We start from the raw sequence: 57,671 nt of genomic DNA, 5'->3' as shown, positions 1-57,671 counted from the left end.
GACCTTGATGAGTTGGTTACCACCCTCTCAGGAGGAAATGGCGCCGGTAAATCGACGACCATGGCCGCTTTTATTACTGCTATGATCCCCGATCTCACATTACTTCACTTCCGTAATACTACCGAAGCAGGTGCAACGTCAGGTTCACGAGATAAAGGGTTACACGGTAAATTACGCCCCGGTGTTTGCTATGCCATTTTGGATGTGCTGAACTCGAAACACCAACGGGTGATGGTAGGGGTTAGGCTACAACAAGTCGCTGGGCGTGATAAAAAAGTTGATATCAAACCCTTTATGATCCAAGGGGTTCCCATCGCGACAGTACCGACGGAAATCCTAACCGAAGTACTCGATGGACGTCAGGCTAAAGTGATTGCGTTAAATGATTTAAAAGAACGCATGGAGCAGCAAGAAGGCATTCATTTTAAACAATTTAACTCAATTACGGATTATCATTCGGTTCTTTTTGAATTAGGCGTTTTGCCAAAACGTTTACGCTCAGCGAGTGATCGTAGTAAATATTATCGTCTGATCGAAGCCTCACTTTATGGCGGGATTTCCAGTGCGATTACCCGTTCGTTACGTGATTATTTATTACCTGAAAATAGTGGCGTCCGTAAGGCATTCCAAGATATGGAAGCCGCACTACGTGAAAACCGACTCACACTTGAAGCCATTCGTGTTACTCAATCCGACCGTGATCTATTTAAGCATTTAATTAGCCAAGCGACAGACTATGTGTCTGCCGATTATATGCGTCATTCCAATGAAAGGCGTATTCATCTTGATTCGGCAATGGCGGCTCGGAGTGAATTATTCGCTAGCCGTAAACAGCTGCGCCAAGAGCAAGTTCGTAGCGTAGAAATTGCGCGTGAGTTAAATGAGCAAAATAGCGCGTCTTCAGATTTAGAGGCCGATTATCAAGCGGCAAGCGATCACTTAAACCTTGTGCAAACCGCTTTACGCCAACAAGAAAAAATTGACCGCTATCAAGCCGATATCGAAGAATTGACCTATCGCTTGGAAGAACAATCAGAGGTTGTTGCTGAAGCGACTGAACAGCAGGAAGAACTTGAAGCACGTTCCGAGGCGGCGGAAATTGAAGTTGATGAATTGAAAAGCCAATTGGCCGATTACCAACAAGCATTAGATGTCCAGCAAACCCGCGCAATTCAATATCAACAGGCTTTACAGGCATTAACTCGAGCGCGTGAACTCTGCCAATTACCTGAATTATCAATAGATAATGCAGATGAATGGCTAGAAACATTTGAAGCCCGTGAACAGCAAGCGACGGAAGCATTACTGACATTAGAGCAGAAAATGAGTGTTGCCGATGCTGCGCATAGTCAGTTTGAGCAAGCGTATCAACTCGTCAGAAATATCGTTGGTGAAGTCAGCCGTAGTGATGCTTATCAACAAGCAAGGAGTCTCCTACGTGACTGGTCTTCCCAGCAACATTTGGCTGAACGTGTGCAGCCATTACGCATGCAGCTATCTGAGTTACAACAACGTTTAGATAGCCAGCAAAATGCAGAACGTCTATTAAGTGAGTTTTGTAAGCGTCATAACAAAAGCTATGAACCTGACGAATTAGATGCCTTAATGGCAGAAATTGAAGCTCAGCAAGAAGAACTCAGTATTGGCGTTAATGAAAGCGGCGAACGTCGCATGCAAATGCGTCAAGAGATTGAGCAGATCCGCCAGCGTATTCAAACATTAACGACTAAAGCACCAGCTTGGTTAATGGCTCAAGAAGCGCTGACTCAGCTGAATGAACAGTCAGGGGAATCCTTTGAGTCAAGCAGTGCTGTTACTGAATATATGCAGCAATTGCTTGAGCAAGAAAGGGAAATTACTGTTGAACGTGATGAAGTCGCCGCGCAACGGCGTGAGCTAGAAAAGCAAATAGAGCGTCTTAGCCAACCGAGTGGTGCTGAAGATAGTCGTTTACTTGCCCTTGCTGAACGTTTTGGTGGTGTTTTACTTTCAGAAATCTATGATGATATTACTATTGATGATGCCCCATACTTCTCAGCACTGTATGGCCCGGCCCGTAATGGTATCGTTGTCCAAGATCTCTCCGCAGTTCGTAGCCAATTAGAAACACTACAGGATTGCCCTGAAGACGTATATTTTATTGAGGGAGATCCATCCTCTTTTGATGATAGTGTTTTTGATGCAGAAGAATTTGAAAACGCGGTACTAGTTCGTTCGTCAGATAGACAGTGGCGTTTCTCTCGCTATCCGGAAGTGCCATTGTTTGGCCGTGCCGCACGTGAAACTCATCTTGATGCTTTAACATTAGAGCGTGATAGTTTGGCTGAGCGCTATGCAACGCTATCATTCGATGTACAAAAAATTCAACGTGCGCACCAAGCATTTAGTCGTTTTATCGGCCAACATATTTCAGTCGCCTTCGAAGCCGACCCTGAAGCTGAAATCCGTATTTTGAACCAAAAACGCACGGAACTTGAGCGTAGCTTGGCACAGTTTGAGGAGAAAACTCAGCAGCAGCGCCAACAATTTGTCCAAGGTAAAGAGTCTGTGTCAGCCTTGAACCGACTATTACCATTGGTTGGGTTATTGATGGATGAAACGCTGGCTGATCGTGTTGATGAAATTCGCGATGAGCTCTCAGAGGCTGAAGAAGCGGCGCATTTCTTGAATAAGCATGGTCAATCTTTGATAAAACTTGAGCCGATTGTGACCGTGCTACTCAGTGATCCTGAACAACATGATCAATTGCGCCAAGACTATGAAACGGCAAAACATAGCCAACAAATTGCGAAACAGCAGGCATTCGCGTTGGTCGAAGTGGTGCAGCGTCGAGCTCACTTTAGCTACAGTGATTCGACGGGGATGGTCAACGAAAATGCCGACCTCAACGATAAGCTGCGTCAACGCTTAGAACAAGCGGAAGGCGAAAGAAGTCGAGCTCGTGAATTATTACGTCAGCAACAATCTCAGTCAGCACAGTTTAATCAGGTACTCGCGTCTTTACGCAGCTCTTTTGATACTAAACAAGAGATGTTGAAAGAGTTAGAAGCCGAAATGCAGGATATTGGTGTGAAAGCGGATCCTGATGCACAAGAGCGCGCGCGTATACGCCGTGATGAGCTGCATCAATCTGTGATGGCAAATCGTACGCGTATTAACCAGTTAGAAAAACAGCTGACCTTGTGCGAAGCTGAAATGGAAAACTTACAAAAACGCATTCGTAAGTTAGAAAAAGATTATTATCTCTTACGTGAACAAGTAGTTTCAGCCAAAGCTGGCTGGTGTGCTGTCATGCGTTTAGTGAAGGATAATGGTGTCGAACGTCGCTTACATCGCCGTGAATTAGCGTATACGGATGGCGATAGTCTGCGTTCTATGTCGGATAAGGCATTAGGTGCCTTACGTCTCGCGGTCGCTGATAACGAACATCTGCGAGATGTGTTACGCCTGTCTGAAGATCCTAAACGTCCAGAACGTAAAATTCAGTTCTTTATCGCGGTCTATCAGCATCTACGTGAACGTATCCGACAAGATATCATTCGGACAGATGATCCTATTGACGCGATTGAGCAAATGGAAATTGAACTGGCGCGTTTAACTGAAGAGCTGACGGCGCGCGAGCAGAAATTGGCGATTAGCTCGAAGAGTGTGGCGAATATTATTCGTAAGACGATTCAGCGTGAGCAAAACCGTATTCGCATGTTGAACCAAGGCTTACAATCTGTTGCATTTGGTCAAGTTAAAGGGGTTAGACTGAATGTTAATATTCGCGAAAGTCACTCATTAATGCTGACAGTGTTATCAGAAGAGAGCGAATTGCATCAAGATTTATTTACTAGCCAGCGTCTCACTTTCTCGGAAGCAATGGCGAAACTGTATCAACGTTTAAATCCTCAGATCGATATGGGGCAACGCTTACCACAGACTATTGGTGAAGAACTGCTTGATTATCGTAACTATCTTGAACTTGAGGTTGAAGTCAACCGGGGTTCAGATGGATGGTTGAAAGCGGAAAGTGGGGCATTATCGACCGGTGAGGCTATCGGTACGGGGATGTCGATACTGGTGATGGTCGTTCAAAGTTGGGAAGAAGAGTCACGTCGCTTACGTGCAAAAGACATTATTCCTTGTCGTTTGTTGTTCCTCGATGAAGCGGCTCGTCTAGATGCTAAATCTATTGCGACCTTATTTGAGCTTTGTGAACGATTAGAAATGCAATTAATTATTGCTGCACCTGAAAATATCAGCCCTGAAAAAGGCACCACGTATAAATTGGTTCGTAAAGTATTTGATAACCGTGAACACGTTCATGTTGTTGGTCTTAAAGGTTTTGGCCAAGATAATTCAAATATTCAGGCTCAGTTATCGCAAAGTTAATTCACTCATTGATTAATGCGAAATGAAAAACGGTGTTATTTTTAACACCGTTTTTTTTAATAAGCTAAAGCTAAATTTACTGTATTTCGGCCGCATCTTCTAAAACAGAAAATATTAATGAGATTTGTGTCTCATTTTCATGAAGAGAAAGACATTATTATCTGAATTCTTGTGATGCATCCCAATAAATTAGATTTGATATCGTTATGGTTTGCTTTCATGATGCCTGCATAGTCAATAAATGAATAAGGATTAAACATGAAAAAAACGACATTAACCTTAAGCGCCGTTGCTTTGGTACTCAGTTTGACGGCAACATCACAGGCTAAGGTATTAATGCCTGAAGTCGTCAGTTCAGGGGTGACGGTGGCTGAACTTGCTGAACAGAAACCTATACATTGGGTGTCTATTGAGCAAATTAAAAATAGCCTAGAAGGTCAAGCTCCAATGGCGGTAGGCTTTGATATTGATGATACCGTGTTATTTTCTAGTCCAGGTTTTTATCGTGGTAAGTTGGAATATTCCCCAAATGATTTTAGTTACTTAAAAAATATTGAGTTTTGGGAAAAAATGAATAATGAGTGGGATAAATTCAGTATGCCTAAAAAAGTTGGCATCGATTTAGTCCAAATGCACTTAAAACGTGGCGATACGGTTTATTTTATTACTGGCCGTACTAAAACAAAAACAGAAACCGTCACTAAATATGTTCAAGAAGGCCTAAAAATCCCAGAAGATAAAATGAATCCTGTCATTTTTGCAGGTGATGAGCCTGGTCAAAATAATAAAGTCAGTTGGATGCGTGATCACAAATTAAAAATTTATTATGGTGATGCTGATGCCGATATTGCAGCAGCACGAGAATTAAATATTCGCGGTATTCGTATCTTACGTGCAGCAAACTCCTCTTATCAGCCACTGCCAAAAGCAGGGCAGTTTGGTGAGGAAGTTGTGATTAATTCAGAGTACTAATTTGCGTTAATTGGCTTATATTAATGAAATTAAAGGCGCTTAGCGTCTTTAATTTTTTGAGTCAAAAAATGATACGGCATTCGATTGTGATAGTAAAAATGGACAGTACATTGTAACAATATCCCACGTTCAAATTTTTCTTCTTAAGTCATATTGAATATCAAATACACTGAATAAGTTTATTTTGACATTGGAGTGATTAATTAAAAGCAGTTTTTTTATCAGTCTTCTACATAAACTCAAAAGCTAAATAATTCTATTTTTCATTTGCTAAAATTATTCTGTTTTCATGCAGAGTAAGAAAAATGTTGACGCTTATTTAAAGACAAAATTAGCTAATTCCTATAACATTCTTTTCAAATTTAAATACAATAAATATTCAATATAATAAAAATGATTGTTATCCATGTCGTGACTTAAGGTGGATTTATGGCAAAGAAAAGAGTGAAAGTGCTGCAACTCTCAATAATTTGTGGGCTATTGTCGATACAGCTCCCAGTACTTTCCGCACAAGATAATGGGCAAGTGCTAGCTGAAGAAACGGCACCACAACAAGCGGTTATTGCGACACCTACCGTGGTAATGACACCGGCTGAAAGTTTAGCGCAAATTACATCCTCATTACCTGCTGATGTAAAACCCGTTTTTTCATCGCAAATTGCCAAGATCTACGCAGATCGGCAAATGAAATTGTTATGGCAAGATGAAACGGCTATTGAACAATTCCAACAACAATTAGCAGAGCTGGCTCTTTCTGGGGTGCAGCCACAATTTAGTGAATGGTTAGTCGCATTAGAAAATACACAATTAAGTGAGTTAGGCCGAGATGTGATGCTGTCTGATGCGATGTTGGGGTATTTGCAGTACCTTTCAGGGGTTTCAGCGAATGGGCAATTTTGGTTATACCAAAAGAAGCCGTATAACATTAGCGCGCCAACCGTTGAGCAAATGAAACCATGGCTAGAGTCAGTGGCTGAAAATAATTTAAGCGAATGGGTAAAGGCTCAGGCGCCACAACATGCGTTGTATCAACCTATGCGTCAAGAAATGTTGAAACAACTTAACATGAACGATGATGGACTGGAATTAGTGGAGACCAAAACACTGAAACCGGGTCAATCGAGTGATGATGTTATCACTTTGCGTGAAATCTTATACCGCCAAGGATTTATCGATGCTGCCGCTATCTCTACTGAGATAGATGCAGCAGCAAGCGAGGAAGAGAAAGCAAAAGCAACTGCCCAAGCCCGTTTATACAGTGAAGACTTGATTGAACCTGTGAAGAAGTTTCAACAAAGCTATGGGCTAGAAGCCGATGGTATGGTGGGTAAAGGAACCAAAGTTTGGCTCAATATGAAGCCTCAGCAAAAAGCAGGGCTAATGGCGCTGAATATTCAACGTTTACGTATCATTCCTGAAGATAGTGGAACAGGAATTTTAGTTAATATTCCCGCTTTCTCATTAAATTTTTATCTAAATGATGACGTTATTTTGGATTCAAAGGTGATTGTGGGGCGTCCCGACCGGAAGACGCCGATTATGAGCAGTGCATTAAATAACGTTGTTATTAATCCACCTTGGAGCGTTCCAACAAGCATGGCTCGTAAAGATATCGCACCTCGTGGTAAGCAGGATCCCAGTTATTTTAGCCGTAAGGGTTACACCGTCTATTCGGGCTGGGGGCAGGACTCATTTGAAATCGATCCGTATTCAATTAACTGGGATGAAATTACCCCAGCGAATTTTCCCTATCGGATCCGCCAAGCGCCGGGGCCAACGAACTCATTAGGCCGGTATAAATTTAATATGCCAAGTTCGGATGCGATTTATCTGCATGATACGCCGAATCACAGTTTATTTAATCGTAGCGCACGTGCTATCAGTTCCGGTTGTGTTCGAGTCAATAAAGCAAATGAGTTGGCAAGTATTTTATTAGGTGATGCAGGCTGGGAGCAAAAGCGTATAGATGGAGCCGTAAAAGCAGGCAGTACACGTTATGTTAATATTCCAGATCGTATCCCTGTTTATCTTTACTATCAAACAGCTTGGGTAGATAAAGAGCAAAAGCCACAGTATCGTGCAGATATTTATCAATATGATAACAGTATTGAAAATGTGGAAAAGCAATTGCCCGTCATTAAAAGTTTCTTACACTAAGCTTAGCGGCAGGGGGATTTTTCTTCCTGCCGTAGTACCATTGATTGTTGGTAGATAGGGGATAGTGTGTCGTTAAATTAATCTGCTAAATTTTCAGTCATTATCAGAGGATGAAAGGAGTATATTTCGCTAATTATTAGTGATACAGGTCACTATTTGGATGATGATATGTAAAATTTGCGCTTATTTACCTATTTATTTACATTAATATACATTCAAGTTAAATATCATTTGTTAGACTGATTATTAGTATAAATTTTGTTCCTAATACTAATTGTTTTGAGTTTCAGCTAGGCGGCTATGAAGTCAGTCAGAAAACATAAGTATTTATGTCAATCGGCTTGCAACAGATAGTGAATAACGCAGTGCTTTGAAACATTATCAGTATATTTAATTAATTGAAATTGAGCTACTACCTATGGATATCATTGACCAAAACCGCCGCAAATGGTTAGGTGTTGGTGCAGCTGCTTTTGGGCTGAGCTTATTACCTAACCATGTCTTTGCCGCTATGACGACGCCTAGACCAAAAATTTTGCGTTTTCAAAACCTCAATACCGGGGAATTTTTAAAAACAGAGTTTTTTGATGGACGCCATTATAATAAATCAGAACTAGCCCGATTAAATCATTTATTCCGTGATCACCGTAGCGATAAAATCAAAACGATAGACCCTAAATTATTTGATCAAATCTATATGCTGCAAGTTATGTTAGGAACTAATAAGCCTATTCAGCTGATTTCAGGTTATCGTTCACTTGAAACTAATAATGCATTGCGTCGAAGCAGTAGTGGTGTGGCGAAAAAGAGCTACCATACACGCGGGCAAGCGATGGATTTCCATATTGAAGGTATCCAACTCAGTAACATTCGTAAAGCAGCTTTAAAAATGAAGGCGGGTGGTGTTGGTTATTATCCAAGAAGTAATTTTGTTCATATAGATACGGGGCCTGCACGGACTTGGTAGGTTTGGGTTATTCGTCATAATTCACGTCGCAGCATTGTTGACTACGCTCGGTTACCCGAGCCACATGCTTTTGTATGCTCCTCGGGATACCCTTACTTGTCGCCTAGCTGCAACGCGAATTATTGAGAATACCTGTCAGTCAATTAACGTCGCTTTATCTGGTTTTAAGTGGTGAGCGTTATGACTGTTTTCCGTGTTTCTATGCGCATTGCTTCCCTTCATTTACACACCTCTCTGACTTCTGTATGCTCCTAATAATTATTTTTTTATTATTCTGTTACTCAGACGGCGTAAGCCTATGTAGCATAGATGCGGAGTCAATGTTCGATGAAATATACGATTATCCCAGTAACCCCTTTTATGCAAAATTGTCAGGTGATTTGGGATGAAAACTCAATGGAAGCCGTGATTGTTGATCCAGGCGGTGAGGCTGAAAAACTGATTGCTGCGATTGAAGAACGTGGCTTAAAGCTCAGCAAAATTCTTCTTACCCACGGGCATGCCGATCATATCGGAGCTACCGCGGCTATTGCCAAACATTTTTCGGTACCTATTTATGGTCCGCAAAAGGAAGATGCTTTCTGGATTGAGGCGTTGGCACAACAAAATGCGATGTTTAATATTGAAGGCTGTCCTGACTTTACACCTGATTATTGGTTAGAAGAGGGGCAGACGGTGAGCTGTGGCCCAATAACTTTTGATGTTCTGCATTGTCCAGGGCATACACCTGGTCATATTATATTTGTTAATCATGCAGATAAACTGATTTCCATGGGGGATGTATTATTTAAAGGGGGTGTAGGGCGTAGTGATTTCCCTCGTGGTGACCATCAAGTACTGATTGCATCGATTAAAAATAAAGTATTACCACTTGGCGATGAGTATCAATTTATACCCGGTCACGGTCCTATGTCGAATTTAGGTCATGAGCGGCAGACAAACCCGTTCTTGCAGGATGACTTACCTGTTTGGTAATTAACAATTTGAACAATAAACGCCTCATTAAGTGGGGCGTTTTATAATTAGACACGGTATTCATTAATAAAAAAAAGAACGATACATATGTATCGTTCTTTTTGCTGTTCAGATTGTTTTACAACTTAGATGACTTTAACGATCGCTTCACACAGTGGAACCATATTTTCGAGTGTTAAGCCAGCGACGTTAATACGTCCAGAACTCACTGCATAGATACCAAATTCGCTACGTAGACGCTCTACCTGCTCTTTTGTCAGGCCACTGAAGGAGAACATACCATTTTGGTTAATGATGAAGCTAAAGTCTTGTTTAGCGCCTTTCTCTTCAAGTGTGCTTACCAGCAACTGACGCATACGTTTAATACGCTCACGCATTGACGTCAATTCTTGGATCCACTCAGCTTTCAGGGCATCATCAGATAAAATGGTTGTGACGACAGCGGCACCATGTGCTGGTGGGTTTGAGTAGTTAGCACGAATAACGGCTTTCGCTTGGCTAAATGCGCGCTCTGCATTATCACTATCTTTAGCAATAATGGTGCAAGCTCCGACACGCTCATTATATAAGCCAAAGTTTTTCGAATAAGAACTTGCTACGATCATTTCTGGATTTTGTTTAGTAAAGATACGCAGGCCTTCAGCATCCTCATCTAAACCTTTTGCAAACCCTTGGTAAGCAAAGTCAAACACTGGCAGTAAACCTTTTTCAGCACATAGTGCAGACAGTTTAGTCCATTGCTCTACCGTTGGGTCGATGCCAGTTGGGTTATGGCAGCAACCATGCAGAACGATAACATCACCGGCTACGGCAGCAGATAGGCTGTTTAGCATGCCATCAAAATCCATACCGTGATTAGCGGCATCATAGTAGTTGTAGGTCAGGACTTCTAAGCCAGCAGCTTCAAAAATATTTTTATGGTTTGGCCAAGTTGGATTGCTTATCCAAACACGCTTAGCGTTGGTTTGGCTAGCGATAAAATCAGCCGCAATACGCAGAGCACCAGTTCCGCCCGGCGCTTGTGCAGTACGAGCACGCTGAGAAGTGACAATTTCATGCTCTTTACCAAATAACAGCTCTTGAGTGACACGACCAAATTCTGGCATCCCACTGATGGCAAGATAGTTTTTGGTGTTTTCATTTTCAAGCAGGAATTTTTCTGCTTTTTTCACAGTGTCTAGAACTGGAGTTTTACCAGACTCATCTTTGTAAACGCCGATACCGAGGTTAATTTTGTTATCACGAGGGTCAGCACGGAAACTATCAGCAAGGCCTAAAATAGGGTCAGCAGGGGCAGCAGTAATTTTTTCAAACATGTTGTCGATTCCAAAGCTCAGTTGTTAAGCCGAAAATGTTGAGTGCTCAGGTTAACGCGCAGAAAACAATTTGCCAACCGTTTTACTAAAAATTGGTAAGATCTTGTGATGTAGGTATAAATTGCATGGGATCTGACCATTAACCGCACTAAATGCAGCGATTTTCTCTAACGTATCGACACTTTAGATTAATAATTGATCTTAATGCAGGATTTAGTGGTTAGGGAGAGAGTGTACGAGGGTAAAGGGACAAATAAGGATAAAAATAGCGCGTCACACAACAAAAAAAGCAACGCCGAAGCGTTGCTTTTCAAAACAGATTTCACTGTTGTCTGAATTATTGTTTAAACAATAATTAGAACTGGTAAACCAGACCCAGACCAACTACGTTATCAGTGTTGATACCGTTTTCACGAGTGAAGTCGTTGTCTTTCAGCAGGTTGATTTTGTAATCAACAACTGCAGACATGTTTTTGTTGAAGTAGTAGTAAGAACCTACAGAGATGTATTTAACCAGATCTTGGTTGTTGTAAGTTTTACCATTATAAGTACGGCCTAAGTCTTTACCTTTAGATTGGTTATAACCAATAGATGGTTTCAGACCGAAGTCGAACAGGTATTGAGCAACTAATTCAACGTTTTCAGTTTTGTTAGCGATACTGTCGTCTGAACCATAACGAGTTGTGTTCAGAGTTTGGCCGTACATAGCTGCTAAGTAAACGTTGTTAGCGTCGAATTTACCACCAACGTTCCATGCTTGCGCTTTTTGACCGCCAGCAGTTGTGTCATGTTGCTGATTAGGAGTACGAGAAGAGTTAGAGTAACCACCACCCAGTGATACGCCCCAACCTAAGTCATACGCTGCAGAGAAACCGTAGCCGTCACCGTTGTCTTTAGCAGCATCGCCTGAAGATGATTTGTTGTTGTCACCGTTTTTGCCTTGATATTGCAGAGCGAAGCTCAGGCCATCAACATAACCGAATGCGTTGTTGTTACGGTAAGTTAACAGGTTACGGTTACGGCTAGTCATGAAGTTGTCAGACTGAGCCATAGTATCCGCGCCCCACAGTGGGAATACGTCGGTCCATGCGTTCGTGTCATAAACCACACCGTAGTTACGGCCGTAGTCGATTGAACCGAAATCAGCAAATTTCAGACCAGCATACGCTAGACGGTTTTTATTTTCGTTGTGACCTTCAGACTTGTTAGTCTTAGTTTCCCACTCGAAACGACCAAAACCAGTCAGTTGATCAGTGATTTGAGTATCACCTTTCAGGCCTAAACGAACGCGTGAATCGTCGCCATCTTCACTTTTCTTACCTTTATCAGCGTCAGCAAAATAGTGACGAACGTCAACTTTACCGTAAACGTCTAGTTTGTTGCCGTCTTTGTTGTATACTTCAGCTGCGTTTGCTGCGCCTGCAGCCAACAGAGCTGGGATAACCATTGCAAGAATATTGCGTTTCATCATTATTATTACCCTCATTGGTGTTATTCGGACACCTGCCACTGCCAAAAATAATTCTCAAAAAAAATTGGAACTATTTATGAGAGATTAGTGTCGTCTATGTCGGCGTCCAGTGTTCCATTGGTAAATAAATTTATCTACCCTCAAAGTGCTACAAAAATAAAGATTCTGAAACAAATGGTAACAAGGTGTTTCAAAATGTAAAAAATAGATCAAAAAACAACCGCAGGTATGACCAGTTTAAAAATAATTACAAAATTTAGGGAACTTTTTGAGAGGTTAAATTGCGCTTTTTTTGAACAATTTAGATAAGTATAATTGACAGATTTGCTTATAGATAAGACAAGAAATGAGGAAAAAAGCAGATTTTTCTGATCTAAATTAAATTGGCTTAAAAAATGGTGTTAATTTGTACACTGGTGTCAACGTGGTTATAGCCTTTGAAAATATTATAAAAGTAATAAAAGATATTAAAAATAATATCGGGTCTATAGCGACCCGATATTCGATATAAAAGATAAGGCTAATAAGTCTTAGAATGCTGCATTTCTTGGCGTACGTGGGAAGGGAATGACTTCACGAACGTTACCAACGCCAGTGACATAAGCCACTAAGCGCTCGAAGCCAAGGCCAAAACCAGAGTGTGGTACTGTGCCATAGCGGCGTAGATCGCGATACCACCAGTAATCTTCTTTATTCATTCCCATTTCATCAAGACGTGCGTCTAACATATCAAGGCGCTCTTCACGTTGTGAACCACCGATGATTTCACCAATACCGGGGGCGAGTACATCCATTGCTGCCACTGTCTTGCCATCTTCGTTAAGGCGCATATAGAAAGCTTTAATGTCCTTAGGATAGTTTTTAACAACCACCGGTGCTTTGAAATGTTGCTCAGCCAAATAGCGCTCATGCTCAGAAGACATATCAACCCCCCAGTACACTGGGTTTTCAAATTTCTTACCACAAGTTTCTAGGATCTTGATCGCATCGGTATAGTCGACTTGCGCGAAATCTGAATTAACAAAGTTTTCTAAACGGTTGATGACGTCTTTATCGACACGTTGAGCAAAGAACTCGAGATCATCACGACGCTCATCAAGTGCTGCCTTGAAGACAAATTTCAGCATTTGTTCTGCAAGACCCGCCACATCATCAAGATTAGCGAAAGCCACTTCCGGCTCAACCATCCAGAATTCCGCTAAGTGGCGGCTGGTGTTTGAGTTTTCTGCACGGAAAGTCGGGCCAAAGGTATAAACTTTGCTTAATGCTGTAGCATAAGCTTCGCCATTCAATTGTCCTGATACGGTTAAGAAGGACTCACGACCAAAGAAATCCTCACTGAAATCAACTTCACCTTTGTCATTACGTGGCAGGTTATTGTAGTCCAGTGTCGAAACACGGAACATTTCACCCGCACCTTCGGTATCAGATGCTGTGATAATTGGGGTTGAAACCCAAAAGTAACCTTGCTCATCAAAGAAACGATGTAATGCTTGGGCAAGCGTGTGGCGAACACGCGCTACTGCACCGATTAAGTTAGTGCGTGGACGCAAGTGTGCGACTTCACGTAGATACTCAACGCTATGGCGTTTTGCCGCCATCGGGTAAGTGTCAGGATCTTCAACCCAACCTACCACTTTAACTGCTGTTGCTTCTAACTCGAAAGATTGGCCTTGGCCTGGTGATTCTTTCACGATCCCCGTGACTTCAACAGAACAGCCTGTCGTCAGATGCAGGACTTCGTCGTTATAATTAGATAAATTATTATTGATGACAGCCTGTAATGGGTTAAAGCAGGAACCGTCATAAACGGCGAGGAAAGAAAAACCAGCATTTGAATCTCTCCTTGTACGTACCCAGCCTTGAACGGTGACTTCAGAGCCCACCGCCACACGGCCTTGCAGTACATCGACTACAGGCGCAACGATCATAAAAATTACTCTCTTTTTATATAAACGAAATTAACGATGACATTTCCACTGTTCTGATTGTTTATCAACCATATTGATATGACCAGTGAAAGTATTTGTTTTCCTGAAATTCTCTATTTCAAGATTGATGTTCTATGTTACTTGCCGTGAGGCAGGAAACAAGTAAAAAATCGTGACTTTTCTACCAGAAAGGTCGTAGTCCCTAGCTATACCTTAGTTAGGGCTCTAATAGCAAGTAAATATAATCATCTACTATGAATATTAATGAAGATGGCACTTTTTGTGTGATACTCAAAAAGAAGGCGCTTGAGTATCACACAGGCTGAAAATGCCATTAACAGGCTTTTTCCATTTTCGGTAGGTCGAAAGCTTTACGCAGTTGATTAACGAACTCATCATCTTCACAAATGGTTTTGCCTGGACTATCAGACAGTTTTGCGACAGGCTTGCCATTACATTCAACCAATTTGATGACGATATTTAAAGGAACGACTCCGGGAATATTGCACGTGAGCCTTGTACCGATCCCAAATACCAGATTAATACGCTTATGGAAATAACGATACAGCTCCAATGATTTTTGCAGGTCTAAGCTATCAGAAAACACTAATGTTTTCGTCATTGGATCAATGCCTAATTTTTCATAGTGTGCGATGGCTTTTTCACCCCATTCGATAGGGTCACCCGAATCATGACGTAGTCCTTGGTAGCGCTTCGCAAAATTATCATCGAAATCACGCAAAAAAGCATCCATCGTAATACAGTCTGTTAAAGCAATACCGAGTTGATCGGGGTATTCATCGAGCCAGCTTTGCAATGCGGCTCGTTGGCTATTTGCGAGTTCAGGGCTGATTTGTTGATGAGCTTGAAACCACTCATGAGCTTGCGTACCAACAGGGGCTAATCCTAATTCATGAGCCAATTTATAGTTACTGGTGCCGACAAGATAAGGAAACTCATCTTTGAGCATGGAAACGATAGCGGATTGTACATCATAGGAAAAACGGCGACGGGTGCCGAAATCCATTAATTTAAAATGGCTAAGGTCGATATGATTTTCGGCCGCTTGGGCATAAAAGACGGTCAGTAATTTTTTTAACTGACTCACCGCATCCTCGCGGGTAATCTGTGGGTGTCTATCGCGTTGAACAATTTCACTGATCAAAGCAAGCAGTGGGACTTCCCACATAATGACTTCGCACCATGGGCCGCTAATACGGATAGCGAGCTGCCCATCATCTGCAAGGGTAATGTCCACTTGTTCTGGCTTAAAACGGAAGTTTTTTAACCAAGCAAGATAGTCGTCTTTGAAAAAAGGAAGACCACTTAAATAATTAACTTCTTCATTAGTTAGTGAAAGATGGGCCATCAATTGGACTTGCTGGCGGATTTCATTCGCATAAGTACCTAAAATTTCACGGCTACGACAGCGGAACTCGGCAACAACCGGAACTTGGCTGTAATGGTGAAATACGGCCTGCTGCATATGAAGCTTATAAGCATCAGTGTCAAGCAGTGATGTAATAATGGGGGTAGCGTCTAAATTCATGGCGCGCAGGCGTCCTCGCGGAGCTATCTACTTATTAGCTAAATCGTTTAAAGTTGGAAAAGTATACTCACTTTAGCAGAAGATAGAAGCCTTATTGCATCACTCTTATCTATGTGAGCTCTTCCAATATTTATTTATACCCTTCACATTTCAAGTGATAGCGTGATGATTAAGTTTGTCTATACTCATCATCGACGGCTATTTTGTTCCTTGCGATACCTTTCTTATCGCTTAGATTCCCCTTGAACGTATCATCATTGACATGATTGACTAGGATGGAATACTGGCTGTTATGGTTATTTAACAAGCGTTAATATATCTATACTAGTCATCAGGTATGAAATGATACTAACACGTAATTTTCTATTTAACAGTGTTATAGCATCAACGAGCAAACCAATTCTTAACAATTGTTGATACTGATAGTCATAAATAGGCAACATAATATGATGCAATTGTTTCTCATAGGCATTTTTGTTGCAGCAGCGTATAGTAATATAAAGAATAAATGATAAACGACTGTATCGAATTAACGAATAAAAAAGGTTACTTATGACCCAATTGCGACAAGCGAAATATCGTCAGGACTATAAAGCCCCTGATTATACTATCTCTGAAATTGATCTCGATTTTATTCTCGACCCAGCAAAAACGGTTGTCACGGCGATTAGCCAAGTAAAACGCCTTAACCCAGAATCATCGACACTGGAACTGCATGGTGAAGACCTGAAATTAATCAGTGTCGAAGTGGATGGTCAGTCTTGGACGCATTATCAAGAGCAAGACGGTAAGCTGATATTGGAATCCTTACCTGAAGCTTTCACATTACATATTGTGAATGAAATCAGCCCCGAAAAAAATACAGCGCTAGAAGGTTTATATGTTTCAGGGGATGCGCTATGTACACAATGTGAAGCTGAAGGTTTCCGTCATATCACTTATTATCAGGATCGTCCTGACGTTTTAGCGCGTTACACAACGACGATTACTGCGGATAAACAACGTTATCCTTATTTATTATCTAATGGTAATCGCATCGCTGAAGGTGAACTGGATGATGGACGTCATTGGGTTAAGTGGCAAGATCCTTTCCCAAAACCAAGCTACCTATTTGCGTTAGTCGCTGGTGACTTTGATGTGCTTCGCGATACTTTTATTACACGCACTGGCAGAGAAGTGGCTTTAGAACTCTTTGTTGATAAAGGCAACCTTGACCGCGCGCCATGGGCAATGCAATCCCTAAAAAATGCGATGAAGTGGGATGAAGAGCGCTTTGGTCTGGAATACGATCTCGATATTTACATGATAGTCGCGGTTGATTTCTTTAATATGGGCGCGATGGAAAACAAAGGTCTGAATGTTTTCAACTCCAAATACGTGCTCGCGAAAAATGAGACTGCCACGGATAAAGATTATTTAAATATTGAATCGGTGATCGGCCACGAATATTTCCATAACTGGACAGGGAACCGTATTACTTGTCGTGATTGGTTCCAATTAAGTTTAAAAGAAGGCTTAACCGTTTTCCGCGATCAAGAATTTAGTTCAGATCTCGGTTCGCGTTCTGTCAACCGCATCAATAATGTGAAAGTGATGCGTGCTGCTCAGTTTGCTGAAGATGCTAGCCCTATGGCACATCCGATCCGTCCTGAAAAAGTGATTGAGATGAATAACTTCTATACCTTAACCGTTTATGAAAAAGGTTCAGAAGTCATTCGAATGATCCACACATTATTAGGCGAAGAGATGTTCCAAGCAGGGATACAGTTGTATGTTCATCGCCATGATGGTAGTGCTGCGACCTGTGATGATTTTGTGCAAGCCATGGAAGATGCCTCGAATGTGGATCTGTCGTTATTCCGTCGCTGGTACAGCCAATCAGGTACGCCTGTTTTAACGGTACGTGATGAATATTTCCCTGAAAAACAAGAATATGTATTACATGTTAGACAAATGACGCCACCAACAGCGGATCAAGCGGAAAAGCTGCCGTTACATATTCCGTTAGATATTGAATTATATGCTGAAGACGGTTCTATTATCCCGTTGAAACATATGGGAAGCCATATCAATTCAGTGTTGAACGTCACACAAGAATCACAAACGTTCACTTTTGATGAAGTTCCTAGCCGTCCGGTTCCTTCATTATTACGTGAATTCTCTGCACCTGTTAAATTAGATTATCCATATAGTGATGAGCAACTTGCCTTTTTGATGCAATATGCAAGCAATGAGTTCTCTCGTTGGGATGCGGCTCAGCAATTGATCGGTAACTATGTGAAGCTCAATGTTGCGAATCATCAAGCGGGCAAAGAATTCGTTTTGCCTGAGCATGTGATTGATGCATTTAGAGCGGTGTTATTGAGTGATTCTATCGATCCAGCATTGGCCGCATTGATTTTAACACTGCCTTCTGAGAATGAGATGGCGGAGTATTTTCAAACTATCGACCCTGATGCTATCCACATTGTCGCTGATTTTATTGCACATCAATTGGCCGTGGAAATGGCGGATGAGTTCTTAGCCGTTTATCAATCAATTCATATTGATGGTTACCGTGTTGATCATGGTGATATTGCGAAACGTTCATTACGCAATGTGTGCTTGCAATATCTTGCAGCAGGGGATGACCAGGCGCTGGCGGATAAATTAGTTTCTACGCAATTTGCATCGGCTGACAATATGACGGATTCATTGGCCGCATTGACAGCAGCGAGCGAATCTCAATTACCTTGCCTTGAATCGTTGATGACTGCGTTTGATGAACGTTGGCATCATGATGGCTTGGTGATGGATAAATGGTTTACGCTGCAAGGCACTAGCCCAGCGCCCGATGTATTGGAAAAAGTGCGGAGCTTGTTGACTCACCGTTCGTTTAGTATGAGTAACCCGAACCGTGTTCGTTCTCTAGTCGGTGCGTTTGCTTCTGGTAATCCGTCTGCATTCCATGCACAAGATGGAAGCGGTTATCAGTTCCTGTATGACATTTTAGTTGATTTAAATACACGCAACCCTCAAGTTGCATCACGGTTGATTGAGCCGTTGATCCGCTTAAAACGTTTTGATGAAAAACGTCAAAGTCTAATGCGTAATACTTTAGAGCAGTTGAAAGGGTTAGATAACCTATCCGGTGACCTGTTTGAAAAAGTGACGAAGGCACTTGAGAGCTAAGTTTCTCATAACCAATCAGTAACCAATACAAGCCCTTGAGAATATTTTTCAAGGGCTTGTTCTTTTCAATCCGCCACAAAAAAGCTGGCAGGGTGTTATTCATGATAGGGCGTTTCGAATGGGTGAATCCGCTTTGTTAACTCCCGACTAATCAGCTTGTGTGCAATAAATTGATTTTTTCATAGAAAAAGTAGCGCAAGATAGGGTAATCTATGTCGCGTTTTATCGGATGAAAATGTTCCCTTTGCTTAATATAGGCTCAGCAAATTTTATTTGTTGGGTGTTTTGATGCGCGGAACATTGTGTCTTTTAATCGCTTTATACACAAAGTAATTTAAGTTGTTGGCGTTAAGCATCAGTGCGCATTTCAGCTTAAAGTATGGCAGGTATAGACAGAAATAGGTTATTGGATATGTTATATCACCTTGCCCGCAAGGCTCTATTCCAGTTCGACCCAGAAAAAGCCCATGAACTGACTTTCCGTCAGCTTCAGCGCTTAAATAATTCTCCTCTTAAATGTCTTCTTCGCCAATCGGTGGCGACTAAACCTGTTCAATGTATGGGGCTGTCATTTAAAAATCCACTTGGTCTAGCCGCAGGGTTAGATAAAGATGGCGAATGTATTGACGCTTTCGGTGCAATGGGCTTTGGTTTTGTTGAAATCGGTACCGTCACTCCTCGACCGCAGGCTGGTAATGACAAGCCAAGGCTGTTTCGGTTAGTTGAAGCAGAAGCGTTGATCAATCGTATGGGGTTTAACAATAAAGGTGTTGATAACCTTGTTGAGAATGTCAAAAAATCAACCTACGGTGGGGTGATTGGAATTAATATTGGCAAAAATAAAGATACGCCAGTAGAGCAAGGTAAGGATGATTATTTAATTTGCATGGATAAGGTTTATACACATGCAGGTTATATTGCTATTAATATTTCGTCACCAAATACGCCGGGTTTACGCACGCTGCAATATGGAGAAGCTTTGGACGATTTGTTAAGCGGAATAAAAACAAAGCAGTTGGAATTACAATCGAAACATCAAAAATATGTTCCTGTTGCCGTTAAAGTTGCCCCGGATTTAAGCGAAGAAGAAATAATACAAGTTACAGATAGTTTAGTTCGCCATAATATAGATGGTGTGATCGCCACGAATACCACTTTAGATCGCTCCTTAGTCCAAGGTTTAAATCACTGTAATGAAGCTGGTGGTTTAAGTGGACGCCCAGTGCAACTAAAAAGTACTGAAGTTATTAGGATCATTTCTCGTGAATTAAATGGCAAGTTACCAATTATTGGCGTGGGTGGAATTGATTCATTAACATCCGCACGTGAGAAAATGGATGCAGGCGCATCATTGATCCAAATTTATTCAGGTTTTATATATAATGGTCCAAAGTTAATTAAAGATATTGTGAACCATATATAGTTAACTGTAAATTTACCTAAAGGGGGCTTTATTTATGCTCCCTTTTAATCTATATTGAGTTGGATGCTTATTTTTAAATCATTTTGACATTTTTAGAACCGAATTATTTATATTTCTATCTAAAAAATGTATTTGTACTCTGACTAATTTGAGTTGCACGTAGCTGTTAAGTCACATTATTCGTTTCGTTAAAAAGCGCTGATAATATAATTAGGCTAATAGAATCGGCTCAACTAGCAACTTCAAGTATGGTGAGTATACCGATAAATCGCTAAGGGATCGTTTATGATAATAAAACCTGATGATCATTGGCGTTGGTATTTTGATCATGACCATGATAGGGTGATGTTGGATCTCGCCAACGGCATGATATTTCGCTCATGTTTTCCCGCAAAAATGCTAACTGCGTTTGCGCGTGATGAAATGCCTTTTAGTATTGAAGATGCTGCTGAGTTTTATATATTCGACGAACAGGCTAAAAGATTAAATTTATCCAATGAAGAAAGAGCCGAATTAGTGCTCAATAGTTTAGTGGCATTTCGTTTTCTAAAACCACAAATGCCAAAAAGTTGGTATTTTTCATCTTTTCACGATATTAAACAGCCAGCTCAAGGCCAGCTTATTCAAGTTTGTTTAGAAAGCACCCGCAATATTGCCACATTTATTATTGCTGAAGCGGGGGCATCGGCAAGTTTATGTTTATTGGCAGAAGCACAATTAGAATTACCAGATCGTAAATTACGCTTCTGTGATCCCATTAAGATCATGAACGATCGTATGAGGGAATATAAGCGCAAGTCTAATCGCTTATTGTATGGCAATGTCATTTAATTGATCATCCTTGATCGTTTATGTTTTTTTTAATATGACTCATAACACCATCATTAAAATAATTATTGGTATGATGGTGTTTAAAAACTAACGTAAAGCTAATTTAATTGCACTTTTAGGAATACAACTACAGGCTAATATATAGCCATCACCTTTAATTGCACTCTGTTTTAATGGTGTCACTTCTCCTTCGAGCAGCTTTATTTTGCATTGACCACAAATGCCTGCGCGACAGGAATAAGGTAGCGATACTCCTTTTGCTTCTAATTGTTCAAGAATGACTTCTTGGTTATTCCCTTCATAATCATGATGTTCAAAAGTCATGGTCACTGTGCTTAGTGGTGTGGTTGTACCGGTCGCCTTGCTGCCTGTTTCCCTTTCTTTTGGGATATAGCGATTAGGTTGTTTCTTTTCGAGTACGGTAACTTCATCACCCACACGAATGACTCCGGTATTATGAATAATCACATTTTGGCCAAAGTCGACATCACCATTTTCAGCGGTGCGGAACGTTTGCAAAGTGGCGAGAGGCTCACTATTAGGGTGCTTTATGCCTTTTTCTGGACTCACGGTGGTCAAAATGCAGCGGCTACATGGGCGATCAAGGGTAAAGATGACATCCCCTATCTGGATTTTTTTCCAAGTATCCTCTTCGAAAGGTTGCGCACCTGTGATGATCAGGTTACCTCTAAATTGTTCAAGTTTAATGCTGGCAGGGCAGCGCTTTTGGAGTTCCTGCACTGAGGCTTCATTAATTAATAAGAAGGGGTAACCGTCAGCAAAAGACATTGGAACATCGGGCATGGTTTTGACTCGGCGAGACAGATGAGGGCTTATCCAACGAAGTTGAACAGGCTCCTCAAAATAGCGACTCAACCAAGAATTAATCGTTTCGGGTGCAATCAAGGCATGAAAATGATTCCCCCAAACTTCAGTTGGGCTCTGATTCTCATCAAAGTCCTGATACAATACCGTCACACTTTCGCCATCGGGTGCTTTAAGATAAAGACCATTATTTAACATTGCTGGTGTGAATAGTAACATCTGAGGGTATTTTCTCGCGGTGATAAATTTACCTTCCAGCGTTGTTACCATAAAATTACGATCAAAGATTAATCCACTGGTATCAGCGTAAGCATGAGACAAACGTATGCCTCTCATGGACTTGACTGGGTGGGTATAAAGGCGTGAAAGCGTTATCATTATTTAATCCTTATAATTGTTGCTGAGCAACTTTATGACAACTCCATAAGATTAGCTATAATGCGCAACAATTTTTCATCCAAATTGGTAAAAAATACTATGAATTCTCTGTTTGCCAGCACAGCTCGTGGCCTTGAAGAACTATTGAAATCCGAATTAGAAGCTCTGGGCGCTAGCCAGTGCAAAATTGCACAAGGGGGTGTCTATTTTCAGGCTGATGAACGGGTGATGTATCAGAGTCTGCTCTGGAGCAGGCTGGCATCCCGTATCTTATTACCATTGAATGAGTTTGACGTTTACAGCGACTTAGATTTATACCTTGGTGTACAGGCCATTGACTGGACCGAAATCTTCTCGGTTAATGATACATTTTCAGTTCATTTTAGTGGTACTAATGACGAAATCCGCAATAGCCAATATGGGGCGTTAAAAGTTAAAGATGCGATTGTCGATTGCTTTGTACGTAAATTAGACCAGCGGCCAGATGTTGCACGGCAACAACCCGATATTCGTGTTAACGTTTATTTAAATAAAGAGAGGGCGAGTGTCGCGCTTGATTTAAGTGGTGATGCACTCCACATTCGCGGTTATCGTGATTTAGCGGGCCAAGCGCCATTAAAAGAAAATTTAGCGGCTGCGATTATAAACCGTTCAGGTTGGCAAAAAGATACGCCTCTTGTCGATCCTATGTGCGGTTCAGGCACATTGCTCATTGAAGCGGCAATGATTGCGGCGGATAGAGCCCCTGGTTTATATCGTGAACATTGGGGATTCTATGCATGGTCAAAATATAATCCTGAATTATGGCGTGAACTGATCACAGAAGCTCAGGTACGTTTTCGTCAAGGTTTGAAAGAAACAACCTCGCGTTTTTATGGCGTTGATATTGATAAACGTGTACTCGATATGGCGCGTTCTAATGCGCGCAGAGCTGGGGTTCAAGAATTGATAAGCTTGAATCAAGGCGATGCGGCGATGCTTGAAAACCCGGTTAAAACGGATCATAAAGGTACTATTTTAAGTAACCCTCCTTATGGTGAACGTCTTGAAAGTGAGCCTGCGTTGATTGCGTTGCATAGCCAATTAGGTCGTGTGGTTAAATCACGTTTTCCAGGGTGGCGTTTATCCATTTTTAGTGCTTCCCCAGAGCTTTTAAGCTGTTTGCAATTGCGTTCAGAACGTGAATTTAAAGCGAAAAATGGGCCATTGGAGTGCGTACAAAAAAATTATGTTCTGGCTGAGACCCCGTCTGAAACCGTGGGGGAAATTTCACCAGATTTTGCGAATCGTCTACGTAAAAATCACAAAAAGTTCAGCAAGTGGGCTAAACAGCAAGGTGTTGATTGTTACCGCGTCTATGATGCGGATTTGCCTGAATACAATGTTGCCGTCGATATCTATGGTGACAAAGTCGTTATCCAAGAATATGCCCCACCGAAAACGGTAGATGAGCGCAAAGCTCGTCAACGACTATTTGATGTTATCACGGCGACAATGAACGTATTGCAGCTATCATCCAACCAACTGGTGTTAAAAACGCGCCAACGCCAGAAGGGGAAACAGCAATACGAAAAATTGGCACAAAAAGAAGATTTCTTTTTAGTGCAAGAATACAACGCTAAAATGCTCGTCAATTTAACGGATTATCTTGATACTGGGTTATTTTTAGACCATCGTATTGCTCGTCGTATGTTAGGGCAAATGAGCCGCGGTGCAGACTTTTTGAACTTGTTTTGTTATACCGGTTCAGCCACCGTCCATGCGGGTTTGGGCGGTGCGAAAAGTACAACCTCGGTGGATATGTCTCGTACCTACCTAGAATGGGCAGAGAAAAACTTACAAGCAAACGGCTTAACTGGACGTCAACATCGTTTGGTTCAAGCGGACTGCCTGAATTGGTTAGCAAATAGTCATGAACAATTTGATTTGATCTTCATTGATCCACCCACTTTTTCAAACTCAAAACGAATGGACGGTACTTTTGATGTGCAACGTGATCATATCCAGTTGATCAGCCATTTAAAACGCATGTTACGCCGTGGGGGAACGATTATGTTTTCCAATAATAAGCGAGGTTTTAAAATGGATAGCGAAGCACTGAGCGACCTTGGATTACAAGCCGAAGAAATTACAGCGAAAACACGTTCAGAAGACTTTGCTCGTAACCGTCAGATTCATAACTGCTGGCTGATACGCCACGCAGCGTAAAGGATAAAATCAATGGCTTTAATTAATTTGTCAGGTGCATATTTATCGTTTAGTGATGCACCTTTATTGGATAGTACTGAACTTCATATTGAAGACAATGAACGTGTTTGTTTAGTTGGCCGTAATGGTGCAGGTAAATCCACATTAATGCGTGTATTAACGAAGGAGCAGCCGCTTGATGATGGGCAGCTTCTTTATCAACAAGATCTGATTGTTGCCCGTTTACAACAAGACCCACCACGTAATATTGAAGGGACTATTTTTGATTTTGTTGCGGAAGGGGTTGCGGAGCAAGCTGAGTATCTTAAAGATTACCATCATGTGTCTAAATTGGTGGAAAGCGATCCAAGTGAAAAGAATTTAAACAAATTAGCTGAATTACAAGAGGTTCTTGATAGTCGGAATTTATGGTTACTCGATGCTCGTATTAGTGACGTATTGAAAAAACTGGATCTTCCTGCGGATGCGCAGTTGTCTTCATTATCAGGTGGTTGGCTACGCAAAGCGGCATTGGGCCGTGCATTAGTCAGCAATCCACGTGTATTGTTTCTTGATGAGCCGACTAACCACTTGGATATTGAAACCATTTTATGGTTAGAGAATTTCCTGAAAGATTTCCAAGGTAGTATCGTCTTTATCTCCCATGACCGTTCATTTATCCGCAATATGGCAACACGTATTGTTGATCTCGATAGAGGCAAATTGTCATCGTGGCCGGGTAATTATGATGCCTATTTGATCGCAAAAGAGGAAGCTTTGCGTGTAGAAGAGATGCAAAATGCAGAATTTGACCGCAAACTTGCCCAAGAAGAGGCGTGGATTCGTCAAGGCATCAAAGCAAGACGTACGCGTAATGAAGGGCGTGTGCGTGCGTTAAAAGCTTTGCGAGTTGAACGTTCTCAGCGTCGTGAAGTACTGGGTAGCGCAAAAATGCAAGTTGAAGAAGCGGCTCGCTCAGGAAAAATTGTGTTTGAGATCGAAAATGTGAACTATCACATTGATGGCAAAGTCTTAGTCAAAGATTTTAGTGCACAAGTGATGCGCGGTGACAAAATTGCCTTAGTGGGGCCAAATGGCTGTGGTAAGACGACGCTGCTGAAATTAATGTTGGGAGACTTACAAGCCAATAGTGGTAAGGTGCATTGCGGCACTAAGTTAGAGGTCGCTTATTTCGATCAACACCGTGCGGCTCTCGATCCCGATAAAACAGTAATGGATAACCTAGCAGAAGGAAAGCAAGAGGTGATGGTGAACGGCAAACCACGCCATGTCTTAGGTTATCTACAAGACTTTATGTTCCCACCGAAACGTGCGATGACTCCGGTTCGTGCGTTATCGGGGGGAGAGCGTAATAGGCTATTACTTGCTCGATTATTTTTAAAACCCAGTAACTTATTGATCCTCGATGAACCGACTAACGACCTTGATGTGGAAACTCTAGAACTACTAGAGGAGTTGGTGGACAGCTATCAAGGCACAGTGCTATTAGTCAGCCATGACCGTGAGTTTGTTGACAATAGCGTCACGGAATGTTGGATTTTTGAAGGCAACGGGGTGATCAATCGCTACGCGGGGGGATATTTTGACGCTCAGCAGCAAAAAGCACAAACCGTGAGTTTGAAAACCACGCAACAAAGTAAAATATCGGACGAAGAGAAATTTACTAAAGTAAAAGAGCCTACAAAGCGAAATAATAAGATTAGCTACCATTTACTACGTGAATTAGAACAATTACCATCAAAGCTTGAGCAACTTGAGAGCGAAATTGAAACACTGCAAGCCACAATCAGTGATGCAGACTTCTTTAATCAGCCTCATGATGTTACAGAAAAAACATTAAATGCATTGGCTGAGAAAGAACAAGCGCTAGAACAAGCATTTGATCGTTGGCAAGAACTTGAACTATTAAAAAATAGTTAGTTTATAGATCAAAAATAGAAGGGGCGAATCACCTTGTGCTCTCATGAGTCTCATGAACATGTGCTGTGTACACAGTGCGACATGTTAGTTGCAGTGCCTGAATTAGAGCAAGGCACTAAAGCTACATGTCCACGTTGCCATACTGTGTTGGTTGCAAAGTGGCGCTATCCGTATAAGCAGCCAGCGGCATATGCATTCAGTGCATTAATCATGCTGCTGGTTGCATGTATGTTTCCATTTGTCAAAATGAGTGCGGCCGGAATCGAAAATGAAATCTCTTTATTTCAAATTATAGAGATTATCGCGACAACCCGTTACAGCGGGTTGGCTCTATTCTTTCTGTTTTTTTCATTAGTGATCCCCGCCTTTTGTATGGTGACTATCATACTCTTTGGTATGCAAGTGTATGTACCAAAACCGATTAAAGTGTGGATGAGCCGTATCCTGTTTCAAATGAAATCTTGGTGTATGGCAGAAATTTTCCTTGCGGGCGTGCTGGTCAGTTTCGTGAAACTGATTGCCTATGGGGATATTGGCGTTGGATTAAGCTTTTTGCCTTATTGTTTATTTTGTGTTTTACAAGTGAGGGCGTTTCAATGCCTTGATAGGCACTGGATGTGGAACAAAATCGAACCTGCCCCAAAATTGGCACAAAAGCTAGAGGTTGGACGTACAGGGATCAGTCAAAATGTTCGGTTGTGCTTAGTGTGTACAGCGATTTTACCCGCTGAGCAATCTCAATGTCCTCGCTGCCATGCACATGGTAGTGTGCGTAAGCATCAAAGCATACAATGGACAGCCGCACTGTTATTGACTTCTTTTATATTGTATATCCCAGCGAATCTGCTGCCTGTCATGACAACCAATATGCTGGGTAGCGACATGCCGGCGACTATTATGGATGGCGTAATACTATTGTGGGGGGATGGTTCATATCCCGTTGCGTTAGTGATTTTTATTGCCAGTATTATGGTACCTTCATTAAAAATGATAGGTATTGCGTGGCTATGCCTTGATTCTCAGGGGTATGGCAATCGAGACCCCCATCGTATGCACTTTATTTATGAATTAGTTGAATATGTAGGTCGTTGGTCAATGATTGACGTATTTGTTATTACCATTTTGGCTGCATTAGTTCAAATGGGGCAATTAATGAGTATCGTCCCTGCACAGGGCGTTATTTTCTTTGGCGTCGTGGTCATTTTAACGATGTTTGCTGCGATGACTTTCGACCCCAGACTGACATGGGATCGCTGCGAAAAGAAAAATGCAATAAAAGTTGTTGAACAAGAAGGAGCCATCGGGTGAGTGAACAAAAAACGCCACAGGCCAATGCCAAAGTCAGTAAACTGAAAAGTTGGTCACCTGTATGGGTGATCCCTATCATCACTGTCTTAATTGGTGCTTGGATATTATTTTATCACTTCAGCCATCAAGGCCCTGAAGTGACGTTAATTACTTATAATGCTGAAGGCATTGAAGCCGGTAAAACCAAGATTAAAAGCCGTAGTGTAGATATTGGTATCGTTGAAAGTGTGACATTAGACGACAACTTTAGCCGAGTTGTCATTAAGGCTCGCCTTAATAGCGATATGAAAGATTTGCTACGCACTGATTCTGCTTTTTGGATTGTGAAACCAGCTATCGGCCGTGAAGGTGTGACAGGTCTGGGAACATTGCTATCAGGGGTATTCATTGAATTACAACCCGGTAGTTCATCAAAAGAGCATAACGAATTTACGCTGTTAGATTCGCCTCCGTTAGCTTCTCCTGATGCAAAAGGGATCCGAGTGATATTGGTGAGTGATCGTGCTGGTCAATTGAATCCTGGGGACCCTGTCTTGTTTAGAGGCTATCGTGTCGGTTCTGTTGAAACCAGTAATTTTGACATGGATAAGCGTGATATGCGCTATCAGCTATTCATCAATGCGCCGTATGATAAGCTCATTAGCACCAATGTGCGCTTTTGGAAGGATAGCGGCATCGCTTTCGATATGTCATCGCAAGGTATTCATGTGGAGCTGGGATCAATAGCAACCTTACTTGCTGGTGGGGTTAGTTTTGATGTGCCAGCAGGTTGGGTCCCCGGTGAAGGGGTGAAAGAAAATACGGAATTTAAACTCTTTGATAACCAAAGTAGTATCCAAAATTCCCTGTATACCGAGTATCAAGATTTTGTTCTGTTCTTCTCGGATTCAGTAAGAGGTTTACAGCCTGGGGCGCCTGTAGAATTCCGTGGTATCCGTTTAGGTACAGTAGCTCAAGTGCCTTTCTATACTGAAGGTCTTGATCAGAAACTGGATAATGATTTCCGCATTCCGGTATTAATCCATATAGAGCCAGAACGATTCAGGAAAGATGTGGGTGCTGACTTCAATCTGAAAAATGAACTGAAATTAGCGATGAAAGATGGGCTTCGTGCCTCACTGAAATCAGGTAACTTACTGACAGGAGCGCTGTTTGTTGACCTTGATTTCGTGCCTAACGTACCGGATTATAAAGGGCCTGATGTGGTGGCTGGTTATAAAGTGATTCCAACAACCAGTGGTGGTTTGGCGCAAATTCAGCAAAAAGTGATTTCAGTCTTGGATAAAATCAATAGTATGCCGATTGAGCCTATGTTGAATCAAACGACCCAAACACTGGCTGAAGGGCAGAAAACGATTAAAGAAGCGCAGGTGATGCTGGCTGAACTGAATAAAGTCATGGGCAGTAAAGAGTTCCAGAACTTACCTAGAGACTTGCAAAAAACCTTGAACGAGATGAATCGAGCAATGCAAGGGTTCCAACCTGGCTCACCAGCATATAATAAGATGGTTGATAATATGCAGCGTTTAGATCAGGTGCTTAGGGAAGTGCAGCCATTATTACGGACGTTGAATAATAAGAGTAATGCCTTAGTATTCGAGGCCGAGCCGTCGAAGGATCCTGTGCCTAAAGGAGTGAAAAAATAATGAGATATCTGGTATCGATATTTGTTTTAATGCTGGCGGCTTGTAGCAGCACCCCTGAAAAAATGTACTACCAATTGCCGGTAAAAGCGCCGGCAACACAAACAGCGGTAGTGATGGGGCAACAAAATCAAATTTGGCTGCAACGAGTTATGTTGGCTGATGTTTTGACATCAAACGGCATTACTTACCAGACATCGGATGTCAGCTACAGTAATGCAAGCTCACACTTATGGGCTAGTCCACTTGAACAGCAGTTAGGACAATCCATGGTCAGTGAACTATCGTCTGCGTTACCGGGGCGCTTAGTGTCTCTACAGCCGCTACAGAATTCACCTGATACGCTAGATATCACGCTGACCGCGTTTAATGGGCGTTATGATGGGATGGTTTTAGTACAAGGTTTTTGGACATTATCGAATGGTCGTGAAGTGATCCGCCGTAACTTTGATATACAGCTTGAACAAAAAGAAGATGGTTATCCTGATTTGGTGCGCACCTTATCGCAAGGATGGCAGCAAGTGGCAGATGGGATAGCGAAAGAGATCAGCAAACCCTAATTAACACTATGATTACGGATAAATGCGCCTCGTGTTTTCATCAACGGAGGCGCATTTTTTTTGTAAAACTGCTTATAAATCATTCAAATATAAATTATCGTACTATGAACTTCTATAAGGAATATGATATTAATATATTTAATATCAATTAGTTGTCACTTTTTGAATGTATATATCACATTTATAACATTTATGACATTCATATGAAATTCTTTACTTGATTTTCTGACCTGCCAGCGGTATTTCTATACTGTACCTAAATTAAGAGCCCTATGTAGTTTTAGGTTCCTGTCGCTAACAAACTAAGCTATCACCTAGGTTTTCTAGGTGCACACAGAGAACGTCGTTAAGTACAATCTGACTAATGACTTAACTTAAAGCTATTAAGGGTTTTAGGTGCTGTTTTCTTTTCCATTTAAACAATGAGGGAAGTAAGGCATGAAAAGACAGAAGCGAGACCGTTTAGAAAGAGCTTTATCAAGAGGTTATCAAGCAGGTATTGCAGGGCGTTCAAAAGAATTATGCCCTTATCAGTCGGTGGACGCGCGTTCGCATTGGTTGGGAGGCTGGCGAAAGGCCATGGAGGACCGGACGACACTCTCTGCATAGGCAGAGCATAGCACAGCATAACTTACTGATTAGAGAACCTAGATAAACGGTTTTTTAATTCCCTTTAAACCACAATTTAAAACCTCCGCGATTGCGGAGGTTTTAGATCATATAGCGTCAGTCGGTTTAGAAAGCACTTGTGTCTTTAAATAGACCAACTTTCAGGTCATTAGCAACGTAAATGACTTTACCATCAACTAATACTTCGCCATCAGCAAGTCCCATAATCAATTTACGATTAATAACACGTTTAAAATTGATACGGTAAGTCACTTTTTTCGCTGTTGGTAGAACCTGTCCAGTGAATTTAACTTCACCAACGCCCAATGCGCGACCTTTGCCTTCGCCACCCAGCCAACCAAGGTAGAAGCCGACCAACTGCCACATCGCATCCAGACCTAAACAGCCAGGCATAACAGGATCATTCACAAAATGGCAGCCAAAGAACCACAAGTCTGGATTGATATCCAGTTCAGCTTCGACATAGCCTTTATTGAAAGAACCGCCATCTTCAGTCATGGTGATGATGCGATCCATCATCAACATATTGCCAGAAGGTAATGGTGGCCCATTTTCGCCAAATAATTCGCCTCTTCCAGAAGCTTCTAAATCACTTTTTGTGTAGGAACTGCGTTTATCAACCATGTTCTTCTTATAGCCTTAATTAAGTTTAAGGATACAGGATAGCTTACACTTGTACGCTGAACAACTCCGATCTGATATTTTTTTACTCAACCAAGCCATTTCAGAAACCAAGGAAGCTTTGGTTTTTCTGGCGAGTTAGCTTGATTTATCCGTTCTTGAATTAAAGCTAACAAGTGTACGTTGTCACCTTCAGCTTGTTGCTCAAAGTAAGCTTGTTTGGTCAGTAAGGTGATCGCTTGAGCGACATGTTCTACTGGCCATATATGAAATTGACCTTCTTTGACTGCGTCAACAACGGTTTGATTGAGGCACAGATGGCGGACATTTGCCATTGGGATGATGACACCTTGCTGGCCTGTTAAGTGACGTTGAGCACATATATCGAAGAAGCCTTCAATTTTTTCATTCACGCCGCCAATAGGTTGCACATAACCAAATTGGTCTACCGCCCCGGTTACCGCTATTTGTTGATCGATAGGCTGTAGTGCTAATGCACTAATGAGGGCGCATAGTTCAGCCAAAGAAGCGCTATCACCATCGACTTCACCATAGGACTGCTCAAAGACAATTGAGGCTGAGAATGGCTGTGGCTGCTCTAATTTTAGTTCATAATTTAAATAAGCTTGCATGATCATCATGCCTTTAGCATGGATATTACCACCAAGCTCTGCTTTTCTTTCAACATCCACAAATTCACCATCACCTAAATGTGCCACACAGGTAATGCGTGAAGGCTCACCTAACGCTTCAGGGTGACCGGGGTACTGTAAAACGGACAAACCATTAATTTGGCCGATAACTTCTCCCTCTGTTCGGATAAAAACCTGTTCCTGTAAGATGTCGTCTTGTGAGCGCTCAGAAAGAAAGCTATGACGCCATAGGCGATTTTCAAGTGCCTGTTTGAATGCTTCATCACCCATCATGTTATCGATTTGGTAATGAGACGCATCGGTTAATTTGCGGATGAGCCATTGGCTATCGAGAGGTAAATTAAACTTGTCTTCACAAAACCGCGTAGCTTGTGTAATAAACGTCATCCAGCCATCGGAGGCAATTTCAGGCAAATGATTAGCGTCAATAAGTGATTTGATATAGCGCATCCATAGAACTAATTGTTCTTTATCATCAAAGAACATGATGGGTTCATATTCACCATAGATAGCATTCTCAAATAATTCTGAGTCGATATATTCAAATTCTTCTAACTCCAGCCTATCACCAACGATAATCAATTTTATATCAAGCGGTTGAGCATCAATTTCTATAGGTAGAGGCTGGTTATCAGAAAATGGCAACCATTCAAGTTGGCGACGAGCCACCATATTCTGTAATCTTTGCCACATCAATGGTTGGGCAATCAGTGATGATGCCGATAATATTAGGACACCACCGTTGATTTGATGTAATAATCCAGGAACTAAATGCAGTGAAGCTGTGATATAGCCAAACAATTGTTCTGGTTCTATCCAGTCGCGGTATGCAATCTTAGTCTGGCTAGAAAAGCGTCCGTCAATTTCAGGATGCCATTTAAAAGCGAGTTTATTGTCAGTGAGCTGATAATCACCCTTAATCGGCGAAAATTGGGTCAGTAAAGGGCTGATCGCTTCAGAAAATACCTGTAAATAATGCTCACTTTGCTCAGACTTGATAAACATGAAACGCGTGCGTGAGTTTTCTTTGATAAAACGTTCAATGCTATTAAATAGCCTAGGTTGAATTTCTGACAAAGTAGCAGGGGTCAGGGTATCTGAAGAGACAAAAGTTGCCTGATAAGGTGTTAGGTCAGGTGTTAGGCCTTGCCATGTTAGTTCTTGACTGATCACTATAATTTTTCTGCTATTAAAATGATTATAAGTAAAATGCCTGTTGGTGAGCAGGGCGCGTATGCCTGAATCCTGTTTGAATATTTTACATTGTTTTCAGGTCCATTTATTACCCATTGGGCAAGGTTGCTATATTAGCGTCTGAGCGTCAATCTTGCAGCAATAATTGACGTATAATCGACTAGAATAAAGCAAATAACAGTACAACAGGTAAAGACATTGGCCATGTAACGCCTATAAGTAGTGCACTGAGTAATCTCATAACTATGTTAGGGTCTTTTGTTAGGCGTAGTGTTATTAGAGCAGAGCATACGCCACCTATTCCATAAACGAGGAGTATGCATTCAAATGTGGACATGCTAATTCATTAATTTGTTAACAGATGAGGGCAGATTGTACACTATTTTGTGCTAAGTTGTTATCTTCTTTGTGAAGGGTCGTTTGTTGTTACCGCTGAATTGTGCTTCTTCAGTTAAAATTGCTAATATAAAACTAGATTCGATCTTCGTCGGGAAAAATTATGAAATATCAACAGCTTGAAAATCTAGAATGTGGCTGGAAATGGGATTATCTGGTGAAGAAGTCCAGAAGTGGTGAGGCAATCACTCGATATATTGAAAGAAGTGCAGAAGATGAAGCGATTGCCTTGCTGTTAAAAATGGAGAATCGGCCGACAGATGTTATGAAGTGGATTAATTTACATATGAATCCACAATTAGATAATCGTATGAAACAGAGTATTCGCGCTAGGCGTAAACGCCATTTCAATGCAGAGCATCCGCATACGAGAAAAAAGTCTATTGACCTTGATTTTTCTGTTTGGCAGCGATTATCTAATCTTGCAGTTAAGCGCAATAAAACATTATCGGAAACGATCATTCAGTTGATCGAGGATGCAGAGCATAAGGATAAGTATGAAAGCCAAATGAGCTTATTAAAAGAAGATCTGCAAGCGATTTTAGGTAATTCAAATACTAACAAGCCGTAATATTGATCGTTTGCTGTTATTGAATGATCAACTAAGATCGCGATGCTCTATGAGTAAAAGATGTAATCATTGACGCTTCACTGACTGGGATATAAGCAAAGCCTAGTTGTGACGGGATAAGACTTAGGCTATCGCCTGCTTTAAGTGACTTTAGAGATAAAAAAAACCCCATCGAAATGGGGTTTTTTGTGTTCAGATCGAAATTCGACCGAGGAACTTGTTATTAAGCGCCTGGTTGAGTTACAACTTCAGTTGTACCTTGGATTTCGATTTCAACGCGACGGTCTGGTGCCAGACACTCGATCAGAGCAGCACGGCCTTTAACGTTGTCACATTTGTTACCAGTTACTGGATCTTCTTTACCACGACCTTCAGCAGCGATTGCGCTAGCTGGAACGCCTTTAGCTACCAGGTAGTCAACAACTGACTGAGCACGTTTTTGTGACAGTGGCAGGTTGTAGTTTTGTGAACCGATACGGTCTGTGAAACCAACTACCAGTACGCGACCTTGAGTTGGGTCGATGCTGCTCAGTTCGTTATACAGTTCGTTCAGTGCTTGCTGACCTTCTGGCTTCAGAGTTGCTTTGTTGAAGTTGAACAGAACGTCTGAACGCAGAGTGAAACGTTTGTTCTCAACAACTGGAGCTGGCTCAACAACTGGCGCTGGCTCAACAACTGGCGCTGCTTCTTGGTTGAAACGATATGCTAGACCAACGCTCAGCATGCCGTTGTCTGGACGTACGCCCAAGTTATCGTTATCACCGATGTTGCTCACCCACTGGTAGTCTAAACGAGTCGCCCAGTTTGGAGTGATTGCATATTCAACACCCAGTGCGTATACAGGAGAAACGCCAGTGTCGTTTTCTTTGTAATTTGGTTGACCTTCTTGATGTGCTTTAACATCAGTACGCCATACCATACCACCTAAACGAGTGTAAACGTCTAAGTCATCCATTACTGGATAGCTTAGTTTGGTCGTCAGAGAAACACCCATTGATTTCAGGTCGCCGTTGTTACCAGCACCTTTGTATTTCATTTTACCAAACCAGTCATAACCAAGCTCGAAGCCCATGTACTGGTTGTATTGGTAACCTGCGTATGCACCAGCACCGAAAGTATCACGGTCAGTACTGTTACCTACAGTTGCATTACGATCAACTGGAGTAAAGCTTGTGTCTTCATAGTGAGACCAACCCAGTTTAGCACCGGTATACCAAGTGTTGTCTTTTGGAGCTGCCTGCGCAACAGTTGCGAAAGCTGCTACTGCCACTGCTACTGCGATAGCTGTCTTTTTCATTTTTTACGCCTCGTTATCATCCAATATAGGCATGGCTTCAATGAGCCTTATTATTCGCCATTGGTTTAAAATACTTGCTAGGTTTCGCTGACATTATCTACAAAAATTTATAAAAAGTAAAAAATAATGCCATAACCTTAACAAGCTAAAGTCTACAACGAACTTAAAAAGATACAAGTAGAGCAAGCAAAAATCGTTATAAAAAAACATATTTTAGTGGATAAATCAGAGAGATAAACATAACCTAATTTTAGATTGATTATTATCTATCCCATTGATCTCAATTATTTTTTCTACATTTTTTGAGCTTGTTATATCCAAATGTCAAATTTACTAAGAATATTCTTAATCTTGGCTAGTGATAATAGTTAGAGTGAATTTTTAGGTTATTTAGCTGTCCAGAATGGATACTTGCAATATTATGTGTTTTTTGAGGGCGCATAATAAAGCCAATAGAATGACCTTCTTGAGCCGCGCTTTGTAATCGAGCAAAGTCCTGTTCATTTAATTCAGGAAGCCAGCCGAGTACGACACTGTAATTACCACTCTTTAATGCCTTTTCCATTGCATCTATTGTCGTTATTGACGGCATATTACTTAATTGCATGATTTTATTTATAGGTAAACCAGACTGCTCTAGCCAATGGCGACTCAACTTTTTATTTGGACTCAACCAAAGCAACCAGCGAGATTGCACACCAAATTGGCGCAACATTGGCAGTAGGATGTAATCCATAATAGGATGTTTTTCATCATAAACCAGTTCACTCACCATACCATGCTGCATGGCATCATGGATATGTGGAGTTGAAGGCATGACTTGCGTACTGTGGTTAACAGAATGTTCAGTTGCTTTGTTCCAAGAATAGATAGCCATAATTCACCTCACCAATCAAGCTGTATGAATATACAGTAACTGTATATTCATACAATATCAAGCCTATTTTTTCAAAGCGCTTCGCAACTTTGGTGTTTTTATCTGCAATATTCTTGGAGTTTTAGGCTGTTCATCTCAGAATAGGTTTCTGCTAATTGTTTGTAAAATTAGGATATTTATAGTTTCACATACAAGGATGGAAGTAGATGAATACTCATAAGGAGCTTGGGTGTATGTCTTTACTGGAAAAGAATGATCCTCGATTAGATCAGCTATTAAAACGTTTTGGTGAGTTTAAAAAGAAAAACCACTTTGGTGGATATTGTCTAATCATCGATAGTGCCATCATCGGGTTAACATTAGATGGCCTTTTATATTTACGTGGATGTCTTTTTGCAAGAAGCTACTTTGAATCTATTAAACTTAGGCGGCTAGTGTTTAGCAAAAAAGGCATACCGCTAGAACTGCGTTATTATCAGATCCCTGAGCAGATATGGGAAAATGAAGAGTTATTGCTCCATTGTATTGAGTTAGCTTATCGTTCTGCGATTGAAGAACGAAAACAAAAACAATCAGCGGTATTACGCATCAAAGATTTACCGAATATGAATATGTCAGTAGAGAGAGCATTAGGCAAAATCGGCATTCATAAAGTTGATGATTTACGAGCAATAGGTGCGAAAGCTTGCTTTTTGAAGCTAAAACAGTTGGGGCGATTTTCTCCTAGTATTAAATTACTGATTGGATTAGCGGGGGCAATAGAAGGCTATCATAGTGCTGTTTTACCATTACAAATGAAACAAGAATTGATCAATTGGTATAACAGTGTGGGGTAGGGCTAATTAAGGTGAGATAAACGATGAGAGGGGATGTCACTGTTTCGCCACATTTTGACACCCGCTCATCTGTTTTATTTATCGGCTAACTGACTTAATTTTGCTCGCGTACATAATGATTTGCTGACGTATTAATTTGTATGATCATAGCCTTGATTTCAGGAATAAGCTCCAGTAATAATCTTGCTTGTTCCATAATCAGTACTGTTTTTTCATCATCACTGACGGATATGCTATCAATGCGACGCGTAATACTTTCTCGTAACTGTTCTGATTTCTCTTCGGCTTGAGCGTCCAACGTCAGGATTTGCAATGAGGTTTCTACATAGCAAATAGCATCACTTAAAATCGTGAGGTTATCCTTATTTTGCATCTGCTCTCGATGTGCACCAAGGGCGGAAATATAGCTCAGCAATGTATGGTTAAGGCATAGAAGCCTAAATGCCTGTTCTTGGGTGACTTGATAGGACTTCGGGTCTGATGCCATATTCGAAACAATAGAAGCAAATTCTGCATCATTATTATGGGCATCTCGCCGTGCTACTCGGTATTCAAGGCTATTATCTTTACCTTGATAGTACTGTTGCAAAATCGCATCTAAATAACGGCAATTGCTGTCCATGGTTTTTTGTACCACTTGAGGTAATTGGCGAAATTTCCAATCAGGCCATATAAAGCTCACTGCAAGAAAGGCAATAAAACAACCGATTAAAGTATCAATGACCCGAGGAAGAGCAACCTCAAATCCTTCTCCTAATAGGTTAAAACAAAAGAGAACAAGCAAGGTAATAAATAGGGTTGCTTGAGCATATTGGCTGCTACGGAAAACAAAAAATAGCAAACCAGAAATAACGATTAAGGTCAGCTGTCCTTCCATTGAAGGCACAAAATTTAATAAAGGTAACCCAACGAGTATCCCGATGAGGGTACCGATTATCCGTAGTGCGAGTCGTCGTTTGGTTGCACTATAGTTAGGTTGGCAAACAAATAAACTGGTTAATAAAATCCAATATCCTCTTTCTAAATCAAATAACTGGATAATGAGATAGCCTGTACAGAGTAAGAGTGACATTCTAACGGCATGGCGGAAAAGTGCAGACTTAGGCGTTAAATGATGTTTAAAGCGGGCAATAATATCACTGAGACCTGAAGGGGACTCATCTGATAATTGTTCAATTTGTTTATTATGATGTTGCCGTGAATTCTGTTCAAGGCTAAGCCCACGCAATTGCACGTCAATACCTTTCAAGTTTTTGAGTAAGTTATACAACGCTTTTATTTCATGAATCGCTGGGGAGCGTTGCTTAAGTAATTGCAGTGAGTTTTCAAGGTAAGTGAAAGTACCTTCAAAGCGTGGATTATGTTGATATTGTTTACGCCATAGGACTGATTGAGCGACTTGCTGGCAAGCTCTTGCTTGCATACTCAGTAAACGTTGAAAACGGAATAATATATCGCTGTGGCGCAGGGTGCGACTCAGTTGTTGGTATTGAATGTGTGATGAGCTGGCACGTTCATGGATATCTTGCGCCACAAAATAATATTGCAACGTCGTACGGGTGCCTTTTTGTCCGCGATCACCTTTTAGTCGGCTAAGAAGCGCTATTTTTGCTTGATTCATCGTACTGACTAATGTGCTATTAACGAGTGCTAGCTCGTAGACTGACTGCGGGTAGTCATCTTCCAAATCGGGGTCGAATAGGTTAGCTTTAGCATCAAGATAAGCCGCTAATTGCTGATAACATTGCGTAATGGCATCTTGCAACGGCCTAACTGGAAATAGAATATGGCCGATTAAGGTCAAGACGTTATACCAAATAGCACCAATGAGTAGCAAAGCAGGTTGTTGATACCATGTATCAAAAATAGGCACACCCAGCATGGTATAGATGGCAATTAATAACGCACCAAAAGCAATCGTAGCATAGCGTTGACCTAATGCGCCCAATAGAATGAATCCACAGGTTGAAATTGCCAGACCAAAGAAGAAAAGTATTGGATGTGGGAATAATAATTCAATAGAGACGGATGCGATAAAAAAGCAACATAGTGTGATAACTAAGTTTTTTAAGCGGCCAGTTAATCTATCATCGAGATCCGTCAGAGCCGCCGCAACCATGCCTAAGGTTAAGGGAATTGTGACTTTGGGCTCTTGGTTTAATAACCAAGGAATGAGAGTCGTCCCTGTCAGGGCGATTAAGATTCGGATATAATATAAAATATGGCTGTTATATAAAACACGACGATAACTGGTAAGCAGCGTTAACACAAAGTACCTCAAAGGCAAACATTCCCTAGTCTATACTCGTCATATTTCAAGTTGCTTAGTTGTTGATGTGTTTTCAACCTGCAAATTTAAGTGCCTATATAATCTAGTTTTCTTTTCAACACATTGTTGAACATTTTCTAGATGCAACTCGAATTATGTAGAGTCTATATAGGATAGCGTGTTTATGAGTAATAAAAAACTGTTTGGAATCAAGCTACCGTTATTTTCATAATTGAACAACTCAGGTGCAGGATGTATGGAACTGAAATCAACACAGATTGGGCAGCGCCTGGCTCAGCATCCCTATAATCGGGTTCGCTTATTGAATGCTGGCATTGAGGTGAGTGGGGAAAAACATCAATACCTTATACCTTTTAATCAGTTAATTGATATCCATTGTAAAAGAGGCATTGTCTGGGGAGAGCTAGAGTTTGAACTCTCTGATGAGCAAGTCGTACGTTTACATGGTACTGAATGGAAGCAAACTCAACGCTTTTATCATTATTTAAATGATAAGTGGCAGCAATGGAGCCTAGAAATGAGTGAAATCAGTGCTGAAGTCCTGACTTCACTCGCAAAATCTATTCAGCAACAAACTCAACAAGATAGTTGGCTCAACTTACGTGAGTTAGCGTCCTTTCGGAAAAAAATTAGCGAAAAATTTTCGTCTCTCCCTTTGCCATTGGCTCGTGTTAGCCAATTTGAAAACTGTGCTGCCGCTTATCGTTATTGCTTACAGTGGCTAGAAGATGGCGAACGCTGTCGACAGCATATTAATCAACAATGGAGTGAATCAATATTGTCACGCTATGGTGACTTTTTTCAACATGTTGAAACATCACCACTGAACCCCAGCCAATCTCTGGCAGTGATTAATGGCGAAGAAAATATTTTGGTGCTGGCTGGTGCGGGGAGCGGAAAAACATCGGTACTTGTTGCCAGAGCAGGTTGGTTGCTTTTAAGAGGACTCGCTAAGCCTGAGCAAATCTTATTATTGGCTTTTGGGCGTAAAGCGGCTCAAGAAATGAATGAGCGCATTCATGAGCGCTTGCAACAAGAGGATATTGAGGCAAAAACCTTTCATGCATTAGCGCTACAGATTATTCGTGAGGGTAGTAACAAATCACCAGTTATCAGTGAATTAGAAATAAATTCACAAAAACGCAGTGAATTATTACTTAATGAATGGCGCGAACAGTGTAGTAGTAAAAAAGCACAAGCCAAGGGGTGGCGTGAGTGGTTCACCGATGAATTACAGTGGGATGTTCCTGAAGGTGAGTTTTGGCAAGATGAAAAAATCAGTAAACGGGTCGTTACTCGGTTAGATCGTTGGTTAAGCTTAATGCGTATGCATGGTGGCGGCCAAAAAGAGATGATCGAGGCCGCAGACGAACAGCAACAAAGCCTATTTCAAAAACGTATTCGTCTCATGTCGCCTCTTTTAAAAGCATGGAAGAGTGCGTTAAAAGAAGAAGGGGCTATTGATTTTTCGGGACTCATTCACCAAGCAATTAATTTATTGGAGAAAGGGCGTTTTATCAGTCCTTGGAAGCATATTTTAGTTGATGAGTTCCAAGATATCTCACCATTAAGAGCAAAGTTGTTACAAGCATTACGTCAGCAAAATAAGCAGACCTCACTCTTTGCAGTTGGTGATGATTGGCAAGCGATTTATCGTTTTAGTGGTGCAGAATTAGATCTCACAACATCTTTTGAACAAAATTTTGGGCAAGGAGCGCTATGCGCTTTAGATACAACTTATCGATTTAATGAACGTATTGGCGAAATAGCTAATCGCTTCATATTACAAAATCCGACTCAACTCGATAAACCGCTCAATAGCTTAGTGAAAGGCAGTAAGAAATCGGTCATTTTGCTCGATGAAAATGCACTAGAGCGTTTATTAGACAAAATGAGTGGCTACGTTACAGATAATGAAACTATTTTGTGTTTAGCACGTTACCATTACTTAAGACCCGAAATTTTAAATAAAGCTAAAACACGCTGGCCGAAGTTGAATATCGAGTTTATGACTATTCATGCTTCAAAAGGCAAACAAGCGGACCATGTCATTATTTGTGGGCTTAATAGTGGGAAAGATAGTTTTCCAGCGGTGGCGAGAGAATCTATCATGGAACAGGTTTTGCTACCGAAACACGAAGAGTTCGAGTATGCGGAAGAGCGACGATTATTATATGTTGCAATGACGCGTGCTAAACAGCAGGTATGGCTACTTTACCATCCTGATGAGCCTTCAGAGTTTGTGGATATCTTAAAGCAGTTAGGTGTTCCTAAACAGAAAAAACCATAATGGATGATAGGTGCCGGACACGAACTATCCGGCACTGATTCGTTATTTGGTGCGCTCTTGCAAGTATCGTTGATAATCAGGAATAACGACATCAATTTCACCATCAAAGTATGGTGAGGTAATGATAAAGTCTGCTGTTGCGGGGTTGGTCGCAACGGGGATATTCCAGACTGTTGCTAAGCGTAATAGGGCTTTAACATCGGGATCATGAGGAACCGCATTGAGTGGATCCCAGAAAAATATCATCACATCGATCTTTTGTTCAGCGATCATTGCGCCAATTTGTTGGTCACCTCCCATCGGGCCACTCAGCATACCGGTGACATTAAGACCAGTATGGTGACTAATTAGACTGGCTGTCGTTCCTGTCCCAAACAGTTTATGAGGCTTTAGCTGCTCACTATTTTTTGTCGCCCATGCTAATAGCGAGGATTTGCAGTGGTCATGGGCAACCAGTGCTATATTTTTCGGGGTTTTTATTCTACGAGTTGTTGATTCCATGATGTTCCCTTAAAAGTCGCGTGATATCACGCTAAGAGCATTAATAATACTTATTTACCTGTTGTGGCTGGTTGTTATGGAAATAATTAGGGAAATCAATTTATTATTTTATAACAAATGGTTAAAGTGGAATAAATACGTTTTCCCGTATTGCCAGCAACCTTAGCGTGATGGCCTATAATAGAGAAATTGAGTGATCACGCAGGACAAGGTATATCATATTGTGAGTTAATAGTTTACTGATTTTGGGAGATATTTTGATGGATAGTCAAGAAATTGCTGAAATATTACGGCGTGTTAACACGATCGCATTGGTCGGAGCAAGTGATAAACAAAATCGCCCAAGTTATGAAGTGATGGCATATCTATTAGAGCAGGGGTACACCGTGATTCCGGTTAGTCCTAAACTATCGGGTCAAACATTATTAGGGCAAAAAGTATATGAAAAGCTGAGCGATATTCCCCAACCTATAGATATGGTAGATGTGTTCCGTAATGCCGATGCTGCCGTTGGCGTCGCACGGGAAGCCGTAGACGTTAAAGCAAAAGTGTTATGGCTGCAAAAAGGCGTTATCAGTGAAGAAGCTCAACAAATCGCTTTGTCTGCTGGTATGAAATTTGTCATGGATAAGTGTCCAAAACAAGAAATTCCGGCGTTAGGCATAGAAAAATAAGCGCCATAACGTAGTAAAGCAGCTAACGCGCTGCTTTACTGTGGATGAACGATAAAGGATTAGTTACGTAGGCGTGGTGCTTGTAATTGTGAACGAATAGATTCAGCTAATTCGTCCATAGAGGGTTGTTCTGGATGGTCATCAGCGGTTTCATAAGTAATTTGAGCTTCTGCCAAATAAGTATGAATAGCTTCGCCATTATCGTCTTCCATAACAACGTGATACCAAGGCAAATCACGTAATGTGCTGTTTGCAGCAATATCATCATCGTCATGCGGTTGTTCGAGCGAGTATTCAGCATCAACATCTACTACAACGCCTAGGTAGCCGAGTAATTTATGTCTAACTTGTTGCCCGATCCCATATTTACTGGTGATCATCATAGCCACCTCCTAAAAGCCTTGCTTATGCTATAACTTTATATCTGGGCAGTGTTCCGCGTTTTCAAGCCAATGTATGGACAATTATTCATAACGCAATACACTGTCTTATATGTAACATGAAAAGCAGTGCCTCGATCTCAGATTATCTGTTCAACGCATAAAACACAACTGTAATAAATAGGTTATTTATAAATAATCTACTGATAAAGGGGGCTAAAAATGACAAAAGCAGCCGGACGTTTGTTTTATATTTATGGCCGTGTACAAGGGGTTGGTTTTCGCTATCAAACATATCATTGGGCTAATCAGAATGGAATAAAAGGATATGTTTGTAATCGCGAAGATGGCAGCGTTGCGCTAGGCATTTACGGCTCAGAGCAAGATATCTGCTTTGTAGAGGAATGGCTTAATGCAGGTGGTCCCCCTGGAGCAAAAATCGACCATTATTTTAGCGAAAACTGGGCAACTGAAAAAATAGCGGATTTTTCAGTCCGCTATTAATTTTAGGGTAATGAGTTAAATGCATTTGACAGGTTTTGGTAACCCAGCAAGTTTCGTGGCTTGCTTTGCGGGACCTTTAGGGAATAGTCGATACAAGTAGCGGCTATTTCCTTTCTCCTCTCCAAATTGCTGTGAAACCGCTTTTACCAGCATACGAATAGCGGGTGAGGTGTTAAACTCTTCGTAAAAGGCACGAACAAAGCGAACAATTTCAAGGTGCTCTTCTGTCAGCGTAATATTTTCTTGCTCAGCGAGAAGAGGGATAAGCGCCTCGCTCCATTGTTGGCTATCAATAAGGTAGCCTTGTGAATCAGTCTCAATTTCTTGACCGTTAAAACGCAACATACAAATTTCTACCTAAACAAAAATAGAGTGCAAATTTAGCAAAAAATAGTCAATAACCCAAGTAACCTGTTAAATATGCCGATAATTTAGCCCAACGATACGCTAAGCGTCTATTTTTATAGCAATTGATAAAAATAAGGGTTTACATCGAAAGCCCAGATGTTTATAGTGCACGTCATTGCGGAGGGGTGGCCGAGCGGCTGAAGGCAGCGGTCTTGAAAACCGCCGATGGGAAACCATCCGAGAGTTCGAATCTCTCCTCCTCCGCCATTTCAACATCTCCTAGCGTTTTCTGAAATCTCCTATTATTCAGTAATAATCCAATCTCCTAACAAAATCTCACGCTAATAAAATCGACTATCGACTTTCTAAATCTCTGCAATTTGTTGTATCGAATTCCCTTCTACAATATTGGTGATTTATAAAGCTAACAGACATGGCAATCAAGCGTGCCAAGTCAAAAGCAAAATCCTACACGCTGGCGGATGCCAACGGGCTATCTTTATTAGTTGAAATTAACGGCTCCAAAGGCTGGCGTTATCGCTATTAATTTGCTGACAAAACTAAAATGATATCGTTAGGTATCTATCCTGTTGTCACTCTCATTGAAGCAAGAGCGAAAAGAGACAAATCACGAAAACAGATCGCCAATGCTATTAATCCAAATGAATCCAGAAAAGCAGAAAAAGCGATCACCATTAATCAAACTGAAAACACCTTTAAAAATATTGCCCTTGAATGGTATGAGGGCAGAAAAGATCGCTGGTCTGTTGGGTATCGTGATGACATGATGGACGCATTCGAAAAAAGATGTATTTCCTTATATAGGTCATTGCCCGATTGCCGAAATCAAACCCATGGAATTACTTGAAGTGCTTTCTATTATGGAAAAGCGCGGAGCAACTGAGAAACTAAAGAAAGTGCGCCAACGTTGCGGTGAGGTGTGGAAGTACGCCATTATCACGGGTAGGGTAGAGTATAACCCTGCACCAGATTTAGCTAGTGCCTTTGTTCCTCATAAGCGTGAGCACTACGCCCATCTTTCAGTAAGTGAATTACCAGAGTTTCTTTCTTCTATTGATAAGTACATGGGAAGCCAGATTGTAAGAGTGGCATTAAGGGTGCTTATATTAACCGGAGTTCGACCAGGCGAATTGAGAAAGGCGGAATGGTCAGAAATTAACTTTGATACTGGAGTATGGGAAATACCGGCTGAAAAAATGAAGATGCGCCGCCCTCATATTGTACCACTATCAGAGCAGGTTATTGATTTGTTGAAACAGATACACCCTATCAGTGGCAGTTATCAATATATATTCCCTAGTCGCACTGATTATAGAAAACATATATCAGATATGGCACTGAATACGATGATTAGACGCATGGGTTACAGTGGTAGAGCCACAGGTCACGGATTCAGGCACACAATGAGCACTATCCTACACGAACAAGGCTATAACACGGCATGGATTGAGACACAGCTAGCGCACGTTGATAAAAACTCTATCCGTGGAACGTATAACCATGCTCAGTACATTGATGGCCGTAGAGAAATGCTTCAATGGTACGCTGATTACATGGGGGCATTAGAGAATGGGGATAATGTTGTCCACGGTAACTTTAAACGCGCTTAATCCACCAGCAACCACATACAGAACCAGACAGTGAAAGGTCTGGTTTTTTTGTACCTGAAATAGCTATCATTAAGTGGTTTATTTTTAAACCCGTGAATTTAGACAGGCCTTAATGGTGTAAGATAAATCTTAATATCTAATAAAAGTACACTCTGGTAGACTTTAATAGACCATGTAAAATTGCGGCGATAGACTTTGATCGCTTCTTAAGCTTGACTGTTTATTATTACAGTATAATATACCAAATAGTACCGCAGTAGATCATTGTGGACTTAGCTCTTTAACACCTCTGCGCTGAAAAAGCGCGATATGTTCTTTAACAACATTGATAGCAACCAGTTATTAGCTATCAGAATGGAGTCACTGATAAAGTGACTAAATGCTCTTTTACAAATGTGAGTATGCCCAGAGTAAATTCTCAGGGACAATCTGCCATAGTGGCGCTTTTGAAGTGCTTGATATACTGTTTTTTTAGTTTGACTAGTGGCTGAACCAGCTTGTAACAAATAAGGAACACTCAGAGGAACTTCTCAGAGCATATAAGTTGTATTGATAGCCTTTAAATTAGGCTATTTGCTCTTTTATAATAATATCGGCACATGCATCGTGTGCAAAAAGGTTAACTTATTGTGTAGCATTTTGATGAGTTCTCAACACAAAATAGTATTTGTGGCAAAACTTGTACAGATAGCTACTTGTTCTTTAAAAAATGACCTGCGCTCCTTGCAAACGGGAGCTTTTAGTAAACAACTTAATGATTTTGCTCTGTTTACTAAATGTATGTAGTTCAGGTCGATAATGGCAATCAGCTAATTTGAATTATATAATTGTAATTATTCAAATTAGTAAATTGTTCTTTGAAATTTAAGTCTCCGCCTTTGTGGAGTGTAGTTCTGTTCTTTAAAATTTATTTCGCTCCTGCATCAGGAGCAAAGCTCATATCTATATCAATGGATATATTACCTTATCAAATATTCATTAATTATAGCTATGTTCTTTTCAAGGCTCTAGGCACAGGCAGTGAGCGCAAATCAGCTTATTATTGAAATTATTTTATTTTAAACAATAAGCCCATCACTCAAAAAATACCCTAAAATATAAACCATAATATGCGTTATATACCTTATACATTTATGTATAGGGCGTTTTCGCATATCTTTTCATATCACATTAAGGAAAATTCTATGAATAATCTGATTAGGCTTTCAGAGGTTTTGCGACGCACAGGTTACAGCAAGGCATGGATTTATAGATTAATTAAAGAAAATGACTTTCCACAGCAAGTAAAAATAGGTACTCGCTCTGTTGCTTTTATTGAGTCAGAAGTAGATGAGTGGATTGCAAATAAGATTGCTGAATCACGTACTGGAGAGGTGGCTTAATGGAAAAGAAAAACCACCCGCCACAGGTGGCATCTCAGGATAACGCGACAGCATCTATTCTATCAAAGAACCCACCGAAAAAAATCAAAGCATGGAAATATTTTTTATCTGCCTATAACGGCTCTACCGAAAACGATATTTTAAAGTATTGCCGCTTATCATCAGGCCGTAATTACTTTTCAGAACTGGAGCGTAAATTAAATATTAACTTAGAACGTACTGACGAACCGAACCCAGACGGGATAGGGTCGCATTATCGTTACCGTATTCGTAACCAGAAAGATGCAAAGAAGATTATTGATCTTATCAATAGCCGAGCTTGTGCTGGTGGGTATGACGGAATTTCTATCCATCAATCAGATCTGATTTTAACGCTTTACCCAGTCGAATAATAAGGAAATAGCAATATGAAAAATAAAATGGCCGTAATGGGTCAGGGCTTCTCTAACCCTAAAGTCAGGGAAGAAAGTATTCTAAATGTTATTTCTGATTTTATTTATCCTATTGATGTAAAAGTAAAATATTACAATTTTGGAAATGACTATTTAAGTTTAAAAGGGCTATCACAGTATCTGTGCAAATTCACGCAAAATAATGTTTTTTATATTCATGTACGGTTTTGCGAGTATTTGCAGACAAATTTAGTCAAGCTATCCCGTGTTGTCGCGACAGCTCTTAATTAACTAAATAAAAGGGCAAAACTTATGAAAAATAAAAATATGGCCATAACTGGTCAGGGGGGCACTCTGCCTGAAAATGAGCTAGCGGGTACATTTGATTATTTAATTCCTGTTATTAATAACCGTATTAACGGGAAAGAAATTCAATCAGTGAGTAGTCGTAAATTACATTCATTTCTAAAAGTTGGTCGTGACTATACTAGCTGGATTAAAGGGCGAATTAAACAATATGGCTTTGTTGAGAATATCGATTATATCGTTGTGGAAAATTTGAGCTCACCAAAACGGGGGAGCACAAAATTTAGGCAGAAATTCGAGCATGACTATATTGTCAGCCTCAACATGGGAAAAGAGCTGTCTATGGTTGAACGTAATGACCAGGGCAAATTAGCACGCCAATATTTTATCGAATGTGAGGAGCGACTGCGCAGAGCCGCGCCAGAAGAACATAAAGCCGTTATGCAGAACTGGCGCAAAAATCGTGTTGCTGCATGTGAAGATCATAAAAATATGGCCGAGGCGATGAAAGGCTATATTGAGCGCACAGGTGACAACCAGAAAGGCTTTGCGTATAGCAATGAGTCACGTTTTATCAATAAATTGATACTTGGTGTCAACCCCACTCAATGGGCTAAAAGCAAAGGCATTAAGTCTAAAGAAATCAGAGATAACATGAGCACAGAGCAGTTAAAACTACTAGCCTACTTAGAGGCTCGTAATTGTGCTTTCCTTGATTTAGATACACCTACTGCGCAGAGAAAGGCGCAATTAACTGAGTTGGCGCAACGTTGGTTAGTTCAGCGTTTGGAGGCTAACTAATGATGGTTGGCTTAACAACATTTGATACACCCAAAGCGGTGTATCCATAATTAAATTGCCTATACGAAATGAATGTATCAATTATATTTCGAGTATGAAATTAACTATACTAGTTTTCGTACATGGTTATAACTATATGTACCAATCCGGCGGTTTCGTACACTATTAATTTAATAACGCATGTGAATTTTGTTTTGTTATTTTTAGCTCTCTTTTCATAATTAGCGTCACCCTAAGGATAGAAATTTATATTTTCATTTTATTTATTACTCTAAAATCAAATAATTCTATCCACATTAGCCCCTATACGATGTCCAAAAAACTATTGTCCTAACGTGTCACTAAATCATCAACGTTTAAAGTCACTTATCATGATTTTTTCATGTGATATTTGGTGCTCCCTTTCGTTGATAAGGCCAATTATATATAACCGCCTCGGCTTATGCCTTGGCGGTTTCATCGTACTTATATTTTTTGATTAAATTGGTTGTTGTTCGCGTAAGGCATTTTATTATCTAGTAATTTAAAGCTAAAACTTTCTCTATCGACGTATCCAACAACATTATTTGAATCATATAGCTGAATGAAGAAATCAGCTAATTCCTCGCTAGAATGATATGTACCAAACACCTTATCATAATCATAATATTCTACCCCGTTAGCAACTCGACCAAAATCTGTTTTAGTAGCTGCCGGAGCCAGTAGTTTAACTTTAATTTTAGCGTTTAAGTTTAATAATTCATGTGCCACCCCCTCAGTAAAAGAGCTGACAAAGAATTTCGAACCACAATAGGTAACGGCTGTAGGTACTATAGTGTATCCTCCTGCTGAACTTACATTGATCAGCTGTGAACCATCAATATTCTGGTTATCGCGCACGAACATTAACGATAAAATCGCGAGTGTATTAATATTCAAATTTAATAAAGCTTTTGTATCTTTTATTGGCTGAGAAAATGCTTTCCCATAATACCCAACACCAGCGTTATTTACCCATACTCGAATATCAAAAACTTTCAGCTCTTCATAAAGTGAAATAGCATCATCGATAATAGATAAATCACATGATTTTGTGACAACCTCAATGCCTTCATTAATCTTGCCTAATTCGACTTTCAATTCATTCAACAAGGAGTCTCGCCTCGCTACTGCAATAATATTAAACCCGCGTTCAGCTAATTTTATTGAAATTTCACGTCCAATACCTGAACTCGCACCCGTAACGACCGCATAATGTTTATTTTTCATAACACACCCTCTTTGACAAAAGTCTCAAAATGGTAAAAGATAGAGTTAACTCTAGGTCAAGGAATTTCTAGGTAATACATGAATTATTCAATCAGTCAGTTTGCACAACTAACCGGATTCACCATATACACCCTTAGATACTATGAAAAAGAAGGAATATTGAAATCATCTAGGCAAACCAATAATCATAGGTACTATTCTGAAGATGATATTGAGTGGGTTAAGTTTATTACTCGCTTAAAAGAAACGGGTATGCCTTTAAAAAAGATTAAAGAATACTCGATACTAAGAAATATAGGCTCATCTACCTCACTTGAGAGAATGAATTTGCTGACTGAACACTACGCTAACCTTGAAAAGCAAATTTTATCTTTGAATGAACACTTAAGTAACTTAAAACTTAAGATTCAGCATTATCAAGAACAATTAAAAAAATGAATACTAATTGACTTACACGACTAACTCACAAGCACCATATATTATTGTGGATGTGGTGCTTAAATGCTCCTGCTATTTTTAGAGCATTCCACCCACAATCTCTTTACATCATCACGCTTTCTACTGGCATTGTCCACTTCCCCTAAAATAAGACAGCTATAATTAGAGAAAGATAAAATCGTCATCGATGCCATACAATCCGTTTTAGCTAAATCTCCACAGTCGGGATTCTGGAAATGCTATTTTCGATTGAGATTTCAAGGTTATCCTTTTAATCATAAACGAGTTTATCGCGTTTATTGTGAATTAGGATTAAATCTGAAACGACGGGTTAAAAAAGTGCTTCCGAAGCGTGAAAAAAGACCATTAGTCATAGAGAAAGTCCCGAATATTCAATGGGCATTGGATTTTATGCACGACAGTTTATATTGCGGCAAACGCTTCAGAACCCTCAATATTATTGATGAAGGAACGCGTGAATGCCTAGCGATCGAAGTTGATACGTCATTACCGGCTGAACGCGTCATCAGGGTGCTTGATCGTTTAAAAGCCGAAAAGAGGGTTGCCGAAACAGACCCGAGTCGATAATGGTCCTGAACTCATTTCAGTTAACTTATTGAATTATTGTGAAGATAACCAAATTTTTCTGTGCCATATTCAACTGGGAAAACCGTAGCAAAATGGGTTTATCGAACGTTTTAATGGTTCGTTCCGTCGTGAGTTTTTAAATGCGTATTTATTTGAATCATTAAGCCAAGTGCGAGAATTAGCGTGGTTTTGGCTGTAAGATTATAACCAAAATCGAACCCATGAAAGTTTAAATCACCTCCCACCGGAGGCCTATCGTCAACAGTTAGAAAACGCTAAATTGGTGTGTCTCAATTAAAGGGGAGTGGACATAACGTAATATTATAAAATTGATGTTGCCCTCACTAATGAGGGAAAGATAGATAGCAACAATAACGAACTACGGCAAGATTAAACGGGGATGTTACGGGGAGGATTAAGCCGATAACGGTGAGATTACGGTGAGGTTTCTGGCGATCAATTTGACCGTTAGTAGTTACATCAATGAGTTGTGACAAGGTTAGTGGTCACTGTGACCTCTCGCAATAAAAACAATGTGTTGCCACCTCTTACCATTGGTCACTGAAACGATGACCAATGAGCGTTAATCTGGTTTTGTGACTGAATTAAACGTTATCAATTAGTTGTATTTTGATTCCGTCGTTTTAACGGAATTAAGTATAATCAACAGGTTATAGCCATATACAGGATAATCCCGTATCATCATGGTTAAATTAACGTTTCGATCACCTCTGATAATTAGATTGATTACCTATACACACAGAATCCTACCTGAATTATATTTTAACCGATGGCTTATATTGTGATGGTATCAAGATGAATAAACCAAAAATGAGAAAAGCGAAATCAATCAGGATCAACACGTCAGGAACGGTAATAAAAGCCTCTGAGAGAGTTAGAACCGCACAGGTAAAGTTATGGCCACAATGACTATTCAGGCGGAGAGTGACAAGCGTAGCCCGTACCCATTAAATCTAGTGGCATTCCATATTAACGCGCTGGAGCTAATGACCTGCCAGAAAGAAAACAAAGCCACGGTTACAGGTCGCTATGAATGGTTTAATGGTTATCAGCTAACAGGGGCGCAGATAGTTACTATTTAGTATAAGTTACCGTGATGCAAATATGTGTTACCTAATATATCAATAGGTTATCTATTATGAGCAGCAAGATTGAAACAAAATCACAACAAAATTACAGCAGGGATTTACGGCAAGGTTAAACGGTGAGTTAACGTAAGAAGTTAAAAGAACAGGCTCTACAGGGATTTAGCAACAGATACGATGCTATTTTTGACTGTACTAATCGTATTTTTTATCAGTGGTGACAAGGGAATGATGTCGATTAAAGTATCAACAATATCACTGATATATTGCCCAAAATCGTTACGTGCTGAATTTTCCACGGATTGCGTCCGGTAAGTGTTGTTCAGTTGCCTAGCTACCTCCGCTACTAGTCTCTGTCGGTCAAGCCTGTATTAATTGCTCTGCTAAATCTCTAAATTAAAGAGGGGATTGTTAGATTGTTATGAAACCAAGAAAACGCATTGAAAAACAGTTATTTCTATATGCGTTTGAACCTATTACATGAGTGAATTCTACTGGGCTTATAGCGGAAGAGTTAGACAAAATCACCGATAAAGTCGATCATCATTTTCTACATACTGGCTTCGTTATCCCATCTATCTCTGATGCTTATCACGCAATACTGAGGCGAATCATGAAAGTAAGCATCGTATTGAGAAACTGGAAAGAAACATTCTTCACTCATAGTATAGGTATAATATATTAAATTTTCTTACGTTACTTTTCTAATTGATAACATACAACACAGCATTGAATGCGCTAACATACCTTCTTAAGTTCGTCTTCACTCCAGAGTATTTCATTCTGTTACCTTACAATACATTTTATTTCTAGTTCAGCTAGTCTATAACGCTTATTATGCGTATTTATCGTCACATAAGGTAAATTAATAAAAATAATTGCTGGCTTATCCGTTAATCCCTATAATTTGAATAGTGTATTTAGGATATGGTCGTTTAATCTTAGTTTGTCTATCAATCGAATTCATCATTTGATGGGGGGCGGACGTTTTAAAATGGCATTTTTATTAATCTGGATTGATTTGTTTGGACAACAATAGATTATTTTAACCTTATGGGCTTTGGGTGACAGCTAAGGGCGGTAGCGTATCAAAATATTAGAAATATTTCATTTTCGAGAGTTGTTGAACGCCTATCTCACCTTCGTGTCGCATTAGAAAAACGAGTTAACATGCCGATTATCTTTGCTTAAAAGGATCATAAAATGAAAATTTACCGCCCATTATGGAATGAAGGGGCATTGCTCTCTCCGCAACAATTTCAACAACAAGCTCAGTGGGAAGACTTTACAAACCAAGGTGTTTCAGGTTTATCCTCTCCCTTTACTTGGGGGATAGAAAAAGTGGAACTTGACGAATCGCTCTTGTCGTCTGGTCGTTTACAAGTTCACCAATTAAGGGCATGGTTACCTGATGGGGCATTAGTCGATACGCAAGTCAGTGATATCACTCCTGAGCCCCGAGAATTAAATTCAGCCGCGTTATCTCAAACAGACAGTCTTGTTATTGTGTTAGCATTGCCACTTCTCCAGCAAGGGATCGTGAATGTTCAAAAAAAAGGGGCTTTTTCAGAACGCGCGTTACGCTATCGTGAAGAGTGGGTGAATGTGTCGGACTTATTTGGTCAAGATGATGAATCCATGGCCGTTGCTCGCTTTAATATCGCTATTCGTTTTCAACATGAAAATAATGAAGCTTGGCAAACGTGTCCCATTGCGCGTCTAACTCGTGATGGTCAGGGAGGGTGGATTATAGATAGAAAGTTTATTCCTCCGATGACTCAATTTTCTGCGAGTCGAGAGCTACAAGAACGGTTAGCCTTGCTGAATCGGCAAATACGCTCTCGTTGCCAACGACTGATGGCAATGCGTCGAGAAAGCAATGAGCGTTTAGCCGATTTTGCCGTCGCTGATGTTTCCTTATTTTGGTTGTTAAACGCCTTAAACTCCCATGCTAATGTTCTGATGAATTATGAACGCTACCCACAGCGCCACCCTGAAATCATTTGGGCTGAATTGACGCGTCTGGCGGGGAGTTTATTAACCTTTTCGTTAGAGCATGATCTTGCAACCATTCCTGCCTATGTCCATGACGACCTAGAAAATACGTTCCCACCTTTGTTTGACTTGCTCAGTACCTTGTTAGAAACCAGCTTGCCTTCACGCGTGATTGCGCTTGAAATGACGCACCCAGACCCACAAACTTGGCGAGCTTCATTGCATGACCTCAGGCTTAGAGAGGAAGCGGATTTTTATCTGTCTGTTCGTTCTGATAAAACCGCGTGGGAAATTGCCGAAAAATTCCCAACGCTGTGCAAAATTGGTGCGCCTGATACGGTTAATACACTTTACAGTAAAGCATTAAATGGTATTCCACTCACACCGGTTGACCGAGTGCCTGCGGCACTCCCTGTGCGCATGGAAAACCAATACTTTGCGCTGGATATGGAGGCTCCGGAGATGCGTGAAATGTTGGAAGAAGGTGTCTGTATGCTGTATGTGCCATCTTTATTTGGTTTCTTAGAGCTAGAACTGTTTGCGGTATTACGCTCATGAACCAATACATCGATATCGATAAACTCATGGCAAAAACCTGGTTGATGGTGACCCAGCTAAAATACGGTCGGTATGACCACGATTCAGAGTCCCTTTACGATACGTGTTGTCAACAAATTGATGTCGTAAAAAGTGCATTGGGCCAAACAAAACTAGCTTCCGAGAATATTGAGCACATTATCTATGCACAGTGTGCATTATTGGATAAAACCGCGATGGAACTATTGGCTCGGGGTGATGAAGAAGGTGACGCATTCTATGCTTGGCGAGTTGCCCCCTTACAAGCGCGCTATTTTTCATCGTTGGATGCAGGGGAAGCATTATGGGATCGTATTCGCTCAGTGTTGGGGCAGGCTCAACCGAACGATGCCGTATTAACCTGCTTCCATCGAGTCTTAATGCTCGGTTTTAGCGCCCACGAGGCTACAACTGAAGCGCTAAGTCCCGAGCGAAAATTATTAATGGATAAACTGACTGCACAGATATCACCGCCGGAGTCTACTTTGCCGTTAGTTATCCAGTATCATCAAAAATCCAGTCTAAAATTGATGCGCTCTTTCGGGTTTTGGAGTGCATTGTTGCTTATTGGTATTACCGCCATCACTTGGGGCGGTCAAACATGGCTCAATCAATTGTTGTCAGTAGTGTAATCGCCTCGTCTTTACTTTCACTTCGTGTCCATTTCTGAGGGAATAGAATATGCCTAATTCAGTCATCAATGCATTAACACAAACGGTGAAGAACGCAGTTTCTCACGCCCGTTATCATTTAACGGTTCAGGACTGTTCTGATTTCTTAGATGTACTGAGCTTTGAATCTGAAGAGGCCCTCAGTCAACCTTGGCGGTATGAAGTGACAGTAACGTGCAGCAATGCACATATCACTCCCGAGCAGATGTTACTGAAGTCGGGGGCCTTTACCTATCAAACGTCATTATTGCCCAGTTTTCCTAATCAATCGGTACGAACGGTGTATGGGATTATCAGTGAATTCAAACACCTGAAAACGTCTACGGATGAAACGCGGTACAGCTTGATATTAATGCCACGTATTGCCTTACTTCAGTACACCAAACGCAGTGAAGTGTATTTAAATCAATCGGTCACGGAAGTGGTTGAAAAAGTACTGCGCCGTCATGGTTTGGAGGGGGCAGACTTTGAGTTTCAGCTTTCTCGTGAATATCCGGTCAGAGAACTGATTACCCAGTGGCGGGAAACGGATTTAGCCTTTATTCAACGACTTCTTGCTGAAGTCGGCATTTATTGGCGTATGGAAATGGACACTCAATTAGAATTGGATAAAGTGATTTTCCATGACGCCCAAGAACACTACCAGTTTGGCGTCTCACTGCCTTATCGCCATGAATCAGGTATGAGTGACAATGGGCAAGACAGTGTCTGGGGATTGCAAATTTCGCATCAGGTGGTTAGTGAGGGGGTCGCAACCCGTGATTATAACTACCGTCAGGCATTAACGCCTCAAGATAGCACTGAAGCAATTTCAGGGTTTGAGGGAGTCACTACAGGGGAAGTGTACCACTATGCGGAACCTTTCTTGAATGTCGGTGATATTGATACCCCAGAAAGTGGTGCCTTTTTTTCTCAACTACGCCATGAACGCATTCTTAATGCCCAATCGTGGGTGTCGGGGCAGTCGACCAGCCCAATGCTGGCGCCTGGTCAAGTCTTAGAAATGACTGGTGTCTTTCCTCAGCTGGCGAAAGACGGTGTGTTAATCACCCATGTTCGCCATCATGGCGCTCGAGATGCTAGCCTTCAGGTGCAGTTTACCGGGCAACTCTACCGTGAAACCTTATGCTTCCGACCTCCTTTACTCCCTCGGCCTATCATTGCCGGAACATTGCCCGCGCGAGTAGAAAGTAGCGAAAAAGGCGATACCTATGCGTGGCTCGATGAATTCGGGCGCTATCGAGTGAAATTGGATTTTGATAGAGAGTCGTCTGAGGCGGGATTTGCTTATTTATGGCTACGTTTAGCCAAGCCTTATGCAGGTGATACCTATGGATGGCATGCACCTTTATTGGATGGGACTGAAGTGTCGGTGCAATTTGACGGTGGTGACCTTGACCGACCGTATATTGCTTATGCGCAGCATGACTCTGAACATCCCGATCACGTAACACGCGATAATCATACCCGCAATGTGCTGAGAACCCCAGCCAATAACAAACTGCGCATGGAAGATAAGCGTCAGGAAGAACATATCAAACTGGCGACGGAGTATGGCAAGACCCAACTCAATCTAGGTCACTTGGTTAATGCGCAGCGAGAACAGCGCGGAGCAGGGTTTGAATTACGTACTGACGAACACGGTGCAATCCGCGCAGGAAAAGGGGTGTTTATCAGTGCAGATGAGCAATCAAAAGCTCAAGGGGATGTACTGGACATGACCCAAGCGGTGCAGCAAATCCAGCAAGCTAACCAACAGATGCAAACATTGTCTCAAACAGCGGAAAAAGCGAGTGCACTCGCCGCAGATGTTCAATCGCAAATCGACCTCTTAGATTCTCGTTTACAGCAGTTACAATCCGCCGTGTTACTTGCCAGTGCGCCGCAAGGAATTGCATTAACGTCTGGTGAACACCTTCAATTAAATAGTTTAGGTAACACGATGGTTAACGCAGGGCAGCATCTTGATATGGGCGCGATGCAAAACTTATCCGTCGCTGTTGAAAAAGCATTAGGGTTATTTGCACACAAAGAAGAAGTGAAAATCATTGCAAACCAAGGCGCTGTGGAAATTAGTGCCCAACACAATACGATGGAGTTGTTTGCCCAGCAGCAAATCACCATCACCAGCAGCGAAGATGAAATTGTGATATCGACACCGCAAACCCTGACCCTTAACGGCGGCGGCTCATACCTAAAATTGAGCGGACAAGGTGTTGAACATGGTTCATCAGGCGATTACATCATCAAAGCCGCGAATTACCTTGTTCCAGGATCTGGAAGCGATATCGCATGTGAAACATTGCAGTTTGATGTGACGGACATTGAAATACAGAAGTTAGTGACAAAGCACCCATTGCATGATTAAGGGGATGGTTAAAAATCAACGAGTATTTAAGGAATTGTAATGGCAGATAAAAACAGTAATACAACTAACGGTACCGTGTCGAATCCAGAAAAAAAGAATACTGAGAATAATAAAATTTTGGGTAA

At 41.0% G+C, this 57,671-nt stretch carries 44 protein-coding genes, 1 tRNA gene and 3 pseudogenes (2 of these 48 cut by a window edge); 32 read left to right on the top strand and 16 right to left on the bottom strand.

Annotated elements, in window-relative coordinates:
* The 5 genes from mukB to G3341_RS14075 form a co-directional block, all read left to right on the top strand.
* Positions 1-4,377, top strand: partial view of a chromosome partition protein MukB gene (mukB, locus tag G3341_RS14095; RefSeq protein WP_163862621.1) — the 3' portion only. Its footprint begins 69 nt before the window's first position; only the last 4,377 of its 4,446 coding nucleotides appear in the window; the start codon falls outside the window, past its left edge; its stop codon occupies positions 4,375-4,377.
* Between the two features lie 258 nt (positions 4,378-4,635).
* Complete coding sequence (gene aphA, locus G3341_RS14090) at positions 4,636-5,349, top strand: acid phosphatase AphA (protein ID WP_163862618.1); 714 nt, start codon at positions 4,636-4,638, stop codon at positions 5,347-5,349.
* Positions 5,350-5,778: 429 nt separating this feature from the next.
* A complete protein-coding gene (ldtD, locus tag G3341_RS14085; RefSeq protein WP_163862615.1) occupies positions 5,779-7,506 on the top strand; it encodes a L,D-transpeptidase in 1,728 nt (575 codons plus the stop codon).
* A 418-nt stretch (positions 7,507-7,924) separates the two neighbouring features.
* Complete coding sequence (locus tag G3341_RS14080) at positions 7,925-8,473, top strand: YcbK family protein (protein WP_154623293.1); 549 nt, start codon at positions 7,925-7,927, stop codon at positions 8,471-8,473.
* Between the two features lie 327 nt (positions 8,474-8,800).
* Positions 8,801-9,448, top strand: coding sequence for an MBL fold metallo-hydrolase (locus G3341_RS14075; protein ID WP_163862612.1), 648 nt, complete (start codon positions 8,801-8,803; stop codon positions 9,446-9,448).
* Between the two features lie 125 nt (positions 9,449-9,573).
* On the opposite strand, the gene G3341_RS14070 is transcribed toward G3341_RS14075, so the two are convergent.
* The 4 genes from G3341_RS14070 to pncB all read right to left on the bottom strand — a co-directional run bounded on the left by G3341_RS14070 (position 9,574) and on the right by pncB (position 15,715).
* Entirely contained in the window at positions 9,574-10,764 is a 1,191-nt protein-coding gene (locus tag G3341_RS14070; RefSeq protein ID WP_154623295.1) for an amino acid aminotransferase, read from the bottom strand.
* A gap of 355 nt (positions 10,765-11,119) precedes the next feature.
* Positions 11,120-12,235 (bottom strand): porin OmpC, encoded by a 1,116-nt coding sequence (gene ompC, locus G3341_RS14065; protein WP_272657905.1) that lies wholly within the window; start codon positions 12,233-12,235, stop codon positions 11,120-11,122.
* 530 nt (positions 12,236-12,765) lie between these two features.
* Positions 12,766-14,166, bottom strand: a complete 1,401-nt coding sequence (asnS, locus tag G3341_RS14060) for an asparagine--tRNA ligase (protein WP_154623422.1) — start codon at positions 14,164-14,166, stop codon at positions 12,766-12,768.
* A gap of 334 nt (positions 14,167-14,500) precedes the next feature.
* Positions 14,501-15,715, bottom strand: a complete 1,215-nt coding sequence (gene pncB / locus G3341_RS14055; protein WP_154623423.1) for a nicotinate phosphoribosyltransferase — start codon at positions 15,713-15,715, stop codon at positions 14,501-14,503.
* Positions 15,716-16,267: 552 nt separating this feature from the next.
* Here pncB and pepN point away from each other — a divergent pair.
* The 3 genes from pepN to G3341_RS14040 all read left to right on the top strand — a co-directional run bounded on the left by pepN (position 16,268) and on the right by G3341_RS14040 (position 21,140).
* Positions 16,268-18,886, top strand: coding sequence for an aminopeptidase N (gene pepN, locus G3341_RS14050; RefSeq protein WP_154623424.1), 2,619 nt, complete (start codon positions 16,268-16,270; stop codon positions 18,884-18,886).
* Between the two features lie 412 nt (positions 18,887-19,298).
* The gene (gene pyrD, locus G3341_RS14045) at positions 19,299-20,309 is read left to right on the top strand and encodes a quinone-dependent dihydroorotate dehydrogenase (RefSeq protein WP_154623425.1); all 1,011 of its coding nucleotides are present in this window, start codon (positions 19,299-19,301) and stop codon (positions 20,307-20,309) included.
* Between the two features lie 285 nt (positions 20,310-20,594).
* Positions 20,595-21,140 (top strand): cell division protein ZapC, encoded by a 546-nt coding sequence (locus G3341_RS14040; RefSeq protein ID WP_154623426.1) that lies wholly within the window; start codon positions 20,595-20,597, stop codon positions 21,138-21,140.
* 87 nt (positions 21,141-21,227) lie between these two features.
* On the opposite strand, the gene G3341_RS14035 is transcribed toward G3341_RS14040, so the two are convergent.
* Positions 21,228-22,343 carry a YcbX family protein gene (locus G3341_RS14035; RefSeq protein ID WP_154623427.1) on the bottom strand — a complete coding sequence of 372 codons (1,116 nt, stop codon included), beginning with the start codon at positions 22,341-22,343 and terminating at the stop codon, positions 21,228-21,230.
* A 99-nt stretch (positions 22,344-22,442) separates the two neighbouring features.
* On the opposite strand from G3341_RS14035, the gene rlmKL reads away from it, so the two are divergent.
* The 6 genes from rlmKL to rmf all read left to right on the top strand — a co-directional run bounded on the left by rlmKL (position 22,443) and on the right by rmf (position 30,591).
* Entirely contained in the window at positions 22,443-24,551 is a 2,109-nt protein-coding gene (rlmKL, locus tag G3341_RS14030) for a bifunctional 23S rRNA (guanine(2069)-N(7))-methyltransferase RlmK/23S rRNA (guanine(2445)-N(2))-methyltransferase RlmL (RefSeq protein ID WP_154623428.1), read from the top strand.
* 12 nt (positions 24,552-24,563) lie between these two features.
* Entirely contained in the window at positions 24,564-26,471 is a 1,908-nt protein-coding gene (locus G3341_RS14025; RefSeq protein ID WP_163862610.1) for an ABC transporter ATP-binding protein, read from the top strand.
* Between the two features lie 33 nt (positions 26,472-26,504).
* On the top strand, positions 26,505-27,779 hold the full coding sequence (gene pqiA, locus G3341_RS14020) for a membrane integrity-associated transporter subunit PqiA (RefSeq protein WP_154623430.1): 1,275 nt from the start codon (positions 26,505-26,507) through the stop codon (positions 27,777-27,779).
* Complete coding sequence (pqiB, locus tag G3341_RS14015) at positions 27,776-29,425, top strand: intermembrane transport protein PqiB (RefSeq protein ID WP_163862606.1); 1,650 nt, start codon at positions 27,776-27,778, stop codon at positions 29,423-29,425. The genes pqiA and pqiB overlap by 4 nt, the downstream gene beginning before the upstream one ends.
* The gene (gene pqiC / locus G3341_RS14010) at positions 29,425-29,982 is read left to right on the top strand and encodes a membrane integrity-associated transporter subunit PqiC (RefSeq protein WP_154623431.1); all 558 of its coding nucleotides are present in this window, start codon (positions 29,425-29,427) and stop codon (positions 29,980-29,982) included. Before pqiB ends, pqiC begins: the two co-directional genes overlap by 1 nt.
* Before the next feature lie 438 nt (positions 29,983-30,420).
* Positions 30,421-30,591 (top strand): ribosome modulation factor, encoded by a 171-nt coding sequence (rmf, locus tag G3341_RS14005; protein ID WP_154623228.1) that lies wholly within the window; start codon positions 30,421-30,423, stop codon positions 30,589-30,591.
* Positions 30,592-30,717: 126 nt separating this feature from the next.
* Here rmf and fabA read toward each other — a convergent pair whose 3' ends face one another.
* The 3 genes from fabA to G3341_RS13990 all read right to left on the bottom strand — a co-directional run bounded on the left by fabA (position 30,718) and on the right by G3341_RS13990 (position 33,417).
* The gene (gene fabA, locus G3341_RS14000) at positions 30,718-31,236 is read right to left on the bottom strand and encodes a bifunctional 3-hydroxydecanoyl-ACP dehydratase/trans-2-decenoyl-ACP isomerase (RefSeq protein ID WP_154623227.1); all 519 of its coding nucleotides are present in this window, start codon (positions 31,234-31,236) and stop codon (positions 30,718-30,720) included.
* Positions 31,237-31,322: 86 nt separating this feature from the next.
* Positions 31,323-33,059, bottom strand: a complete 1,737-nt coding sequence (locus G3341_RS13995; RefSeq protein WP_163862603.1) for an AAA family ATPase — start codon at positions 33,057-33,059, stop codon at positions 31,323-31,325.
* A gap of 181 nt (positions 33,060-33,240) precedes the next feature.
* On the bottom strand, positions 33,241-33,417 hold the full coding sequence (locus tag G3341_RS13990; RefSeq protein ID WP_154623225.1) for a GhoT/OrtT family toxin: 177 nt from the start codon (positions 33,415-33,417) through the stop codon (positions 33,241-33,243).
* Positions 33,418-33,579: 162 nt separating this feature from the next.
* Here G3341_RS13990 and matP point away from each other — a divergent pair, with 162 nt between their 5' ends.
* Positions 33,580-34,047: a macrodomain Ter protein MatP gene (matP, locus tag G3341_RS13985; RefSeq protein WP_154623224.1), complete on the top strand. Its 468-nt coding sequence runs from the start codon at positions 33,580-33,582 to the stop codon at positions 34,045-34,047.
* 223 nt (positions 34,048-34,270) lie between these two features.
* Here the strand turns inward: matP and ompA are convergent, their stop codons facing one another.
* Positions 34,271-35,344 (bottom strand): porin OmpA, encoded by a 1,074-nt coding sequence (gene ompA, locus G3341_RS13980; protein WP_163862600.1) that lies wholly within the window; start codon positions 35,342-35,344, stop codon positions 34,271-34,273.
* Positions 35,345-35,699: 355 nt separating this feature from the next.
* A complete protein-coding gene (sulA, locus tag G3341_RS13975; RefSeq protein ID WP_154623222.1) occupies positions 35,700-36,221 on the bottom strand; it encodes an SOS-induced cell division inhibitor SulA in 522 nt (173 codons plus the stop codon).
* A gap of 233 nt (positions 36,222-36,454) precedes the next feature.
* Between sulA and G3341_RS13970 the strand changes: the two genes are divergently transcribed.
* Entirely contained in the window at positions 36,455-37,057 is a 603-nt protein-coding gene (locus G3341_RS13970) for a TfoX/Sxy family DNA transformation protein (RefSeq protein WP_230085824.1), read from the top strand.
* Positions 37,058-37,151: 94 nt separating this feature from the next.
* Here G3341_RS13970 and yccS read toward each other — a convergent pair whose 3' ends face one another.
* Positions 37,152-39,326 carry a YccS family putative transporter gene (yccS, locus tag G3341_RS13965; protein WP_163862597.1) on the bottom strand — a complete coding sequence of 725 codons (2,175 nt, stop codon included), beginning with the start codon at positions 39,324-39,326 and terminating at the stop codon, positions 37,152-37,154.
* A 256-nt stretch (positions 39,327-39,582) separates the two neighbouring features.
* Between yccS and helD the strand changes: the two genes are divergently transcribed.
* Entirely contained in the window at positions 39,583-41,637 is a 2,055-nt protein-coding gene (gene helD, locus G3341_RS13960) for a DNA helicase IV (protein WP_163862595.1), read from the top strand.
* 42 nt (positions 41,638-41,679) lie between these two features.
* Here helD and G3341_RS13955 read toward each other — a convergent pair whose 3' ends face one another.
* Positions 41,680-42,138, bottom strand: coding sequence for a methylglyoxal synthase (locus G3341_RS13955; protein ID WP_154623218.1), 459 nt, complete (start codon positions 42,136-42,138; stop codon positions 41,680-41,682).
* Positions 42,139-42,398: 260 nt separating this feature from the next.
* Between G3341_RS13955 and G3341_RS13950 the strand changes: the two genes are divergently transcribed.
* Entirely contained in the window at positions 42,399-42,812 is a 414-nt protein-coding gene (locus G3341_RS13950) for a CoA-binding protein (protein WP_163862592.1), read from the top strand.
* A gap of 59 nt (positions 42,813-42,871) precedes the next feature.
* On the opposite strand, the gene hspQ is transcribed toward G3341_RS13950, so the two are convergent.
* On the bottom strand, positions 42,872-43,195 hold the full coding sequence (hspQ, locus tag G3341_RS13945; RefSeq protein WP_195848159.1) for a heat shock protein HspQ: 324 nt from the start codon (positions 43,193-43,195) through the stop codon (positions 42,872-42,874).
* Between the two features lie 219 nt (positions 43,196-43,414).
* Here hspQ and G3341_RS13940 point away from each other — a divergent pair, with 219 nt between their 5' ends.
* On the top strand, positions 43,415-43,696 hold the full coding sequence (locus tag G3341_RS13940; RefSeq protein WP_154623216.1) for an acylphosphatase: 282 nt from the start codon (positions 43,415-43,417) through the stop codon (positions 43,694-43,696).
* Positions 43,697-43,711: 15 nt separating this feature from the next.
* Here the strand turns inward: G3341_RS13940 and tusE are convergent, their stop codons facing one another.
* Positions 43,712-44,041 (bottom strand): sulfurtransferase TusE, encoded by a 330-nt coding sequence (gene tusE, locus G3341_RS13935; RefSeq protein ID WP_154623215.1) that lies wholly within the window; start codon positions 44,039-44,041, stop codon positions 43,712-43,714.
* A 182-nt stretch (positions 44,042-44,223) separates the two neighbouring features.
* On the opposite strand from tusE, the gene G3341_RS13930 reads away from it, so the two are divergent.
* The 6 genes and pseudogenes from G3341_RS13930 (at position 44,224) to G3341_RS13905 (ending at position 48,556) form a co-directional block, all read left to right on the top strand.
* Positions 44,224-44,311: transfer RNA gene (locus G3341_RS13930), tRNA-Ser, on the top strand.
* A 151-nt stretch (positions 44,312-44,462) separates the two neighbouring features.
* A pseudogene (locus G3341_RS13925) lies at positions 44,463-45,675 on the top strand (tyrosine-type recombinase/integrase).
* Positions 45,676-46,859: 1,184 nt separating this feature from the next.
* Positions 46,860-47,057, top strand: a complete 198-nt coding sequence (locus G3341_RS13920; RefSeq protein WP_163837073.1) for a helix-turn-helix transcriptional regulator — start codon at positions 46,860-46,862, stop codon at positions 47,055-47,057.
* Positions 47,057-47,449, top strand: coding sequence for a hypothetical protein (locus G3341_RS13915; protein WP_163862589.1), 393 nt, complete (start codon positions 47,057-47,059; stop codon positions 47,447-47,449). Before G3341_RS13920 ends, G3341_RS13915 begins: the two co-directional genes overlap by 1 nt.
* A gap of 15 nt (positions 47,450-47,464) precedes the next feature.
* The gene (locus G3341_RS13910) at positions 47,465-47,740 is read left to right on the top strand and encodes a hypothetical protein (RefSeq protein ID WP_163862586.1); all 276 of its coding nucleotides are present in this window, start codon (positions 47,465-47,467) and stop codon (positions 47,738-47,740) included.
* Between the two features lie 21 nt (positions 47,741-47,761).
* Complete coding sequence (locus G3341_RS13905) at positions 47,762-48,556, top strand: antA/AntB antirepressor family protein (RefSeq protein ID WP_163862583.1); 795 nt, start codon at positions 47,762-47,764, stop codon at positions 48,554-48,556.
* A gap of 465 nt (positions 48,557-49,021) precedes the next feature.
* Here the strand turns inward: G3341_RS13905 and G3341_RS13900 are convergent, their stop codons facing one another.
* Positions 49,022-49,804 (bottom strand): SDR family NAD(P)-dependent oxidoreductase, encoded by a 783-nt coding sequence (locus tag G3341_RS13900; RefSeq protein ID WP_163862580.1) that lies wholly within the window; start codon positions 49,802-49,804, stop codon positions 49,022-49,024.
* 78 nt (positions 49,805-49,882) lie between these two features.
* Between G3341_RS13900 and G3341_RS13895 the strand changes: the two genes are divergently transcribed.
* The 3 genes and pseudogenes from G3341_RS13895 (at position 49,883) to G3341_RS20745 (ending at position 51,933) form a co-directional block, all read left to right on the top strand.
* On the top strand, positions 49,883-50,242 hold the full coding sequence (locus G3341_RS13895) for a MerR family transcriptional regulator (RefSeq protein ID WP_154624582.1): 360 nt from the start codon (positions 49,883-49,885) through the stop codon (positions 50,240-50,242).
* A 165-nt stretch (positions 50,243-50,407) separates the two neighbouring features.
* Positions 50,408-51,128 (top strand): annotated as a pseudogene (locus tag G3341_RS13890) (IS3 family transposase); the annotation flags it as partial.
* Positions 51,129-51,747: 619 nt separating this feature from the next.
* A complete protein-coding gene (locus G3341_RS20745) occupies positions 51,748-51,933 on the top strand; it encodes a hypothetical protein (protein WP_230085903.1) in 186 nt (61 codons plus the stop codon).
* 155 nt (positions 51,934-52,088) lie between these two features.
* Here G3341_RS20745 and G3341_RS13880 read toward each other — a convergent pair.
* Positions 52,089-52,326 (bottom strand): annotated as a pseudogene (locus tag G3341_RS13880) (GTPase family protein); the annotation flags it as partial.
* 813 nt (positions 52,327-53,139) lie between these two features.
* Between G3341_RS13880 and tssK the strand changes: the two are divergent.
* The 4 genes in view from tssK to G3341_RS20550 are tightly spaced (at most 49 nt apart) and all read left to right on the top strand, a layout consistent with a single transcriptional unit that may run on beyond the window.
* Entirely contained in the window at positions 53,140-54,489 is a 1,350-nt protein-coding gene (tssK, locus tag G3341_RS13875; RefSeq protein ID WP_154624583.1) for a type VI secretion system baseplate subunit TssK, read from the top strand.
* Complete coding sequence (gene tssL / locus G3341_RS13870; RefSeq protein WP_154624584.1) at positions 54,486-55,139, top strand: type VI secretion system protein TssL, short form; 654 nt, start codon at positions 54,486-54,488, stop codon at positions 55,137-55,139. Before tssK ends, tssL begins: the two co-directional genes overlap by 4 nt.
* Positions 55,140-55,188: 49 nt before the next feature.
* Entirely contained in the window at positions 55,189-57,546 is a 2,358-nt protein-coding gene (locus G3341_RS13865; protein WP_154624585.1) for a type VI secretion system Vgr family protein, read from the top strand.
* A gap of 39 nt (positions 57,547-57,585) precedes the next feature.
* Positions 57,586-57,671 carry the start of a hypothetical protein gene (locus G3341_RS20550; protein WP_208852752.1) on the top strand. The gene runs 3,058 nt beyond the window's last position, so 86 of the gene's 3,144 nt are visible here — the first part of the coding sequence; its start codon is at positions 57,586-57,588; its stop codon lies beyond the right edge, outside the window.

Source organism: Providencia vermicola (assembly GCF_010748935.1).
Taxonomy (GTDB): domain Bacteria; phylum Pseudomonadota; class Gammaproteobacteria; order Enterobacterales; family Enterobacteriaceae; genus Providencia; species Providencia zhejiangensis.
The sequence above is the reverse complement of the archived record's forward strand: the minus strand, read 5'-3'. Positions and strand labels throughout refer to the sequence as shown.

Excerpts from the sequence above, each read along its gene's own strand:
- aphA (WP_163862618.1), top strand. The coding sequence starts at position 4,636 with ATGAAAAAAACGACATTAACCTTAAGCGCCGTTGCTTTGGTACTCAGT.
- ldtD (WP_163862615.1), top strand. The coding sequence starts at position 5,779 with ATGGCAAAGAAAAGAGTGAAAGTGCTGCAACTCTCAATAATTTGTGGG.
- G3341_RS14080 (WP_154623293.1), top strand. The coding sequence starts at position 7,925 with ATGGATATCATTGACCAAAACCGCCGCAAATGGTTAGGTGTTGGTGCA.
- G3341_RS14075 (WP_163862612.1), top strand. The coding sequence starts at position 8,801 with ATGAAATATACGATTATCCCAGTAACCCCTTTTATGCAAAATTGTCAG.
- G3341_RS14070 (WP_154623295.1), bottom strand. The coding sequence starts at position 10,764 with ATGTTTGAAAAAATTACTGCTGCCCCTGCTGACCCTATTTTAGGCCTT.
- ompC (WP_272657905.1), bottom strand. The coding sequence starts at position 12,235 with ATGATGAAACGCAATATTCTTGCAATGGTTATCCCAGCTCTGTTGGCT.
- asnS (WP_154623422.1), bottom strand. The coding sequence starts at position 14,166 with ATGATCGTTGCGCCTGTAGTCGATGTACTGCAAGGCCGTGTGGCGGTG.
- pncB (WP_154623423.1), bottom strand. The coding sequence starts at position 15,715 with ATGAATTTAGACGCTACCCCCATTATTACATCACTGCTTGACACTGAT.
- pepN (WP_154623424.1), top strand. The coding sequence starts at position 16,268 with ATGACCCAATTGCGACAAGCGAAATATCGTCAGGACTATAAAGCCCCT.
- pyrD (WP_154623425.1), top strand. The coding sequence starts at position 19,299 with ATGTTATATCACCTTGCCCGCAAGGCTCTATTCCAGTTCGACCCAGAA.
- G3341_RS14040 (WP_154623426.1), top strand. The coding sequence starts at position 20,595 with ATGATAATAAAACCTGATGATCATTGGCGTTGGTATTTTGATCATGAC.
- G3341_RS14035 (WP_154623427.1), bottom strand. The coding sequence starts at position 22,343 with ATGATAACGCTTTCACGCCTTTATACCCACCCAGTCAAGTCCATGAGA.
- rlmKL (WP_154623428.1), top strand. The coding sequence starts at position 22,443 with ATGAATTCTCTGTTTGCCAGCACAGCTCGTGGCCTTGAAGAACTATTG.
- G3341_RS14025 (WP_163862610.1), top strand. The coding sequence starts at position 24,564 with ATGGCTTTAATTAATTTGTCAGGTGCATATTTATCGTTTAGTGATGCA.
- pqiC (WP_154623431.1), top strand. The coding sequence starts at position 29,425 with ATGAGATATCTGGTATCGATATTTGTTTTAATGCTGGCGGCTTGTAGC.
- rmf (WP_154623228.1), top strand. The coding sequence starts at position 30,421 with ATGAAAAGACAGAAGCGAGACCGTTTAGAAAGAGCTTTATCAAGAGGT.
- fabA (WP_154623227.1), bottom strand. The coding sequence starts at position 31,236 with ATGGTTGATAAACGCAGTTCCTACACAAAAAGTGATTTAGAAGCTTCT.
- G3341_RS13990 (WP_154623225.1), bottom strand. The coding sequence starts at position 33,417 with ATGTCCACATTTGAATGCATACTCCTCGTTTATGGAATAGGTGGCGTA.
- matP (WP_154623224.1), top strand. The coding sequence starts at position 33,580 with ATGAAATATCAACAGCTTGAAAATCTAGAATGTGGCTGGAAATGGGAT.
- ompA (WP_163862600.1), bottom strand. The coding sequence starts at position 35,344 with ATGAAAAAGACAGCTATCGCAGTAGCAGTGGCAGTAGCAGCTTTCGCA.
- sulA (WP_154623222.1), bottom strand. The coding sequence starts at position 36,221 with ATGGCTATCTATTCTTGGAACAAAGCAACTGAACATTCTGTTAACCAC.
- G3341_RS13970 (WP_230085824.1), top strand. The coding sequence starts at position 36,455 with ATGTCTTTACTGGAAAAGAATGATCCTCGATTAGATCAGCTATTAAAA.
- helD (WP_163862595.1), top strand. The coding sequence starts at position 39,583 with ATGGAACTGAAATCAACACAGATTGGGCAGCGCCTGGCTCAGCATCCC.
- G3341_RS13955 (WP_154623218.1), bottom strand. The coding sequence starts at position 42,138 with ATGGAATCAACAACTCGTAGAATAAAAACCCCGAAAAATATAGCACTG.
- G3341_RS13950 (WP_163862592.1), top strand. The coding sequence starts at position 42,399 with ATGGATAGTCAAGAAATTGCTGAAATATTACGGCGTGTTAACACGATC.
- hspQ (WP_195848159.1), bottom strand. The coding sequence starts at position 43,195 with ATGATGATCACCAGTAAATATGGGATCGGGCAACAAGTTAGACATAAA.
- G3341_RS13940 (WP_154623216.1), top strand. The coding sequence starts at position 43,415 with ATGACAAAAGCAGCCGGACGTTTGTTTTATATTTATGGCCGTGTACAA.
- tusE (WP_154623215.1), bottom strand. The coding sequence starts at position 44,041 with ATGTTGCGTTTTAACGGTCAAGAAATTGAGACTGATTCACAAGGCTAC.
- G3341_RS13920 (WP_163837073.1), top strand. The coding sequence starts at position 46,860 with ATGAATAATCTGATTAGGCTTTCAGAGGTTTTGCGACGCACAGGTTAC.
- G3341_RS13915 (WP_163862589.1), top strand. The coding sequence starts at position 47,057 with ATGGAAAAGAAAAACCACCCGCCACAGGTGGCATCTCAGGATAACGCG.
- G3341_RS13910 (WP_163862586.1), top strand. The coding sequence starts at position 47,465 with ATGAAAAATAAAATGGCCGTAATGGGTCAGGGCTTCTCTAACCCTAAA.
- G3341_RS13905 (WP_163862583.1), top strand. The coding sequence starts at position 47,762 with ATGAAAAATAAAAATATGGCCATAACTGGTCAGGGGGGCACTCTGCCT.
- G3341_RS13900 (WP_163862580.1), bottom strand. The coding sequence starts at position 49,804 with ATGAAAAATAAACATTATGCGGTCGTTACGGGTGCGAGTTCAGGTATT.
- G3341_RS13895 (WP_154624582.1), top strand. The coding sequence starts at position 49,883 with ATGAATTATTCAATCAGTCAGTTTGCACAACTAACCGGATTCACCATA.
- G3341_RS20745 (WP_230085903.1), top strand. The coding sequence starts at position 51,748 with ATGGCCACAATGACTATTCAGGCGGAGAGTGACAAGCGTAGCCCGTAC.
- tssK (WP_154624583.1), top strand. The coding sequence starts at position 53,140 with ATGAAAATTTACCGCCCATTATGGAATGAAGGGGCATTGCTCTCTCCG.
- tssL (WP_154624584.1), top strand. The coding sequence starts at position 54,486 with ATGAACCAATACATCGATATCGATAAACTCATGGCAAAAACCTGGTTG.
- G3341_RS13865 (WP_154624585.1), top strand. The coding sequence starts at position 55,189 with ATGCCTAATTCAGTCATCAATGCATTAACACAAACGGTGAAGAACGCA.